At 71.7% G+C, this 53,542-nt stretch carries 43 protein-coding genes, 1 tRNA gene and 3 pseudogenes (1 of these 47 running past the window's edge); 24 read left to right on the top strand and 23 right to left on the bottom strand.

Annotated elements, in window-relative coordinates; translation table 11 throughout:
- The coding region (locus tag KUM32_RS43455; protein WP_374227513.1) for a response regulator at positions 1-1,448 on the top strand (1,448 nt) is incomplete at its 5' end.
- An 18-nt stretch (positions 1,449-1,466) separates the two neighbouring features.
- Here KUM32_RS43455 and KUM32_RS14275 read toward each other — a convergent pair.
- Positions 1,467-2,045 carry a TetR family transcriptional regulator gene (locus KUM32_RS14275; RefSeq protein WP_217142234.1) on the bottom strand — a complete coding sequence of 193 codons (579 nt, stop codon included), beginning with the start codon at positions 2,043-2,045 and terminating at the stop codon, positions 1,467-1,469.
- Positions 2,046-2,180: 135 nt separating this feature from the next.
- On the opposite strand from KUM32_RS14275, the gene KUM32_RS14270 reads away from it, so the two are divergent.
- A complete protein-coding gene (locus KUM32_RS14270; RefSeq protein WP_217142233.1) occupies positions 2,181-3,407 on the top strand; it encodes an MFS transporter in 1,227 nt (408 codons plus the stop codon).
- 168 nt (positions 3,408-3,575) lie between these two features.
- Here the strand turns inward: KUM32_RS14270 and KUM32_RS14265 are convergent, their stop codons facing one another.
- From KUM32_RS14265 to KUM32_RS14255, 3 genes are all read right to left on the bottom strand, one after another.
- Complete coding sequence (locus tag KUM32_RS14265; protein WP_217142232.1) at positions 3,576-5,252, bottom strand: long-chain fatty acid--CoA ligase; 1,677 nt, start codon at positions 5,250-5,252, stop codon at positions 3,576-3,578.
- Between the two features lie 136 nt (positions 5,253-5,388).
- On the bottom strand, positions 5,389-5,970 hold the full coding sequence (locus tag KUM32_RS14260) for a SigE family RNA polymerase sigma factor (protein ID WP_217142231.1): 582 nt from the start codon (positions 5,968-5,970) through the stop codon (positions 5,389-5,391).
- A 328-nt stretch (positions 5,971-6,298) separates the two neighbouring features.
- Entirely contained in the window at positions 6,299-6,625 is a 327-nt protein-coding gene (locus tag KUM32_RS14255; protein ID WP_217142230.1) for a hypothetical protein, read from the bottom strand.
- Positions 6,626-7,023: 398 nt separating this feature from the next.
- Here KUM32_RS14255 and KUM32_RS14250 point away from each other — a divergent pair, with 398 nt between their 5' ends.
- Positions 7,024-7,890, top strand: a complete 867-nt coding sequence (locus tag KUM32_RS14250; protein WP_217142229.1) for a bifunctional DNA primase/polymerase — start codon at positions 7,024-7,026, stop codon at positions 7,888-7,890.
- A 127-nt stretch (positions 7,891-8,017) separates the two neighbouring features.
- Here KUM32_RS14250 and KUM32_RS14245 read toward each other — a convergent pair whose 3' ends face one another.
- The 5 genes and pseudogenes from KUM32_RS14245 to KUM32_RS14230 all read right to left on the bottom strand — a co-directional run bounded on the left by KUM32_RS14245 (position 8,018) and on the right by KUM32_RS14230 (position 12,387).
- Positions 8,018-9,100: a DUF4232 domain-containing protein gene (locus KUM32_RS14245; RefSeq protein ID WP_217142228.1), complete on the bottom strand. Its 1,083-nt coding sequence runs from the start codon at positions 9,098-9,100 to the stop codon at positions 8,018-8,020.
- Positions 9,101-9,156: 56 nt separating this feature from the next.
- Positions 9,157-9,384, bottom strand: a complete 228-nt coding sequence (locus KUM32_RS14240; RefSeq protein ID WP_217142278.1) for a hypothetical protein — start codon at positions 9,382-9,384, stop codon at positions 9,157-9,159.
- A gap of 640 nt (positions 9,385-10,024) precedes the next feature.
- Positions 10,025-10,297: pseudogene (locus tag KUM32_RS43450) on the bottom strand (site-specific integrase); the annotation flags it as partial.
- Positions 10,298-10,392: 95 nt separating this feature from the next.
- A tRNA-Ser gene (locus tag KUM32_RS14235) sits at positions 10,393-10,477 on the bottom strand.
- 389 nt (positions 10,478-10,866) lie between these two features.
- The gene (locus KUM32_RS14230) at positions 10,867-12,387 is read right to left on the bottom strand and encodes a S1C family serine protease (protein WP_217142227.1); all 1,521 of its coding nucleotides are present in this window, start codon (positions 12,385-12,387) and stop codon (positions 10,867-10,869) included.
- Positions 12,388-12,648: 261 nt separating this feature from the next.
- Here KUM32_RS14230 and KUM32_RS14225 point away from each other — a divergent pair, with 261 nt between their 5' ends.
- The 3 genes from KUM32_RS14225 to KUM32_RS14215 all read left to right on the top strand — a co-directional run bounded on the left by KUM32_RS14225 (position 12,649) and on the right by KUM32_RS14215 (position 15,402).
- Positions 12,649-13,476, top strand: coding sequence for a glycerophosphodiester phosphodiesterase (locus KUM32_RS14225; RefSeq protein WP_217142226.1), 828 nt, complete (start codon positions 12,649-12,651; stop codon positions 13,474-13,476).
- A gap of 211 nt (positions 13,477-13,687) precedes the next feature.
- On the top strand, positions 13,688-14,239 hold the full coding sequence (locus KUM32_RS14220; protein WP_308408652.1) for an ATP-binding protein: 552 nt from the start codon (positions 13,688-13,690) through the stop codon (positions 14,237-14,239).
- A 173-nt stretch (positions 14,240-14,412) separates the two neighbouring features.
- Positions 14,413-15,402, top strand: coding sequence for a DUF5926 family protein (locus tag KUM32_RS14215; protein WP_217142224.1), 990 nt, complete (start codon positions 14,413-14,415; stop codon positions 15,400-15,402).
- 245 nt (positions 15,403-15,647) lie between these two features.
- On the opposite strand, the gene KUM32_RS14210 is transcribed toward KUM32_RS14215, so the two are convergent.
- Both KUM32_RS14210 and KUM32_RS14205 read right to left on the bottom strand, forming a co-directional pair.
- A complete protein-coding gene (locus KUM32_RS14210; protein WP_254405524.1) occupies positions 15,648-16,394 on the bottom strand; it encodes a hypothetical protein in 747 nt (248 codons plus the stop codon).
- Between the two features lie 56 nt (positions 16,395-16,450).
- The gene (locus KUM32_RS14205; RefSeq protein ID WP_217142223.1) at positions 16,451-17,116 is read right to left on the bottom strand and encodes a bifunctional DNA primase/polymerase; all 666 of its coding nucleotides are present in this window, start codon (positions 17,114-17,116) and stop codon (positions 16,451-16,453) included.
- A gap of 630 nt (positions 17,117-17,746) precedes the next feature.
- Here KUM32_RS14205 and KUM32_RS14200 point away from each other — a divergent pair.
- Together KUM32_RS14200 and KUM32_RS14195 are read left to right on the top strand one after the other, a co-directional pair.
- Positions 17,747-19,162 carry a PP2C family protein-serine/threonine phosphatase gene (locus tag KUM32_RS14200; RefSeq protein ID WP_217142222.1) on the top strand — a complete coding sequence of 472 codons (1,416 nt, stop codon included), beginning with the start codon at positions 17,747-17,749 and terminating at the stop codon, positions 19,160-19,162.
- Positions 19,163-19,295: 133 nt separating this feature from the next.
- The gene (locus tag KUM32_RS14195; protein WP_374227512.1) at positions 19,296-20,777 is read left to right on the top strand and encodes an aminopeptidase P family protein; all 1,482 of its coding nucleotides are present in this window, start codon (positions 19,296-19,298) and stop codon (positions 20,775-20,777) included.
- A gap of 125 nt (positions 20,778-20,902) precedes the next feature.
- Here KUM32_RS14195 and KUM32_RS14190 read toward each other — a convergent pair whose 3' ends face one another.
- Positions 20,903-21,367, bottom strand: a complete 465-nt coding sequence (locus KUM32_RS14190; RefSeq protein WP_217142220.1) for an ATP-binding protein — start codon at positions 21,365-21,367, stop codon at positions 20,903-20,905.
- Positions 21,368-21,600: 233 nt separating this feature from the next.
- On the opposite strand from KUM32_RS14190, the gene KUM32_RS14185 reads away from it, so the two are divergent.
- The 9 genes from KUM32_RS14185 to KUM32_RS14145 all read left to right on the top strand — a co-directional run bounded on the left by KUM32_RS14185 (position 21,601) and on the right by KUM32_RS14145 (position 31,672).
- Entirely contained in the window at positions 21,601-22,455 is an 855-nt protein-coding gene (locus KUM32_RS14185; protein ID WP_217142219.1) for a hypothetical protein, read from the top strand.
- A 142-nt stretch (positions 22,456-22,597) separates the two neighbouring features.
- Positions 22,598-23,344 carry a YcnI family protein gene (locus tag KUM32_RS14180; RefSeq protein ID WP_217142218.1) on the top strand — a complete coding sequence of 249 codons (747 nt, stop codon included), beginning with the start codon at positions 22,598-22,600 and terminating at the stop codon, positions 23,342-23,344.
- Between the two features lie 125 nt (positions 23,345-23,469).
- A complete protein-coding gene (locus KUM32_RS14175; protein ID WP_217142217.1) occupies positions 23,470-24,120 on the top strand; it encodes an SCO family protein in 651 nt (216 codons plus the stop codon).
- The gene (locus KUM32_RS14170) at positions 24,117-24,584 is read left to right on the top strand and encodes a copper chaperone PCu(A)C (RefSeq protein WP_217142216.1); all 468 of its coding nucleotides are present in this window, start codon (positions 24,117-24,119) and stop codon (positions 24,582-24,584) included. Before KUM32_RS14175 ends, KUM32_RS14170 begins: the two co-directional genes overlap by 4 nt.
- A gap of 13 nt (positions 24,585-24,597) precedes the next feature.
- The gene (locus tag KUM32_RS14165) at positions 24,598-26,595 is read left to right on the top strand and encodes a copper resistance CopC/CopD family protein (RefSeq protein WP_217142215.1); all 1,998 of its coding nucleotides are present in this window, start codon (positions 24,598-24,600) and stop codon (positions 26,593-26,595) included.
- 8 nt (positions 26,596-26,603) lie between these two features.
- Positions 26,604-27,923 carry an iron uptake transporter deferrochelatase/peroxidase subunit gene (gene efeB, locus KUM32_RS14160; protein WP_217142214.1) on the top strand — a complete coding sequence of 440 codons (1,320 nt, stop codon included), beginning with the start codon at positions 26,604-26,606 and terminating at the stop codon, positions 27,921-27,923.
- Between the two features lie 102 nt (positions 27,924-28,025).
- Positions 28,026-28,958, top strand: a complete 933-nt coding sequence (gene pheA / locus KUM32_RS14155) for a prephenate dehydratase (protein ID WP_217142213.1) — start codon at positions 28,026-28,028, stop codon at positions 28,956-28,958.
- 597 nt (positions 28,959-29,555) lie between these two features.
- Positions 29,556-30,833 (top strand): serine--tRNA ligase, encoded by a 1,278-nt coding sequence (gene serS, locus KUM32_RS14150; RefSeq protein WP_217142212.1) that lies wholly within the window; start codon positions 29,556-29,558, stop codon positions 30,831-30,833.
- On the top strand, positions 30,830-31,672 hold the full coding sequence (locus tag KUM32_RS14145; protein ID WP_217142211.1) for an HAD family hydrolase: 843 nt from the start codon (positions 30,830-30,832) through the stop codon (positions 31,670-31,672). Before serS ends, KUM32_RS14145 begins: the two co-directional genes overlap by 4 nt.
- 167 nt (positions 31,673-31,839) lie before the next feature.
- On the opposite strand, the gene KUM32_RS14140 is transcribed toward KUM32_RS14145, so the two are convergent.
- From KUM32_RS14140 to KUM32_RS14120, 5 genes are all read right to left on the bottom strand, one after another.
- Positions 31,840-32,211 (bottom strand): hypothetical protein, encoded by a 372-nt coding sequence (locus tag KUM32_RS14140; RefSeq protein ID WP_217142277.1) that lies wholly within the window; start codon positions 32,209-32,211, stop codon positions 31,840-31,842.
- A 211-nt stretch (positions 32,212-32,422) separates the two neighbouring features.
- Entirely contained in the window at positions 32,423-33,142 is a 720-nt protein-coding gene (locus KUM32_RS14135; protein WP_217142210.1) for an ABC transporter permease, read from the bottom strand.
- 11 nt (positions 33,143-33,153) lie between these two features.
- The gene (locus tag KUM32_RS14130) at positions 33,154-34,065 is read right to left on the bottom strand and encodes an ABC transporter ATP-binding protein (RefSeq protein ID WP_217142209.1); all 912 of its coding nucleotides are present in this window, start codon (positions 34,063-34,065) and stop codon (positions 33,154-33,156) included.
- Entirely contained in the window at positions 34,062-34,970 is a 909-nt protein-coding gene (locus KUM32_RS14125) for an ABC transporter permease (RefSeq protein ID WP_217142208.1), read from the bottom strand. Before KUM32_RS14125 ends, KUM32_RS14130 begins: the two co-directional genes overlap by 4 nt.
- On the bottom strand, positions 34,960-35,922 hold the full coding sequence (locus KUM32_RS14120; protein WP_217142207.1) for an ABC transporter ATP-binding protein: 963 nt from the start codon (positions 35,920-35,922) through the stop codon (positions 34,960-34,962). The genes KUM32_RS14125 and KUM32_RS14120 overlap by 11 nt, the downstream gene beginning before the upstream one ends.
- 309 nt (positions 35,923-36,231) lie before the next feature.
- Between KUM32_RS14120 and KUM32_RS14115 the strand changes: the two genes are divergently transcribed.
- The 5 genes from KUM32_RS14115 (at position 36,232) to KUM32_RS14095 (ending at position 41,057) form a co-directional block, all read left to right on the top strand.
- Positions 36,232-37,983 carry an SDR family oxidoreductase gene (locus KUM32_RS14115; RefSeq protein ID WP_217142206.1) on the top strand — a complete coding sequence of 584 codons (1,752 nt, stop codon included), beginning with the start codon at positions 36,232-36,234 and terminating at the stop codon, positions 37,981-37,983.
- Between the two features lie 125 nt (positions 37,984-38,108).
- Positions 38,109-38,657 carry an RNA 2'-phosphotransferase gene (locus KUM32_RS14110; protein WP_217142274.1) on the top strand — a complete coding sequence of 183 codons (549 nt, stop codon included), beginning with the start codon at positions 38,109-38,111 and terminating at the stop codon, positions 38,655-38,657.
- Positions 38,658-38,663: 6 nt separating this feature from the next.
- Positions 38,664-39,122 (top strand): hypothetical protein, encoded by a 459-nt coding sequence (locus KUM32_RS14105; RefSeq protein WP_217142205.1) that lies wholly within the window; start codon positions 38,664-38,666, stop codon positions 39,120-39,122.
- A gap of 51 nt (positions 39,123-39,173) precedes the next feature.
- Positions 39,174-40,076: an LLM class flavin-dependent oxidoreductase gene (locus KUM32_RS14100; protein ID WP_217142204.1), complete on the top strand. Its 903-nt coding sequence runs from the start codon at positions 39,174-39,176 to the stop codon at positions 40,074-40,076.
- Positions 40,077-40,172: 96 nt separating this feature from the next.
- Positions 40,173-41,057 carry an HAD family hydrolase gene (locus KUM32_RS14095; RefSeq protein ID WP_217142203.1) on the top strand — a complete coding sequence of 295 codons (885 nt, stop codon included), beginning with the start codon at positions 40,173-40,175 and terminating at the stop codon, positions 41,055-41,057.
- A 29-nt stretch (positions 41,058-41,086) separates the two neighbouring features.
- Here the strand turns inward: KUM32_RS14095 and KUM32_RS14090 are convergent, their stop codons facing one another.
- Complete coding sequence (locus KUM32_RS14090; RefSeq protein ID WP_217142202.1) at positions 41,087-42,127, bottom strand: M23 family metallopeptidase; 1,041 nt, start codon at positions 42,125-42,127, stop codon at positions 41,087-41,089.
- A gap of 240 nt (positions 42,128-42,367) precedes the next feature.
- Here KUM32_RS14090 and KUM32_RS14085 point away from each other — a divergent pair.
- Positions 42,368-43,383: pseudogene (locus KUM32_RS14085) on the top strand (IS5 family transposase).
- A 19-nt stretch (positions 43,384-43,402) separates the two neighbouring features.
- Here the strand turns inward: KUM32_RS14085 and KUM32_RS14080 are convergent.
- The 5 genes and pseudogenes from KUM32_RS14080 to hisC form a co-directional block, all read right to left on the bottom strand.
- Positions 43,403-45,084 (bottom strand): annotated as a pseudogene (locus tag KUM32_RS14080) (GAF domain-containing sensor histidine kinase).
- 83 nt (positions 45,085-45,167) lie between these two features.
- Positions 45,168-48,668, bottom strand: coding sequence for a thiol reductant ABC exporter subunit CydD (gene cydD, locus KUM32_RS14075; protein ID WP_217142201.1), 3,501 nt, complete (start codon positions 48,666-48,668; stop codon positions 45,168-45,170).
- An 86-nt stretch (positions 48,669-48,754) separates the two neighbouring features.
- The gene (gene cydB / locus KUM32_RS14070; RefSeq protein ID WP_217142200.1) at positions 48,755-49,759 is read right to left on the bottom strand and encodes a cytochrome d ubiquinol oxidase subunit II; all 1,005 of its coding nucleotides are present in this window, start codon (positions 49,757-49,759) and stop codon (positions 48,755-48,757) included.
- Positions 49,760-49,779: 20 nt separating this feature from the next.
- Positions 49,780-51,285, bottom strand: a complete 1,506-nt coding sequence (locus tag KUM32_RS14065) for a cytochrome ubiquinol oxidase subunit I (protein ID WP_217142199.1) — start codon at positions 51,283-51,285, stop codon at positions 49,780-49,782.
- A gap of 277 nt (positions 51,286-51,562) precedes the next feature.
- Positions 51,563-52,642: a histidinol-phosphate transaminase gene (gene hisC / locus KUM32_RS14060; RefSeq protein ID WP_217142198.1), complete on the bottom strand. Its 1,080-nt coding sequence runs from the start codon at positions 52,640-52,642 to the stop codon at positions 51,563-51,565.
- Positions 52,643-53,043: 401 nt separating this feature from the next.
- Here hisC and KUM32_RS14055 point away from each other — a divergent pair, with 401 nt between their 5' ends.
- Positions 53,044-53,542, top strand: partial view of a LacI family DNA-binding transcriptional regulator gene (locus KUM32_RS14055; RefSeq protein ID WP_217142197.1) — the 5' end (the start) only. It continues 614 nt past the right edge of the window; only the first 499 of its 1,113 coding nucleotides appear in the window; the start codon lies at positions 53,044-53,046; the stop codon falls past the right edge of the window.

The raw sequence follows: 53,542 nt of genomic DNA, 5'->3' as shown, positions 1-53,542 counted from the left end.
CCCCCGCCCCGCAGCCGTGGCCCGCCGCGGCGGACACCTCGGGCGCCGGCACCCCCGTACCGCCGGGCGGAGTCGCCGGTGGGGTGCCGACCGCGCCCCCCGCCCCGGCACCGCCGCGGGGCGCCCCCGCCTCCACGCCGAGCCGGGGCACCCCGTTGCCGCCGGAGAACGCCCCGGCGGCCCCGCGCGCCGCGCAGCCCCTGCCCGCCGAGTCCTCCGCCCCGGTCGACCCGAACTCGACGCAGGGCCGGGCCATCAGCGTGCGGACGCTGGGCCAGGGGGTGCCGTTCAACCGGCAGGCGCTCCAGGTGCAGCAGCAGTCGCCCCTGCCCGCGCCTCCTCAGCCGTCGGCCACCCCCGCCCCGCACCAGCCCGGCGGCTCCGGCCGGCGCCGCAAGCTGGGCACGCCTCCCGCCCCGGCCTCCTCGCACCCGGAGCAGACGGCCCGTCCGCACCCCTCGGCCGAGCAGTCGTCCCCCGCCACGCGCGCGACGGCACAGTCGCAGCCCCAGCCCCAACCGCCGGGCCAGGGTCAGGTCCAGCCGCCCCTGACCGGCGGACAGCCCCGGCGCGTACCGGCGACCGAGGGCGCCGGGCGGTCGTACGCCATAGGCGCGCCGGACAGGAACGCCGCCGAGGGGCCCGAACCGCTGGACGGTCCCGGCGGTGCCGTCGAGGTGGCGGACCCGCCGCGTCCGCAGCCGATGGACGACGAGCTGCCGCCGGAGCCGCTGGACAACCCGCGCCGGCTGCTGGTGTGGCCCGCACCGGACGTCTCCACGCAGCAGGCGCTCAGCGACCGCGGCTACCGGCCGGTGATCGTGAACTCGCGTGAGGAGGTCGACGCGCAGATCGCGGCGTTCCCCGCCGCACTGTTCGTGGACCCGCTCACCGGGCCGATCACCCGTACGGCGCTCCAGTCGCTGCGGCAGGCGGCGGTGGCGGCCGAGGTGCCGGTGCTGGTCACGGCCGGGCTCGGGCAGGCCTCGCGCGACGCGGCCTACGGCGCCGACCCCGCCGTACTGCTGAAGGCGCTCGCTCCGCGGGACAGCGAGCAGCACCCGCCGCGTGTGCTGCTGATCGAGGAGCACGCGGAGATCGCGCTGGCCCTGACCACGACGCTGGAACGGCGGGGCATGCAGGTGGCACGCGCGGCGAGCGACGCCGACGCCGTGACGCTGGCGGAGCAGTTCCGGCCGAACCTGGTCGTGATGGACCTGATGCAGGTGCACCGGCGCCAGGAGGGCTTCGCCGGGATCGTCGACTGGCTGCGTGCGAACGGCCGGCTCAACCGCACCCCGCTCGTCGTCTACACGGCCGCCGTCGACCAGGCCGACCTGCCGCGGCTCGCCTCGGGCGAGACCGTGCTGTTCCTGGCCGAGCGTTCCACCAGCGTCGAGGTGCAGTCGGGCATCGTGGAGCTGCTGTCGCGGATCGGGACCAACTGACGCCGCTGCGGACGTGCTCTAGACGGAGACGATGCTGCGCGCCGCCTTCTTGATCGAGGCGCGCAGCCGGTCGGCGTCCGTGTCCTCGCCGCCGACCAGGATGCGCTTCATCTGGGGCATGACGACCGCCCAGTTGGCCAGGGCGACCAGCAGGAAGAGGAGGTCGGGGGCGGGGATGGCGTCGGTGACCACGCCCCGTGCCTGGCCGTCCCGGACGGCGGCGACCTTGCGGGCGTAGTGCGCCTGGCGTTCGGCCTCGTGCGGCAGCTCGGCGGTGCCGTACTCCATGCCCTCCCAGAAGAGGAGGCGCAGTACCTCGGGGTGGGCGTCGTGGTAGTCCAGCAGGCGGTCGATCCAGCCCTCGACGTCGTCCGGGTCGACGGGGACGGAGACCGCGAGGTCGAGCATCTTCTTCTCGAGGACGGTCGCGAACAGCTCGCTCTTGTTGCCGTAGTAGGCGTAGATCAGCTGCTTGTTGGCCTTGGCCTCGGTCGCGATGCGGTCGATGCGGGCACCGGCGATGCCGTACCGGGCGAACTCGGCGACCGCCGCCTCGAAGATGCGGGCCTTGGTGGCCTCGGGGTCCCTTGCTGCCATGGGGACAGGGTAGCGGTGCGAGCCACATAACCAACTGTTTGGTTGACAGGGTCGGGGAATGCGGGTCAGACTCCGGGAGTTGTTACCAACCAACCAGTTAGTTGTTAGTGTGCGCTCGAAGGAGTCGCTCCGCTGATGTCCTCATCATCGCCCGCAGCCGCTCGAACCGGGCTCGAACCGGGCCCCGTACGGCCCTCCCCCGATCCGTCCGCGGCCACGTCCCGGCTCTTCCTCCCCCTGATCGCCCTCTGCACCGCCGTGACGGCCGCCAACATCTACCTCGCGGCGCCGCTGCTCCCCCTCATCGCCCGCGACTTCGGCTCCACCTCCTCGGCGGTGGCCTGGCTCGCCTCGGTCGCGCAGTTCGGGTACGCGGCCGGCCTGCTCTTCTTCGCCCCGCTCGGGGACAGCGTGAACCGGCGCCGCCTGGTCGCCGTCCTCTCCCTGGTCGCCGCGGCGGCCCTGGTCGCCGGCGCCCTGTCGGCCGGGACGGGCGCGCTCGCCGGCGCCGTGCTGGTCGCCTCCGCCGCGACCGTCGTACCGCAGTTGCTGGTACCGCTGGTCGCGGCGCGCGCCCCCGCCGAGCGCCGGGCCCGTCATGTGGCCGCCGTCATCGCGGGCCTGTTCACCGGCGTCGTGGCGGCCCGGGTGCTCGGCGGGCTGGCCGGGCAGGCCTTCGGCTGGCGCGTGGTGTTCGTGGGCGCGGCCGTGCTGACCGCCGCGCTCGGCCTGGCCACGGCGTACGTGCTCCCCGCGGAGCGGCGGCGGCGTCAGGGCCCGCTCCTCGCCGGCCTCGCCGCACTGCCCGGTGTGGTGCGCCACTCGCCGGACCTGTGGCGCGCGTGCGTACGGCAGGCGGGGATGTACGGCGCCTGGAGTGCCCTGTGGACCTCGCTGGCGCTGCTGCTGACCGGGGACGACGGATACGGCATGAGCACCGCCGCGGCCGGCCTGTTCGGCCTGTTCGGGCTCGCGGCGAGTGTCGTCGCGCCGCTCGCGGGCGGCCTGGTCGACCGGTTCGGCGCCGCCAAGGTCGTACGGTCCGCGTATCTGCTCGCCGCCGTGTCGGTGCCGCTGTTCTGGCTGGGCGGGCAGGCGATGGCGGCCCTGTGCGCGGCGGCGGTCCTGGTGCACGCCGCCCTGGTCGCCTCCCACGTCGCCAACCAGACCCTCGCCCTGACCACCACCTCCGCCCCGGCCACCGCCAACACGGCGTACGTGGTGGCCGGCTTCGCGGGCGGCGCCCTGGCCTCGGCCCTCGCGGGGCCCGCGTTCGGCCACTGGGGCTGGGGCGGGGTGTCCGCGGTGGCGGGAGCGTGGCTGGTGCTGGGGTGGACGGCGACGGCCGTACGGAAGCGGTGAGCACCGGCCGGGCGGAAGGGGTGAGCACCCGCCGTACGGAAGGGGTGAGCACCGGCCGGGCGGAAGCGGTGAGCACCGGCCGTGCGGAAGCCCAGCGACTCCCGCACGGAACGGAAGGCGGACGTGCCGGGCGGGTGGGTGCCGCCCGGCACGAGCGCGCGGTGCGGGTCAGAGCAGGGTGACGTCCAGCGCCCCGTCGGCGTACTGCCTGCGCAGCACCTTCTTGTCGAACTTGCCGACGCTGGTCTTCGGCACCGCCTCGATGACCGTCCAGCGCTCCGGGAGCTGCCACTTGGCGATCCTGCGCTCCTCGGCGAGGAAGGTGCGCAGGGCGGCGAAGCCGACGCTCGAGCCCTCCTTGAGGACGACGGTGGCCAGCGGGCGCTCGCCCCACCTGTCGTCGGGGACGGCGACGACGGCGGCCTCGGCGACGTCCGGGTGGGACATGAGCGCGTTCTCCAGCTCGACGGAGGAGATCCACTCGCCGCCGGACTTGATGACGTCCTTGGCGCGGTCGGTGAGGGTGAGGAACCCGTCGGGGGAGATGGTGCCGACGTCACCGGTCTTCAGCCAGCCGTCCTCGCTGAACTTGTCGGCGGGACGCAGCGGCTCGGCGCCGGGACCGTTGTAGTAGGCGCCGGCGATCCAGTTGCCGCGGACCTCCAGCTCGCCGGCGGACTCGCCGTCCCAGGGGAGGCGCTCGCCGCCGGGACCGGTGAGGCGGGCCTCGACGCCGGCCGGGAAACGGCCCTGCGTGAGGCGGTACGCGAACTCCTCCGGCGTCCCGACCACGTGCGCGGGCGGCCTGGCGACCGTGCCGAGCGGAGAGGTCTCCGTCATGCCCCAGGCATGGCAGACCCGCATGCCGAGCTGGTCGAAGGCCTCCATCAGGGACGGGGGACAGGCGGAGCCGCCGATGGTGACCTGGGTGAGGGACGAGACGTCCCGGGGCGTCACGGTCAGCTCGGCGAGCAGGCCCTGCCAGATCGTGGGGACGGCGGCGGCGTGCGTCGGCCGCTCGCTCTCGATCATCGCCGCGAGCGGCGCGGGCTGGAGGAAGCGGTCCGGCATCAGCATGTTGACGCCGGTCATGAAGGTGGCGTGCGGCAGCCCCCAGGCGTTGACGTGGAACTGCGGGACCACCACCAGGGTGGTGTCCTGGTCGGTCAGGCCCATCGACTGGGCCATGTTGACCTGCATGGAGTGCAGGTAGACCGAGCGGTGGCTGTAGACCACGCCCTTGGGGTCGCCGGTGGTGCCGGAGGTGTAGCACATGGCGGCGGCGGCCCGCTCGTCCAGCTCGGGCCAGTCGTACGTGGCCGGCTTCCCGGCGATCAGGTCCTCGTACTCGTGCACCCGGACGGACGCCCCGTCCAGCAGCGAGCGGTCGCCCGGTCCGGTGACGACGACGTGCTCGACCGTCTTCAGGTGCGGCAGCAGCGGGGCCAGCAGCGGCAGCAGCGAGCCGTTGGCGATCACGACCCGGTCGGCCGCGTGGTTCACGATCCAGGCCAGCTGCTCGGGCGGGAGGCGGAGGTTGAGGGTGTGGAGGACCGCGCCCATGGAGGGGATCGCGAAGTAGGCCTCGACGTGCTCCGCGTTGTTCCAGGCGAGGGTCGCCACGCGTTCGTCGCCCTGGACCGCGAGGTCCTCGCGCAGGGCGTGCGCGAGTTGCGCGGCGCGGGCGCCGATCTCGGCGAAGGACCGGCGGTGCGGCTCGTCCTCGCCGGTCCAGGTGGTCACCTGCGAGCTGCCGTGGATCGTCGACCCGTGGGTGAGGATCCTGGAAATCAGCAGCGGTACGTCCTGCATCGTGCTCAGCACGGTGTCCTCCCGGGGCGACATTGCCTACGCGGTGGCAAGGGATGCGCTGATTCTGCGCACATACCGCGCGGTATGTCACTACTCCCGGCCGATCGATCAGCCCGCGAAGCCCTACAGGATCACTCGCCGAAGGCGACTATAGGGAGCATGTGGGGCATTACCGGGCAATCCCCAGCTCAGGGTCTTCGCGCAGCTTGCCCAGCGCCCGGGACACCGCCGACTTCACCGTGCCCACGGAGACTCCGAGCACGTCGGCCGTCTGGGCCTCGCTGAGGTCCTCGTAGTACCTGAGGACGACCATCGCCCGCTGCCGGGCGGGCAGCTTCATGATCGCCCGCCACATGGCGTCGTGCAGCGCCTGCCGCTCCGCCGGGTCGTCACCACCGGGCGCGGGCTCCGGCTCGGGCAGCTCGTCGCAGGCGAACTCGTCGACCTTGCGCTTGCGCCACTGCGACGTCCTGGTGTTCAGCAGCGCCCGGCGCACATAGCCGTCCAGCGCACGATGGTCCTCGATGCGCTCCCAGGCCACGTACGTCTTGGTGAGCGCGGTCTGCAGCAGGTCCTCCGCGTCGCTCGGGTTCGCGGTCAGCGACCGGGCGGTACGCAGCAGCACCGGCTGGCGGGCCTTCACGTACGACGAGAACGACGGGTACGGGAAGGTCTGCGTCCTTGCCGTGGCCAGGGCCGGGGCCTTGGCCGGGGCGGCTTCCGAAGCGCTGGTGCAGACGGGTGCGGTCATGCCTCAACGCTATGAGCGCGGGGGTGTCCGGCGGATCGGCCGCAGGTCCCGAAGCAGAGTCCGCCTCAGGTTGTAGGGGTGGTGCTGACCCCACCTCCTGTAGGTGGACGAGGGGAGCAGAGGTACTGCGGGTTCGACCCTGAGGGCGGCCCCCGGATCGTACGCGGAGGCAGCCTTTCCGCCGAACCGCACGGGGACGTCCGTACGCGAACACGCCTGGGCGGCGGTACCGGAGCACCGCCGCCCAGACGCCTTGCGACCCCATGAAGCACACCCGCACGGAGACTGAGGGGCCGGTGCCGGAGCGCACCCGCACCGGCCCCTCAGCTCACCACCACAGCGGGGAGAAGCTGACGGCCACGTTGTCGTTGCCCTGGTTGATGGGCGTGAACGCGGAACCGTCGACCTGCGCGGTGTTGCTCTGGTTCGAGGCGCCCGAGCCGACCGCCTGCTGCTGCGTGGTGGACGAGTTGCCGTTGTTGTCGTCGCCGACACCGCTTCCGATGATGCCCGCGGAGGCCTCGGCAGCGGTCGCGTTGGATCCGTCGTCCGCGAAGGCACCGTTGTCCGCCACCGCCACGCCACCGAAGAGGGCGGCGGCGAGCGGAAGGGCGGCGACGGCGGCGACGGCACGGGCGGTACGGATGCTTGCCATGTGTTCCTCCAGAACAAGTGCGCTCCGGCTTGTGGCCGACAGCGCGGTGAGTACGGGAACTGCGTGAAGTGTGAAGTTGCGTGAAGCGCTGTGAAACATGGTTCGCGCCAAGGCAGTTGGCCGGCCGCCCGGACGCTGTGCACGACGTCGCGTGATCAGGGTTGCCCACCGATCACCGGCGAACCACCTCGCACCCCCTGATTCGCCCTCAAGCGTGAGGACAAGCCGATAAACCCCTTTGCTTCACTTCCACCTCACCCCTGAGCAGTGCGGACAGCTCCACCCCAAGCACCGCAAGAGGTGAAGCGTTCCGGCACTGCCCCCGTTCCCCCCGCCACCCCGGCGCGCCGCATACACCCTCCCTTCCTTTTTTCGAACGTACGTACGAAACTAATCCCATGGCCACCTCCGACCGGCAGGCCACGACGCTGGCCCTCGCACACGCCCTGTCAGCCGCCGAACGCGGACTGGCCGTCATCCCCCTGGCCCGGACGAAGCTCCCGGCACTGCGCTCCCCCCACCGCGACGACCGGTCGCCGGCCCGCTGCCACGGCGAGTGCGGCCGCCTCGGCCACGGCGTCCACGACGCCTCCACCGACCCGTCCCGCATCCGGGAACTGTTCGCCGCCGCCCCCTGGGCCACGGGCTACGGCATCGCCTGCGGCCTGCCCCCGCACCACCTCATCGGCGTGGACCTGGACACCAAGTCGGAGACGGACTCCTCGGCCGCCCTGCGCGAGCTGGCCCTGCGGCACCTGTTCACGATCCCGCCCACGGTCGTCGTCCTGACCCCCAGCGGAGGCCGTCACCTCTGGCTCAGCGGCCCGCCGGACGCGGTCGTCCCCAACTCGGCCGGCCGCCTCGCCCCCGGCATCGACATCCGGGGCGCCGGCGGCTACCTGGTCGGCCCCGGCTCCCTCACCCGCCACGGCACCTACACCACCGCGCCCGGCACCTCCCACCTGGCGCCCGCGGCCTGCCCGCCCGCGCTCCTGCGCCTCCTGCTCCCGCCGCCCCGCGCTCACCGGACCGTCTCCGCCGCGACCGACTCACACGGCCAGGGACTCGTCCAGTTCGTCCTCGCAGCCCACGAGGGCCAGCGCAACACCCGCTTGTTCTGGGCGGCCTGCCGCGCCTACGAGGGCGGCATCGGCGCGGCTCTCGCGGCCCCCTTGACCGAGGCGGCGCTCGCCACGGGCCTGCCCGAGCGCGAGGCCCGCGCGACCATCGCGTCCGCGGCCCGCATGACCGGCCACCAGCCGTGACGCCACCAGTCCTCGGCCCCCCGGCCCGCGGTCTCCGGTCTCCGACGTCTCCGGTCTTCAGCCCTCCGCCCACACGACCGGGCGGGGGCGTCTCCCCTCCGCGTCCCCCGTACCAGGGCGGACGAGCCTAGGACCGCGGCCGGCCGTCGTCCGTCACGGACCCGGCACCGGCGTCGCTCTTCCGCCACGCCCGGACGCCCAGCCTGCCCGTGGTGCCGAGGTCGAGGTCCGGCGCGACCATCACGGGGTCGGAGCCCGACTCGGCGCGGACCCGGACGTAGGGCACGGTCACCGCCGCACCGGCCTGCGTGGTGTTGCGCCACGCCAGCCCCGACACGGCGGACTCACCCGGCCGCAGGGTCACCCGGCGGGGCAGCCCGTCGCCGTCGCCCGCCATGGGGATGTCATCGGTGCCGCGCAGGACGTCGATCCCGTCGACCGGCTCCAGCTCTCCGTCGAGCAACTCCAGTACCGGGTAACCCTCCAGGGAGTACGGACGGCCGCCGCAGTTCTCCAGGTGCAGGCCCACGACGCGCAGCCCCATGGCCGCGTCCCCCTTGTCCGCGGTGAGCCGCAGCCCGGACGGCGGGCAGGAACCAGCGGCGGCGGGCGCCTCGTCGGAGGGCACCCGCTTCACGTCGAGGATCCGCACGTGCTCCGCGTCGAGCCGGTGGCCGCCCAGGTACCCGGAATCCGCGAGCGTGCGCCGCACGGTCCGTCCCGCCCCCACGGACGCCACCGTCTCCTCGGTGTTCGACATCGCCCTCCCCTGGTCGTCCAGGAGGGAGAAGACGATGGTGTAGGTGAAGGGCTCGGCCTCCTGATTGGTCACGGAGTACGCGACCGCGCACGACGTCCAGCCGCCTGTACCGGTGGGCCCGGTCGCCGCCCCCGACACCTCCGGAAGACTGTCCGCCGTGACGGACACATCGGGTCGCTCACCCGCCCGCGCACCGGGTGAGGCGGTCGCCTTGGAACCGGAACCGTCGGCCCGTTCGACCATGCCGACGATCCGCACCCCGTCCCGCTCCTGCCCGGCACCACCACCGCCGTCGGCACCACCGGCGGCCCCCACCCCGCAGGGGCTCTCCCGCTCCCCCTCTCCCCCCGCACCGGACACGGTGGTCTCGCTACCACAGGCACCGAGCAGGAGGGAGGCGACGAGAGCACCGGAGACCGCAAGTGCCGGGCGGAGCGGGGGGATACGCATCGCCCCACCTCACCAGTCCGCTCCCACCCCGACCGTGGCGGAAGCCACACTTCCGGTCACAGCCCTGTCACAGCCCCGGCTCCTCGCTCCACAGCGACGAACACGACCGCCGCCACATGGCACCGGAACACCACCCAGCCCACCGGCACCAGCAGGCTCACCACGGGCCCGACCACCTGCCACGCCTCGTACGGCCCGCTCGTCGAACCGTCGGGCCGCACGTCCCACTGCTGGTCCCACCCGAGCCAGCCGGCCCACAGCGGGACGGCCCACCGACCGACCACGGCACGACGACAGCCCCCGACCAAGAAACAAAAAACCTGGTCAGGGACCGTCAACCACCGCGATGGGTGTGGGATCTGAACCCACGGCGACTTGCGCCACGACGACTTTCAAGACCTTTTGGTGAACACGACCGCTGACCGCTGGACCACAGGTCATACAGGTACTGGCTCCCCCATGAGCCCATCGTCGTCGTCATCGTGCCCGCTCCGTGCCCCACGGGCGTGGCTGGAGCCCGCTGGCGTGCTCTGCGCCTCCTCCGCACGTCAGAACACCGCGTGACCGCTCAGGAGAACAAGGCACCCACCATTACCGCGCCGTAGTGCACGCATTGGTGCCATCGCTTGCAGTAGCGCTTCGCCCGCCACATCGAACGCCGCGTGAATTGCTTCTCGCACCACACACACTTACGAGTCTTCCCGTCCCCCATGGCCACGACCTTACCGAGCGATCTCAACGCCCCGAACAGGAACCGGCCGATCATGCTTCCAGGAGGGCCAGGAATGGGCGCATCGCCCTCCTGAGCAGTGGAAGCCGCTGTGCCCAGTGGGCTCGGGAACTCTCTGCCTTTTGCGGCCTGCCCGATTCTTCCCCGGCCCGGCCCACCAGTACCGCCGTTTGGTCATCAGCGGGCCGCCATACCTACCGCAGGCCAGTCGGGGCGAGCACTCCAGCGGAGCCATCGTCATCAGCGCCTCCGCTGCGTGCCCCAGGCGCGTGCCCGCCGAGCCAGGAGTCAGCCGCCTCGGCCACCTGGCCGTCCCGACCGGCGACAGGACGGGCATAGTGCCGGGTGGTGACGCTCGCGTTCGAGTGGCCGAGCCGATGCGCGGCGGTCATCACGCCGTACCTGTCGGCGACCCACGTGCCGTGCGAGGCACGCAGATCGTGCGGGGTGACCCCTTCCGTGCCCGATCGGCCGGGAAGTCGCGGGGAACGGCGGGGTTCGGCGGGTAGCGCGTACGACAACGGCCCCTGACCGTCGTACCTGGTCAGGGGCCGTAACACTGCGGTGGGTGTGGGATTTGAACCCACGGTGGCTCGCGCCACGACGGTTTTCAAGACCGTTCCCTTAGGCCGCTCGGGCAACCCACCCACGCACCGCCCATGCGTAGCGGAGCGGCTACAGCCTACCGGCCTCCGGCGGTGCGCGGCATGCGTGGTCCGTGGGCCGTGGGCCCAACCGGCTTGCGGCGCCTCGCGGGAGAACGCGTACCCGGCGGGTTCGGCGTGCGGGACGTGTCCGGTGCGCCGGTGCAGGGCGTTGCCGGAGGCATGGGCCGGGCCGGCGAACCGTACGTCGTCCGTGGCGCCCCGCATGCCGCGTGGTGGCGCGTGGCGCAGGTGTGCGCCCGTGGTGCCTCCTGACCGGCGAGCGCCCGGTTCACCGGCCGGAAGTGGTGCCCCTCGGTGGTGCGGGGCACCACGTCGCGTGGGACCTGCGTGCGCGAAACCTGTGCGCGCCGGGCCTGTCCCGCGTGGGCTCAGTCGTCGCCGGTCTTGGACCCCAGGATGAGCTGAGCCGTGCGCTCCGTGCCGCCGCGCTCGTAGGTGACGGTGACCTTGTCGCCGGGCTTGTGGGTCCAGATCTCGCCGATCAGGGTGGGACCGCTGTCGATCACCCGGTCGTCGAGCTTGGTGATGACGTCGCCGGGCTTGAGGCCCGCGTCGGCCGCGGGACCGCCCGGCTCGACGGGGTCGGAGCCGCTGACGCCCTGCTCGGTGATCTTGGCGCCGCTCGTCGTCTCCTCCAGGGAGACGGAGGCGCCGATCTTGGCGTACACGGGCTTGCCGGTCCGGATCAGCTCCTTGGCGACGTACTCGGCCTGGTTGATCGGGATGGCGAAGCCCAGGCCGATCGAGCCCGCCTGGCCGGCCTCGCCGCCGAAGCCGCCGTTGCTCGTGGACTGGATCGCGGAGTTGATCCCGATGACGTTGCCCCGGGCGTCCAGCAGCGGGCCGCCGGAGTTGCCCGGGTTGATCGAGGCGTCGGTCTGCAGGGCGCTCATGTAGGACGCCTTGCTGGTCGCGCTGCCGTCGCTGGAGGCCACGGGACGGTTCTTGGCGCTGATGATGCCCGTGGTCACCGTGTTGGACAGGCCGAAGGGGGCCCCGATGGCGATCGTGGAGTCGCCGACCGCGACCTTGTCGGAGTCGCCGAGGGGCAGCGGGTTCAGGTCCGAGGGGGCGTTCTTGAGCTTGATGACCGCGACGTCGTAGCCCTGGGCGTGGCCCACCACCTCGGCGTCGTACTTCTTGCCGTCGGGGAAGGTCGCGCTGAGCTGTCCGCCGTCGACCGCCTCCGCCACCACGTGGTTGTTGGTGACGATGTGGCCCTGCTTGTCGAAGACGAAGCCGGTGCCGGTGCCGCCCTCGCCGTTGCTGCCCTCGGCCTGGATGGTGACCGTGCTGGGCAGCGCCTTGGCGGCCACACCGGCGACCGTGCCCGCGTCCCGCTTGAGGGAGCCGCCGGTGTCCGAGGCGGAGACCGTCGTGGAGCCGGTCTCGTCGTTGTTCTTGGCCAGCGTGTAGCCGAGGCCGCCGCCCAGGCCGCCCGCGACCAGCGCGGCGATCAGCAGCGCGGCGACCACACCGCCACGGCCGCGGCCCGACTTGGGGGCGGGCGGCTGGTACGAGGAGCCCCAGCCGCCGGTACCGTCACCGCCGCCGTACGGGGAAGCCGCCGACGGCGGAGGCGGCGGCCAGGAGGCGTCGGGGGCGGCCGTTCCGTACGGGTGGGCCGGCTGAGGCGTGTGGGCGGGTGGCCGGAAACCGTCGTGCTCCTCCGGGCCGGCGGGCGCGGCGGACGCCGGCCGGCCGACGGGCTCCGGAGACGGCGGCCGGTCGGTGGGCGCGGGCGCCGGCGGCTGGCCGGCGGGCGCGGTGGACACCGGCTGGTCCGGGTGCGGCGCGGCCGACTGGGCGGAGGCAGCGGGAGTTTCCACCGGCACGGGAGGTGCGGACGGGGCCGGGGGTACCGCGGTGCCCTCGTTCTCGGTGCTCACGACTTCTCTCCTCGTTCCACAGCTGTTTCTCGGTCACACTGGTCGCGCTCAGCCACGCTCACGCGCGCTGCTCCGCGGGCCGGAGCGATGCAGGTGCATGTGTTCTCGTATGCCATCAGCTTTTCCCACGGGCCGTCAGAGCACCATAAGCGGTTGCTGTGGGTCCACGGCCGGTCTTTACATGGGTCATCCAAGGCTAAACGGACGGGGCCTCGATGACTCCGGCGGCACGTCCGCCTTCCGCGGTGGCACCATGACGCGGTGACCCACGCACGACAGCACCGGATCCAGGTCGTCGCCCACCGTGGCGCCTCGGAAGAGGCTCCCGAGCACACCCTGGCCGCGTACCGGAAAGCGATCGAGGACGGGGCGGACGCCCTCGAGTGCGACGTCCGCCTGACCGCCGACGGCCACCTCGTCTGCGTGCACGACTGGCGCGTCAACCGTACGTCCAACGGCCGCGGCGCGGTCTCGGCGCTGGAGCTCGCCGATCTGGCCGCGCTGGACTTCGGCGCCCGCAGGACCCGGGAGTTCTGGCGCACGCGCGACGAGCAGCCCGACTGGGAGCACCGGCCCGAGGACCGGGAGGAGACCTCCGTCCTGACCCTGGAGCGGCTGCTCCAGCTGGTGGCCGACGCGGGGCGGCGGGTGGAGCTGGCCATCGAGACCAAGCACCCCACGCGCTGGGCGGGGCAGGTGGAGGAGCGGCTGCTGCTGCTCCTGAAGCGGTTCGGGCTGGACGCCCCGGCCTCGGCCGCGGAGTCCCCGGTGCGCGTGATGAGCTTCTCGGCCCGCTCTCTGCACCGGGTGCGCGCCGCGTCACCGACCCTGCCGACGGTCTACCTGATGCAGTTCGTCTCGCCCCGGCTGCGTGACGGGCGCCTGCCCGCGGGTGTCGGGATCGCGGGGCCCTCGATCCGGATCGTGCGGAACCACCCCGCCTACATCGACCGCCTGAAGCGGGCCGGGCACCAGGTGCACGTGTGGACGGTGAACGAGACCGCCGACGTCGACCTCTGCGCCGGTCTGGGCGTCGACGCCATCATCACCAACCGGCCGCGCGCGGTACGGGAGCACCTTGGACGCTGATCCGTCCGCGAACCCGCCGCGGTAGTCCGTCCGCCCGTCTTCCGGTCGCGGACCACCGGCGAGATCCGGCCGGATGATTACGGGGAGTGCTCCGGCGCGTTCGGTGCGTGTCCGTCCGTGTCGAATGCGTCACTGGGCGGCGACCGGCCGGTTTCCGGCTCAGGTCAGGGGGGCATCCACACCGTGGCGTGGGGCGAAGGAGGTCTCGGGGGTGGCGTTGGTGGTGGCACAGGAGGTGCCCACGTCGTCGAGCATGGCCGTTCCCCATGGCCCTGCGGGCGTGGGGAAAGCAAGGCACCGGATGCGGGAGCAGTTGCGCAGGGGCGGTGTGGCGGAATCGGTCATCGACGACGCCGTACTGGTCCTTTCCGAACTGCTGAGCAACGCGTGCAAGCACGGCCGTCCGCTGGGCGACGCCCTGGCCGGTGACGGTGACGTCCGTGCCGCGTGGGGGGTGGACGCGGGCGGCCGGCTCGTCGTGGAGGTGACGGACGGTGGTGGTCCGACCCGCCCGTCCCCGGCGACCCCTTCGGTCACCGCGCGCGGCGGTCGCGGGCTGAACATCATCACCGCGCTCTCCGACGACTGGGGGGTACGCGACGACGCGCGCGGAGAGGTCACGGTCTGGGTCGTCGTCCACGACGACGTGCACGACGCGGACGCGGGGCACCGGCGCGACGACTTCGCCACCCGGGTCGCGGCGCCCGCGGTCTCGGAGATCCCCGGCCTGGACTTCGCGGACGCGTTCGACGACCTCGGCTGACCGGCGGCCCTCGTACGGGGGGGGCCGCGCGACGAGGTTGTCCACAGGCGGACGGTTGTCCACGGGCCGCCCGTGTCCACAGGCGGCCCGCCGTCCACAGCAACCCGTCGGGCGGCGTGCGAGCGGCTAGGCTCGCGCCGTACGAATTGAGCCGCAACCGGGAGACACCCACGATGGCCAAGAAGCGACCCCAGACGAAGGCCAAGCGGCCGCAGCTCACCGATGGTGCCCGCGCCGCAGGCGCTGACGGGCCCGTTCCGGTCGTCGGCGCCCGCGAACCCTGCCCGTGCGGCAGCGGCCGCCGGTACAAGGCCTGCCACGGCCGGGCCGCCGTGCAGGCGACGACCGCGCTGGTGCAGCGCCCGTTCGAGGGGCTGCCCGGCGAGTGCGACTGGGTGGCCCTGCGCGAGCTGGTGCCCGCGGCCACGGTCGAGCTGACCCTGAAGGACGGCCTGCCCGAAGGCGTCCCCTCGGTCACGCTGGCCACGGTGCTGCCGATGGCCTGGCCGGCGCTGCGCCGGGACGACGGCTCGGTCCTCCTCGGCCTGCAGAACGACACGGCGTCGGGTGACATCAGCCGCGACCTCGCCGACACCCTCCAGCGGGCCCTGGCCGCCGCCCCGGGCACCCCGGTGCAGGGCCGGCGCGCGCCGGCCGACGGGCTGCGGCTGCAGGACCTGCTGGCCCCCGACGGGGCGTTCGAGCCGGTGGTGCACACGGGCTTCGAGTTCTGGGTCCCGGACCCGGAGAACGCCACGCCGGAGGTGGCCGCCTCCCTGGAGCGGGCCAACGCCGCGGCCATCCCGACGGTCCGCCTGCAGGGCCTGGACGCCGCCTACTGGTGCGAGACGCCGGAGAAGAACCACCTGCGCTGGGTCATGCCGCACGAGGAGGAGCGGCTTCTGGACGCTCTTGCCCGACTGCACGCGGCAGGCCGGTCGAACCTCGGCGAGGGCACCCGCCTCGTCGGCTCCTTCCGCGCCCACGGGCTCACCGTCCCGGTGTGGGACCTGCCGGGCGAGGTCACCGCGCAGGACGTCGAGAAGCCCGCGGCCGAGTTCGCCGAGCGCCTCGCCGAGGCCCTGGCCTCGGACGCCGCGCTCACACCGGACGAGCGCCGGGCACGCGGTGGTCTGACCAACCGACAGGTCACTCTCAGCTGACGCACAGCCGCAGGGTCCCGGTCCGGCTGACCGACCGGTCAGCCGGACCATCGGTCTGGGAGGCGGTGACTCCGGTCACAACTCCCGGCGGAGACAAGCCAGTCGGTGACCGGAAAACAGGAGATCGAATTTGCTAACCGCCGATCTCTTGTTACCGTTCGAGTAGCCCGGTTGCTGGTGCATCCCCCGTCGCCAGCAACCGGGCCTTTCCATGCGCCCGGTCGCACACGCAGCGCAGTCGCCCGTCAACTCCCTGTTTCCACAGGTGAATTGCGTCCGGTGCCGCCGCCGCCCCGGACATCGGCCCCGCCGCCTTCGACACTCCCGTCACCGCCGCCGCTCCCGTCGGCCCCCTCACTCCGGCTTCGCAGCAGCAGCGGCCCGTGCCCGGCCCGGCTCGCGAACTCCGCGACCGCGGTGTAGGCCGCCGGTTCGCCCCGATGGCGTTCCCGGGGTGTCTCACAGGCGTCCGGCGCGTCCCCGGCACCCACCGCGCAGCGCGTCCGCACTCCGCTCCCGTCGGGCCCCACGAGACTCAGCACGGATTCCAGCGGGCGGCCGGTCGTGTTGCGGTAGGAGGTCCGCGCCCAGCTCTCCGCGCCCTGGGTCAGGACACAGGTCTGCGCCTCGATGCCCTCCGGCGAGGTGAGAGCGGAGCCGCAGCGCACGGCGGTGGCCACGCCGACCGACAGCCGGGAGGGGGGCGGCGCGGCCGCGGCCGGGGTGCGGCCGGCTCCTTCAAAAGCCCCTGCGGCACCGTCCTGCGCGAGGCGCGCGGCCGGGGCGCCCTGTCCCCCGGCCACCGGGGGCCGGGGAGAGGCCAGGGCGAACGGCAGCACGACCGCGCACACCAGGACGCCGGCGAGCCCGTACAGACGGACCCGTCGGCGGTCCCGCCCACCGCGGTGCGGCTCCGGTCCGCGCGACTCCGGGCGGGGCGGCCCTGGGCGGGGCGGCGTCGCGGCACGGTGCTCCCCGGCATGAAGCGGCATGGGGCGGACGATAACGGCCCCGGGCAGGCGCGGACTTCCGCGCGCGCCGGACACTCCTACAACTCGGGGGCGCTCACACCCGTACGAGTGAGGGCGTCGACCACCGCGTCCACCACGGCCTCCACGTCGGGCACCCAGGGCGAGGCGGAGCCGGGCAGCGGCGCCCGCTCCCAGTGGACGGCACCCCGGCCGGTCTCGGACGGGGGCAGCGCGAGATAGCCGCCCTCGCCGTGGAAGCGCAGGGAGCCGGGGACGAAGTCCTTGGCGTAGAGCAGCTCGCCCAGCTGTTCCATGGAGTACGGCTTGACCAGCAGCGACCAGCGGGTGGGCGAGGCGACGACGGGGCCGAGCCGCAGACCGGCGTGGTCGAGCGCGGTGAGGGCGCGGGCGGCCGACAGGGCGGGCAGGGAGACGGCGCAGGGGGCGCTGCCCCCGGTGGCCAGGACGATCGGCGCGGTGGGCCGGTTGGTCCACCACCAACGCACCATGCGGGCGTCAGTGGTCGCCGCGAGGAGACCGGGGTCGAAGGGGTGGGCGCCGGGCACCGTGCACTCCGGGTCGGGACAGCCGCAGCGCGACCTCGCCCGCGGGTCCGCCGCCACGCCCGGGAGTACGGGCCACTGCCATCGCGTCGCGTAGGTCAGGGCCGCGCCGATCAGCTCAGGCCGCCCGTCGTCGTGCTGGGACAAGAGCCTGCGTCGCCTTCCGAGGATCTCGCGCATGAGCGCTCGTTCCTTTCCGTTGCACGCCTGGCAACACCGTGGTCACATCACACCATGTGTCGATCTCTTCGCTGTGCGTAGCTGGTGGCGCATCACACCCCTGCCAGGGACCCCCGCCGAGGGCAGGGCACACCCCTGTGGGTCGAGCACTGACTGCGTCCGCGGCGGTTCCGTCCACACTGCGCCCACCGGAAATGGGCGTGGCGCGGGGTGGCGAAGTCTGGCGTTCTGCCGTCTCGCGTGTTTCTCTCCGCCTCCGCCACGGGAGGATGGGGCACGGTCGTCGGTGGATAGGACGCCCGGGTCCGTCGCCAGGTTCCGGACGGCCCCCAACCGCCCCTGGCCTTCACCGAGTACGTACCCATCACGACCGCTGTGACGCTCCGTAAAGCACCCTCAGTCGACCGCAACAAGACGTCCTCCAGGGCAGTTTCAAGCCAATTTCTCTTTTACGCAAGGGGTCGGGAAGGGGGTCACTCAAGCCTCACGGACACCAGGAATCCCCGCAGGACAATGCTGGACATCTCCTTACGAGTGCGTGTACATGTGGAGACACTGCTAGCGGCGCAGAATGACATGGGGGTTTGCGATGCTTTTGAGCAGTAAGCGCCGGTCGGAAAGCCGGACGCCATGAACGCCCCGCACCCTGCGAAAGTGGCCGGAATCGATTCAACGGTTCCGTCTCCCGCACACACTGTCGCGTCCGCCGCCCCGGGTGCCTCCCCGGCCACGCCACCGACCGCCACGGACGCCCCGCCCGCACCCGGTGCCCCCGGCACCCTGCTCCAGGACCGGCTCGCCGGCTGGGTGTCGGACCTCACGACCCTGCACGAGCTGACCGAACGCCTCGTCCGTACGGAATCGCTGGCCGAAGGACTCCAGGAACTGCTGCGCGCCGGAGCCGCCCTCGTGGGCGCCCGGCGCGGTCTTGTCGTACTGGAACCGGCCGACGGACTCGGCCCGGACACCACCATCGGCCTCGGGCTGGCCCGCGCCGACCTCGGCCACATCGAGACGGTGCCCCGCAGCTCCCTGTCGTACGGGCGGATCCTGGACGGACTCCCGGTCGGTGACGGCGGGATCGCCGAGCCCGACCTGCTCGCCGAGAAGGGCCTCGACCCCCGCCACCGCGAGGTCGCCGCCCGCCTCGGCTACGCCGCCAGCTACACGCTCCCGCTGTCCGCCGAGGGCACCGGCCGGCTGGGAGCCGCCGCATGGCTCTACGACGAGCCCGCCGAACCGGGTGAGCGGCAGCGCCACCTCGCCGGGCTGTACCTCCGGTACGCCGCCGCACACCTGGCCCGGCTGGTGGAAGTCGACCGCACGCGCGCGTGCATGGCGACGATGGCCGAGGAACTGCTGCCCTCCCGCCTGCCACGGGTCCCCGGCGTCCAGCTTGCCCACCGGCACCTGACCGGTCCGCGCGGCGGCGGCGACTGGTTCGACGCGCTGCCGCTGCCGGACGCCGCCCTCGGACTCGCCGTCGGGTCCGTCACCGGGTCCGGACCCGGCGCGGTCGCCGCGATGGGACGGCTGCGCGCCTCCCTGCGGGCGTACGCCGTGATGGAGGGTGAGGACCCGGTCGCCGTCCTCTCCGACCTGGAGCTGCTGCTGCGCCTCACCGAACCCGCCCGCTCGGCCACCGCCCTGTTCGGCTACTGCGAGCCCGCGCTGCGCCGGATCACGCTGGCCGGGGCCGGGCACAGTCCGCCGCTGCTGACCGGGGAGCGCCGCACGGAGTTCGTCGAGACCTCCGTCTCCGCGCCGCTCGGCATGCTCGCCTGCTGGGAGGCGCCCAGCGTGGAACTCCAGGCAGAACCCGGCGAGACGGTTCTGCTGTACACCAACGGGCTGGTGCGGCGCACCGGCGCCCCGGCCGACCGCGCCTTCGCCCGGCTGCACGCGGCGGCGGCCGGCGTGCCCCGGGCGGTCCGCCACGACCCGGACGCCGTCGCGGAGCACGTCCTGCGCACCGTGCTGCCGGACGGAGCGGCGGAGGGGGACCCCGGGGAGGACGTGGCCCTGCTGGCGGTCCGGTTCGAATAGCGGACAGCGAACGAGAGAGATGTCACGCATAGCGGACGGCGGTGCTCCCGTGTAACAGGCCCTTCGCCCCTGGGCCCCCTTCCGTACGACCGTACGATGGGGGTGGTCCAGTGCCGTATCTAGGAGGATGACCGTGGCGGAGGAGCTCAACCCGGCAGTATCCGACCCCGCTGCTGACGCAGCGGGCCCGGAGGAGACCGAGCCGGTCAAGCAGCGCAAGAACGGCCTGTACCCGGGCGTGTCCGACGAGCTGGCCGAGAACATGAAGTCGGGCTGGGCCGACACGGAGCTGCGCGACCTGGAGCCGATCCCCCAGGCCGCCGAGACCGCCGCCCGCCGCGCCGCCCTGTCCGCCCGCTTCCCGGGCGAGCGCCTCGTCGTCCCCGCGGGCAACCTGAAGACCCGCTCCAACGACACGGAGTACGCCTTCCGCTCGTCCGTCGAGTACGCGTACCTCACCGGCAACCAGACCGAGGACGGCGTCCTGGTCCTGGAACCCACCGCGGACGGCCACCAGGCCACCATCTACCTCCTGCCGCGCTCCGACCGCGAGAACGGCGAGTTCTGGCTCGACGGCCAGGGCGAGCTGTGGGTCGGCCGCCGCCACTCCCTCACCGAGGCCGAGAAGCTGTACGGCATCCCCGCCTCCGACGTGCGCAAGCTGCCCGACGCGCTGCGCGAGGCCACCGGCCCGGTGCGCGTCGTACGCGGTTACGACGCCGGCATCGAGGCGGCACTGACCGACAAGGTCACCGCCGAGCGCGACGAGGAACTGCGCGTCTTCCTGTCCGAGGCCCGCCTGGTCAAGGACGACTTCGAGATCGGCGAGCTGCAGAAGGCCGTCGACTCCACCGTGCGCGGCTTCGAGGACGTCGTGAAGGTCCTCGACAAGGCCGAGGCGACCAGCGAGCGCTACATCGAGGGCACGTTCTTCCTCCGCGCACGCGTGGAGGGCAACGACGTCGGCTACGGCTCCATCTGCGCCGCCGGCCCGCACGCCTGCACCCTGCACTGGGTGCGCAACGACGGCCCGGTCCGCTCCGGCGACCTGCTGCTGCTCGACGCGGGCGTCGAGACGCACACCTACTACACGGCGGACGTCACGCGCACGCTGCCGGTCAACGGCCGCTACAGCGAGCTCCAGAAGAAGATCTACGACGCCGTCTACGAGGCCCAGGAAGCCGGCATCGCGGCGGTCAGGCCGGGCGCCAAGTACCGCGACTTCCACGACGCCGCCCAGCGCGTGCTGGCCGAGAAGCTCGTCGAGTGGGGCCTGGTCGAGGGCCCCGTGGAGCGGGTGCTGGAGCTCGGCCTGCAGCGCCGCTGGACGCTGCACGGCACCGGGCACATGCTCGGCATGGACGTCCACGACTGCGCCGCCGCGCGCACCGAGACCTATGTCGACGGCACGCTGGAGCCCGGCATGGTGCTCACCGTCGAGCCCGGTCTGTACTTCCAGGCCGACGACCTGACCGTGCCCGAGGAGTACCGGGGCATCGGCGTCCGCATCGAGGACGACATCCTGGTCACCGAGGACGGCAACCGGAACCTGTCCGCCGGACTGCCGCGCCGGTCGGACGAGGTCGAGGAGTGGATGGCCGCGCTGAAGGGCTGACCCCCGTCCCGACGGCCGGGTACCGCACGACGGGGTACCCGGCCGTCGGCGCGTCCGGGAAGCCGGGGCGGCGGCCGTCGGGACCGGTGGCGCCACCGGGGGACCGGCTGAGGAACAGGCTGCCGTCAGACCACCACCAGCGGAGCGTCCGCACGCCACTTGAGGACCTTGTCGAAGCTCACCACGGCCCCGGCACGCCCCGGCCTGGTGCCGATGTGCACGTGGTCGGCGAGTTCCCGGATGAGACACAGGCCGCGCCCGTGCTCGGCGTCGGCGGGCACCGGGCCCGCCGCTCCGACCGCCCGGCCGGGAGCGGCCACCGGGAAGCCCTGCCCCGTGTCGGCGACCTCGATGCGGCAGCGCTCGCCGTCGAGATAGGCCGTGACGCGGTACGCCTCGGAGGGGTGTCCGGGTACGTCGTCCCCACCGTGTTCGACGGCGTTGGCACAGGCCTCGCTCAGTGCGACGGAGAGGTCGAAGGAGATCTCCGGGTCGACCCCCGCGGTCTCCATGGTGCCGATCAGCAGGCGGCGGGCCAGGGGCACGCTCGCAGCCTCGCGCCGCAAATGGAGTGACCACCAGATGCTCATGCTCCAGCCTCCCGGCCGCGGCTCGACATACCGTTACGTATTGCCCCGGGTGTCCGTCCGTAAGCGCGGTGTCCGCGGGAGACTGCCCATACGGCGGATGCGTCCATCCCGCCGAACGGTGTATGCGGGACAGATCGCGCCAAACGGCGACCTTCCGGTCCTCCTGCGGTCGTACGGCATCTTGTGGACCTGCCGTACGCGGTGGGCGACGCCAGTGCGATGATGAGCCCGCCATGACTGCCCCCCACCCGCCAACGGCGCGCTCCGGAAACGATCTCCGGATCCTGCGGGCCGCGGTGTTCGCCGCGGTCTGTGTCGTGCTGGCCGCGGCGGGGCACACGCTCGCCTCCTGCGCCACCGTTCCGCTGTGGTCGCTGGGTGCGGGATTCCTCGGGGCGGTCGTGGTCGCCGCACCCCTCACCGGCCGCGAGCGTTCGCTGCCCGGCATCGCGGTGCTGCTCACCGTCGGCCAGACCGCACTGCACTCCCTGTTCGGGCTCGGGCAGCACGGTGCCGCGGCGGTCACGGCGACCGGTACGGCCATCACGTCCACCGGCGGGCCGGCAACAGCGACCGACGCCTCACTGGTCCAGCAGGCCGCACGGCTGGTGTGCGGGACCACCGCGGCGGCGATCAGCCCGGCCCAGGCCCAGCGCATCCTCACCGACGCCCGGATCGCCCCGGACGCCGGCACCCACGCCGGCGCGACCCACCACCCCGCCGACGCCCTCGCCGCCGCCGGTTCCCCGGCCTCGCTGCTGCCGTCCCTGCCGATGCTGCTCGGCCACGTCCTCGCGGCCCTCGCCACCGGCTGGCTGCTGCGGCGCGGGGACCTGGCCCTGGCCCGGCTCGTCGAACTGTCGGCGCACTCGGCCCACTCGGTGGCCGAGGGAGCCTTCGTCCGCGCCCTGCGCGCCGCGCTCTCCCTGGTCCGCGCCCTGCACGCGGGGCTCGCCTGCGCGCCCGGAACGGGCCCGCGCCTGCCGCGCACCGACGTTCCGGTGCCGTCACGACCCCGCACCACCGCACTCCAGCACACGGTGATCAGACGCGGCCCGCCGAACGACGCGTTCGGCCTCGCCGCCTGACACGACGGACCACCACCCCGCTTCCGCCCATCGGCCGGAGTCCGGAGAGGCGCCGTCGTGCGGCACGCGCGCGTGCGCGCGCCCCTCTCCCATTCATCACCGGCTCACACCGGTAACCCACTCGAAGCGGAGTGCTCTGTCCATGAAGGCTTCTCGTATCGCCGCCGCCGGCGCCGTCTCCGGCATCGCCGTCCTCGCCCTGTCCGCCCCCGCCTTCGCACACGTCAGCGTGCAGCCGGAGGGCACGGCCACCAAGGGCGGCTACGCGGTCGTCGACTTCAAGGTCCCCAACGAACGCGACAACGCCTCCACCACCAAGCTGGAGGTCAACTTCCCCGCCGACCACCCGCTGGCGTCCGTGATGCCCCAGCCGGTCCCCGGCTGGAAGGCAGAGGTCACCAAGACCACGCTGGACAAGCCGCTGGAGTCGCACGGCAAGCAGCTCACCGAGGTCGTCTCCAAGGTGACCTGGACCGCCGACGGCAAGGGGATCGAGCCCGGCTACTTCCAGAAGTTCCCGGTCTCCGTCGGCGCTCTGCCCGAGAACGCCGACGAACTGGTCTTCAAGGCGATCCAGACGTACGACAACAAGGAGGTCGTGCGCTGGATCGAGGTGCCGCAGAAGGGCCAGGAGGAGCCCGACAACCCGGCACCCGTGCTGAAGCTGGCAGCCGCCGAGGGCGACGCCCACGGCGCGTCCGGCGCGAAGGCCGAGGACGAGGCCGGACCGGCCGCCCGGAACAGCGCCGCCGGCCCCTCCTCCGGCTCCGACGACGACAGCGACACCACCGCCCGTGTCCTCGGCATCGCCGGCATCGTCATCGGCGCCGCGGGCGTCGCGTACGGCGTGCTGGCCGGCCGCCGCCGCGACTCCGGGGCGTCGGCGTAACCACATCCGCGCGGGTGCGTCGCCATCGCTACGGCGACGCACCCGCCCGGTCGGTGCGCACGGGCCCCCATCACCCGACGGACCCCCGTGCGCACCGCAGCACCTCACATCTGGGACATTTTTCTATGCGCAAGAAGACGTTCGCCGCGGCCGCACTGCTCGCCGCCGCCTCCCTGACCCTGTCCGCCTGCGGCAGCGGCACCGACAGCGACAAGCCGATCACGGTCGTCTCCGAGGACACCAGCCGACAGGCCGCCACCGTCCTCGACAAGCCCTTCGAGAAGCCGGACCTGGTCTTCACCGACACCCAGGGCAAGAAGTACGACCTCCGCGCGCAGACCGCCGGCAAGCCCACCCTGATCTACTTCGGCTACACCCACTGCCCCGACGTCTGCCCGCTCACCATGAACAACATCGCCGTGGCCAAGAAGCAACTGCCCCAGGCCGACCAGGACAAGCTGCGCGTCGTGTTCGTCACCACCGACCCGGAACGGGACACCCCGGCCGCGCTCGGCAAGTGGCTCAAGGGCATCGACCCGCAGATCGTCGGCCTGACCGGCGACTTCGACACCGTCCAGGCCGGCGCCCGCACCCTCGGCATCTCCATCGAACCGCCCACCAAGGACAAGAACGGCAAGATCGTCTCGACCCACGGCACCCAGGTCGTCGCCTTCTCCCCGAAGACCGACGCGGGCTACGTCCTCTACGACGAGGACACCACCGTCGACGACTACACCAAGGACCTCCCCAAGCTGGTCAAGGGAGAGAACCCGTGAGGGGCCGCCCCGCACTCGCCACCATGGCGGTGATCGGCGCCCTGGCCCTCGCGGGCTGCGGCGACTCCGACCCGGGCTCCGCTACCGCCGAACTCTCCGTCGACGCCGCCTACATACCGCAGCCCGTCTCCGACTCCATGGCAGCCGGGTTCCTCACCATCACCAACAACGGCGACGCCGAGGACGAACTGACCTCCGTCACGAGCGAAGCCGGCGACGTCACCGTGCACGAGACCGTCGACGGAACGATGAAGGAGATCGACCGCCTCCCCATCCCCGCCCACGGTCGACTCGTGTTCAAGAGCGGCGGCAACCACCTGATGTTCGAGAAGCTGAAGCAGCGGCCCACGCAGGGACAGACGCTCCCCGTCGAACTGCACTTCGCGCACTCCGGCCCCGTCACGGTCGACATGCCCGTGAAGGCGGCCACCTACCGGCCCACCACCGAACACACCGGACACTGAGGGAGGGACCACCTTGACGCAGACCACCGCCCCACGCGTCCGGACCCTGGTGCTGCTGCTCCTGGCAGCGGCCTGCGCACTGCTCGCCGGCGCCGGACCGGCCTCCGCGCACGCCGCGCTGACCGGCAGCGACCCCCAGCAGGGGACGGTGGTCGCCAAGGCTCCCGCCCAGGTGTCGCTCACCTTCTCCGAGTCCGTCTCCCTGGACGACGACTCACTGCGCGTATTCGACCCCGAGGGCAAACGCGTCGACAAAGGCAAGCCGTCCGGCACGGGCGACACGACCTACGCCGTCGCACTGCACGCGGGACTGCCCGACGGCACCTACACGGTGACCTACCAGGTCGTGTCCGCCGACAGCCACCCCGTCACCGGCGCCTACACCTTCTCCATCGGCGCCCCGTCCGACACCTCCGTCTCCGTCTACGGCCAGGAAGCCGGAGGCGGCACCGTCGGCTGGCTGTACGGCGCCGGACGGTACGTGTCCTACGCCGGATTCATCGTGCTGGTGGGCGGCGCCGCCTTCGTCCTCGCCTGCTGGCCGGGCGGCTCCGGGGTACGGGCGCTGCAACGGTTCGTCGTCTCCGGGTGGCTCACCCTCACCGCCGCCACCCTCCTGCTGCTCCTGCTGCGCGGCTCCTACACCGGGTCCGGGAAGCTCGGCGACGTCTTCGACCTGAACCTGCTCGGCGAAGTGCTGCAGACCAAGCCCGGCGCATCCATGGTCTCCCGGCTGCTGCTGCTCGCGGCGGCCGCGCTGTTCATCGCCGTGCTCTTCGGCGCCTACGACAAACGGGAGGACGAGGAGAAGCGGGACCTCACCTTCGGACTCGCCGTCGGCGGGACCGTCGTCGCAGCGGGCCTCGCCGCGACCTGGGCCATGTCCGAGCACGCCTCCGTCGGCCTCCAGGCGGGCCTCGCCATGCCGGTCGACGTCGTCCACCTGCTCGCCGTCGCGACCTGGCTCGGCGGGCTCACCGCCCTGGTCGTCACCCTGTACCGCGCACCCGCGGACACGCCGGTCCCCACCACCGCCGTACGCCGCTTCTCGCGCGTCGCCTTCGGCAGCGTGGTCACGCTGGTCGTCACCGGCACGTACCAGTCCTGGCGCCAGCTCGGCTCCTGGACGGCGTTCACCGACACCCGCTACGGACAGCTGCTGCTCCTCAAGATCGGGCTCGTGGCGGTGCTGGTCGGCATCGCCTACTTCTCCCGGCGGTGGACGGCACAGCTGGCGGAGACGGTGCCCCCCGTGGCCCGTCAGCGCGAGAAGGAGCGGGTCGGCGCGTCCACCGGCCGTCAGCCCGAGAAGGGGAAGGGCACCAAGGACGCCACCGGATCCCAGGACGCCAAGGACTCCGTCATGACGGCCGGGGCGGCGAAGTCCCCCGCCAGGACGCCCGGCGCGGCGAAGGGCGGCGCCGACGACTCCCGGCGTGCCGCCCAGCTCGCCCGGCAGCGCGCGGCCGTGGACGCAGCCCGGCAGAAGCGGCAGCGGGACGCCGATCCCCACCGCTTCGGACTGCGCCGCTCGGTGCTCGCGGAGGCGGGCGTCGCCGTCGTCCTCCTCGTCATCACGACCCTCCTCACCCAGACCGAGCCGGGGCGCACCGAGGAGGAGGCCAAGGCCGCCACCCCGTCCTCCGCCGCCTCGGCCGCACCCACCACCGGGGCGGTGACGCTGGACATCCCGTTCGACACCGGCAGCCAGAACGGCAAGGGCCGCGTACGGGTCGAGCTCGACCCCGCACGGGTGGGCGCCAACGACCTGCACCTCTACATCGAGCGCCCGGACGGCAACGCACTCGACATCCCCGAGGTGAAGGTCGCCTTCACCCTCAAGGCCAAGGACATCGGGCCACTGCCCGTCGTCCCCGACCACATCACCACCGGACACTGGTCCGCCGGCGGAGTGCAGATCCCGATGGCAGGCGACTGGGAGGTCGCCGTGACCGTACGGACCTCCGACATCGACCAGGTGACCGTCTCCAAGAACGCGCAGATCGGCTGAACCGCACCATGGCTGAACCGTCCATCCCCGGGTCCCGCGCACCCGAGGCACCCCACGCGACACCCGACGGGTCCGGACCGCTCGCCCCCGAGAGCACCACCGCACACGGAGGCATCTCGCGGCGACGGCTGCTCGGCACCGCCGGCGCCACGGGCCTCGTACTCGGTGCCGCGGGCGGCGCCGTGGGCTACGCCGCCGCCCCTTCCTCCGAGGCCACGCCCCTCACCTCACTGGGCAGCGGGCAGGCAATGTTTCACGGGAAACATCAGCCCGGCATCACCACACCGGTGCAGGCCCGCGGCCACCTCATCGCCTTCGACCTCGCGGCGGGCTCCGGCCGCAAGGAGGCCGCCGCGCTGCTGCGCCGCTGGTCCGACACCGCCCAGCGGCTGATGGCGGGCGAGCCGGCCGGGCCCCGTGACACAGGCGTGGCCCAGGACGCGGGGCCGTCCTCCCTGACCGTCACCTTCGGATTCGGGCACAGCTTCTTCGGCCGGACCGGCCTGGACGAGCAGCGCCCGGTGGCACTGGACCCGCTGCCCGACTTCTCCTCCGACCACCTCGACAAGAACCGCAGCAATGGCGACCTGTGGGTGCAGATCGGCGCCGACGACGCCCTGGTGGCCTTCCACGCCCTGCGCGCGATCCAGCAGGACGCCGGATCGGCCGCCCGCATCCGCTGGCAGATGAACGGCTTCAACCGCTCGCCGGGCGCCACCCCTCACCCCATGACGGCCCGCAACCTCATGGGCCAGATCGACGGCACCCGCAACCCGACGCCCGCCGACGCCGACTTCGACGAGCGGATCTTCGTGCCCACGTCGGGGACGAAGGACCCCGCGTGGATGGCCAACGGCTCGTACGTCGTCGTCCGCCGCATCCGCATGCTCCTTGACGACTGGGAGCGGCTCTCGACCAAGGCACAGGAAGACGTCATCGGGCGCCGCAAGTCCGACGGGGCCCCGTTGTCCGGGGGCACCGAGACGACCGAGATGGACCTGGAGAAGACGGACGAGGACGGGAACCTGGTCGTCCCCATCAACGCCCACGCCCGCATCACCCGGCCCGACCAGAACGGCGGCGCGACCATGCTCCGCCGGCCCTTCTCGTACCACGACGGCTTCGACGCGGACGGTGTTCCGGACGCGGGGCTGCTCTTCATCTGCTGGCAGGCCGATCCGCTGCGCGGCTTCGTGCCGGTGCAGCGCAAGCTGGACCGGGGCGACGCGCTGTCGCAGTTCACCCGACACGAGTCGAGCGGTCTGTTCGCGGTGCCGGGCGGGGCGGCGGACGGGGAGTACGTGGGACAGCGACTGCTGGAGGGCTGACCCTCGCCCCGCGGAAGCAGGGGCCCGGGCGGGCAGGCGCCGCGTCCAGCACGGCCCGGGAGAAGGCCCGTCAGGGCCGAGAGGGCCCACTAGGGTGAGGTCATGCCAGCCAGTTACGCGTATCTCGGCCCTGAGGGCACCTTCACCGAAGTCGCCCTGCGCACACTCCCGGAGTCGGCGACCCGGGAGCTGGTCCCGTACGTGTCCGTCCAGTCGGCGCTCGACGCGGTGCGCACCGGCGAGGCCGAGGCCGCGTTCGTGCCGATCGAGAACTCGGTCGAGGGGGGCATCACCACCACCCTCGACGAGCTGGTCGCAGGCCAGCCGCTGATGATCTACCGCGAGGTGCTGCTCTCCATCACCTTCGCCCTGCTGGCCCGCCCCGGCACCAGACTGTCGGACATCAAGACGGTCACCGCCCACCCGGCGGCACAGCCCCAGGTGCGCAACTGGCTCAAGGCGCACCTCCCCGAGGCCGCCTGGGAGTCGGCCGCCTCCAACGCGGACGGCGCCCGCCTGGTACAGGAGGGCCGGTACGACGCCGCCTTCGCCGGCGAGTTCGCCGCCGCCCGGTACGGGCTGGAGGTCCTGGAGGCCGACATCCACGACGCGGAGAACGCCCAGACGCGCTTCGTGCTGGTGGGCCGCCCCGCCCGGCCCGCGGCCCCGACCGGCGCGGACAAGACGTCCGTCGTGCTCTGGCAGCGCGACGACCACCCCGGCGGCCTGCGCGACCTGCTGGGCGAGTTCGCGACCCGGGGCATCAACCTGATGCTGCTGCAGTCCCGGCCCACCGGGGCCGGCATCGGCAACTACTGCTTCTGCATCGACGCGGAGGGACACATCTCCGACCGCCGGGTCGCCGATGCCCTGATGGGCCTGAAACGATCATGCCTCCAGGTGCGGTACCTCGGGTCGTATCCGCGCGCCGAGGTCGAACCGTCGGACGTGGGCGCGCTGCGACCGGGCACCTCGGACGAGGAGTTCACGGCGGCGGCGGACTGGGTGGCGCGCTGCCAGGACGGCCGGTTCTGACAGTCGGGGGGTCACCGGCTCTGTCGGCGGTCACCCGTCGGCCTGACGGCCGGAACCGGCCAGTCGTATGTGCCGATTTTCGCTGTCCACAGAGTTATCCACAGGTCCTCTTCTCGACGTGGGGACAAGTCGACAGCGAATCCCCATTCAGTCGACAAATCCGCCCACAGCTGCCTACTTCGTCCACACACCTCCAGGCCACCCTTCGTCCATCTGCCTCTCACCCTCCACCCTTCGGAGTGACCCGAGTGGCGCGTTTCCACTCGAAAGGGAGGGCGAGAAGGGTTTGGGCGGCGAACCAGGAGCGCACGCTTCGGCAGCCCGGCAGAGTCCACAGATTTTTCGCACAGCCTGTGGATAACTTTTCCGGGCTGTGGATCGCGGGGGAAGGAAGCACGCTCAAGTCCCCTGCTCCACAGCGAAATCCAGTCAACTCGCCACCGGAGGACCGGCCCGTTCCAGGGACCCCGTCGGACGGTGCTTGACCACCGAAAACACCACGGCCACACCACTCAAGGCACGCATAACGGAATCCGCGCCCCGCGTTCGGCATGAGCGGGTCGAGAGCCGAGACCGTACACCGGTAGCCTTGGCCGCGTGATTGACCTTCGCCTGCTCCGTGAGGACCCCGACCGTGTGCGCGCGTCGCAGCGCGCCCGTGGAGAGGACGTCGCCCTCGTCGACTCCCTCCTGTCTGCCGACGAGCGGCGCAGGGCGTCCGGCGTCCGCTTCGACGAGCTGCGCGCCGAGCAGAAGGGCCTCGGCAAGCTCATCGGCAAGGCCACCGGGGACGAGAAGGCCGAGCTGCTCAGGCGGGCCGAGCAGCTCAAGACCGACGTCAAGGCGGCCGACGCCGAGCGCGACGCGGCCGACGCCGAGACCCAGGAGCTGCTCCAGCGCCTCGGCAACCTCGTCCACCCCGACGTGCCCGTCGGCGGCGAGGAGGACTTCGTCACGCTGGAGACGCACGGCACGCACCGGGACTTCGCCGCCGAGGGCTTCGAGCCCCGCGACCACCTGGAGCTGGGCCAGCTGCTCGGCGCCATCGACGTCGAGCGGGGTGCCAAGGTCTCCGGCTCGCGCTTCTACTTCCTGACCGGCGTCGGCGCGCTCCTGGAGCTCGCCCTGGTCAACGCGGCGATCGCCCAGGCCACGGCGGCCGGCTTCACCCCGATGCTGACCCCGGCGCTGGTCCGCCCGCAGTCGATGGCCGGTACCGGCTTCCTCGGCCAGGCCGCCCAGGACGTGTACCACCTCGACAAGGACGACCTGTACCTCGTCGGGACGTCCGAGGTGCCGCTCGCCGCGTACCACATGGACGAGATCCTCGACGCCGACCGCCTGCCGCTGCGCTACGCCGGCTTCTCGCCCTGCTTCCGCCGTGAGGCGGGCTCGCACGGCAAGGACACCCGGGGCATCTTCCGCGTGCACCAGTTCGACAAGGTCGAGATGTTCTCCTACGTCCTCCCCGAGGACTCGCAGGCCGAGCACCAGCGTCTGCTGGAGTGGGAGAAGCAGTGGCTGACGTCGCTGGAGCTGCCGTTCCGGGTCATCGACGTCGCCTCGGCCGACCTGGGCTCCTCGGCCGCGCGCAAGTACGACTGCGAGGCGTGGATCCCGACCCAGGGCAAGTACCGCGAGCTGACCTCGACCTCGGACTGCACCGAGTTCCAGTCCCGTCGGCTGTCGATCCGCGTCCGTGAGGACAAGAAGGTGCGCCCGCTGGCCACGCTCAACGGCACGCTGTGCGCGGTGCCGCGCACGATCGTGGCGATCCTGGAGAACCACCAGCAGGCCGACGGTTCGGTGCGCGTGCCCGAGGTGCTGCGCCCGTACCTGGGCGGCCGGGAGGTCCTGGAGCCGGTGGCCAAGTGAGTGCCACCGGTTCCACCGCGGAGCCCGACGCCGGCCACGCCGCGGGCTTCCCGTACCGCCTGGTCGCGACGGACCTCGACGGCACTCTGCTGCGCAGCGACGACACGATATCGACGCGCACCCGTGAGGCGCTCGCCGCGGCCACCGCGGCGGGCGCGGCTCACATCGTGGTCACCGGCCGCGCGGTCCCGTGGACCCGGCACATCCTCGACGACCTCGGTTACGACGGGCTGGCCGTCTGCGGTCAGGGCGCGCAGGTCTATCACGCCGGGGAGCACCGGCTGCTGACCTCGGTCACGCTGGACCGCCAGCTGGCGGGCGTGGCACTGGCCAAGATCGAGGCGGAGACCGGTCCGTTGTACCTGGCGGCGAGCCGCGACGGCCTGGACGGTGACGTCCTGGTCGGCCCGGGTTACGAGGTGGGGGGCAACCTTCCGGCGGTGCCGTTCACCGACGCGTCGGACCTGTGGTCGGCGCCGCTGAACAAGATCTACATCCAGCACCCGACCCTGTCGGACGACGAGCTGGCCGAGACCGCCCGGCGCACCGCGGGCGGCTTCGTGACGGTCACCCTGGCGGGCGCGGGCATAGTCGAGCTGCTTCCCCTCGGCCTGTCCAAGGCCACCGGCCTGTCGCTGGCAGCGCGTCGGCTCGGTCTGAAGGCCGCGGACACGATCGCCTTCGGCGACATGCCCAACGACATCCCGATGTTCGGCTGGGCGTCCCGGGGCGTGGCCATGGCCAACGCCCACCAGGAACTGAAGGCGGTGGCCGACGAGGTGACGTCTTCGAACGACGAGGACGGCATCGCGGTGGTGCTGGAGCGTCTGTCGGCCTGACCGCACGGTCCGGACGGCGCCGGCGTCCCCGTCGGTCGGCCCACGCGAGGTGTCCCGCGTGCTCGAAGCGGCCGTCCGATTCGCCGGCGCCGTCCGGCCTCGTGCATCCACCACAGTGCCGGTACGCGCAGTCGGGCGCCACCGATTAAAAGCGGACGTACGCCGCCTTACCGCCTGCGCCACCTGCGGCGTCGGCGCTTGCTGAAGAACCATCCGGCGGGCGGTTCGTCGGAGCGCCACGGCTGTGGCTCCGGTTTCTCGCGACGCCAGCGGGCGGCCAGCATCCGGGCACGTGCCGACGGCTCCGAGGTCCCGGCGGCGCGGACGAACGCCTCGTCCAGGACGAGGCCGTCCCAGGTGGCGTCCCCGGCCGCGGGGGCGGTGACGTCATCGACGCCGCTCGCGGTGTCGTGCCGGGTGTTGTCGTGCCTGGCCTTGTCGTGCCTGGCCTTGTCGTGCCTGGTCTTGTCGTGCCGGGTGTGCCGGGCGTCGTCCTCCGGCTGTCCGTCGCTGTCCTGCCGGGGTGTCTGGTCCGCCATACGGTTCCTCCCGGTTCCGCGTTCACGTGTTCCCCTGGCACTCGTCCCCCGTGGACTCCTGGCACTCGCCCCCCGTAGACTCCTGGCGCTCTCCCCCCGTGGACTCCTGGCGCTCGTCCCCCTGGGCCCCGGCCCAGTGTGCCCGGGCCGGGGTGAAGTCGCCGTCAGGCCGGGGCCGGTCAGGACCCGGGCCGGTCAGGACCCGGGCCGGTCACTCCTCTCCGGCGAGCGTCAGCGACCGCAGCTTCTGGCCGGCGTACCAGGTCGCGAGGACGGTGACCGCGACCAGCAGCACCGTCGCGGTCGGCAGGCCCACGTCGGAGGTCACCAGGTTCCCGTCGGCGACCTTCTGGGCCACCGCCAGCGACCACTGCTGGATGCTGAGCGTGCGTGCACCGGGCACCAGGGAGCCGAACAGGGCCTCCCAGACGAGGGCGTAGACGAGCCCGAAGACCACCGCGTGCCGGGACACCGTGCCCAGCAGCAGGAACAGCGCGGCGTAGGCGATGGAGGCGACCAGCGCGGCGATCATGTAGGCGACGGCGACCTGCTGGCCGTTGCCGTTGAGGATCAGACCGGCGAGCAGGGTGGGTACGGCGGAGAAGACCATCGTCACGGCGACGGCGACGATCAGCTTGGTGAATATGATCGTCGGCCGTTTGATGGGCTTCGACAGCAGGTACACCACCGAGCCGTCGTCGATCTCGGGGCCGATGGCGCCGGTGCCGGCGATGACGCCGATGATCGGGACCATGGTGGCCAGGGCGAATCCGCCCAGCACGTCCGCCGTCGTCTGGTCGTCGGCCCCGGCCAGGGCGCGCACCGCCACGGCGATGACGAGCAGGAGCAGGGGCAGCGCGCCCAGGATGAGGGCCCGGCGGCGGCCGAGCAGAGCTCGGTAGGTGAGCCTGGCGACTGTGGGGTCGTACATTCTTCGGCCTCCTACGCCGCGACGAGATACGAGAAGACGGACTCGAGGGACTCGTCGGACGGCGAGACCGTGAGCAGCCGGATGCCGTGGTCGCGGGCGACCTTCGGCAACAGGGCCGTGAACCGGCCGAAGTCGACGGCCTGGATGCGCAGCGCGCCCTCGGCGAGGTCGACCTCGATGCCGGACGTCGAAGGGTCGGCTATCAGCGCCGCGGCGAGGGCCCGGTCGTCGCTGGAGCGCACCAGATAGCGGTGCGGCCGGTCGGTCATCAGGCGGCGGATCTTGCGGAAGTCACCGCTGGCCGCGTGGCGTCCGGCGACGATGACCTCGATGTGCCAGGCGAGCTGCTCGACCTCTTCGAGGATGTGCGAGGAGAACAGCACCGTGCGGCCCTCGTCGCCCATGCGGCGCAGCAGGTCCATCAGCTGCATGCGCTGGCGCGGGTCCATGCCGTTGAAGGGCTCGTCGAGCAGAAGCAGGGAGGGCTGGTGGACGAGGGCGGAGGCCATCTTCACGCGTTGCCGCATGCCCTTGGAGTACGTGGCGATCTTCCGGTCCTGCGCGTACTCCATCTCCACGGTGGCGAGCGCTTCGTGGGCCGCCTTGGCGCCGAGGCCGTGCAGCTCGGCGTTGGCGAGGACGAACTCGCGACCGGTGAGGAAGTCGTACATCGCCTCCCGCTCGGGGACGATGCCGATGTGCTTGTAGATGGCTTCGTTGCGCCAGACCGGCTGGCCGTCGAGGGTGACGCTGCCGGTGGAAGGGGCGAGGAAGCCGCCCATCATGTTGATGAGGGTGGACTTTCCGGCGCCGTTGGGTCCGAGGAGGCCGGTGACGCCGGGGCCGATCGTCATGGTGATGTCGTTGACGGCGACCACGTTGCCGAACCAGCGGGAGACGTGGTCGATGTGCAGCGTGGTCACAGGCCCACCTTCTTGTAGCGGCGCATCAGCAGACCGTAGGCGCCGGCGATCAGACCCAGGGTGACGAGGACGTAGACCGCGCCCTCTGCGTTGCTCGGGCCGACCCCGCCGGGGAAGGCCGAGGTGGCGCCCAGGAAGGCGGACTGCACGCCGTCGATGAGCGTGATCGGCGAGAACAGGCCGATCCAGGCGACGGCTCCGGAACTGCCCTGCACGTCCGCGATGGCCTGGAGGGTGGAGACCGCGCCGTAGGTGATGGTCAGTACGGCGATGACGGCCGCGATGCCGAAACCGCGGCGCGGGGTGACCGACGCGACGACGAGACCGAGGCCGGCGAAGAGCAGCGAGAGCAGTGCCACGGAGACGAGTCCCTGTGCGAATCCCTTGGTCTGGTCCGCGAAGTCGAGTTTCGCGAGCAGTGCGCCCACGTACAGCACCAGCAGGGGAGCGGCGGTGAGGATGAACAGGGCCGAGGCCAGCGACGCGTACTTGGCGCGGACGTAGTCGGCGGTCTCGATGGGCCGTGAGAAGTACAGCGGCACGGTCTTGAAGCGCAGGTCGCGCGAGACGGACTGTGGGGCCTGCGAGGCGACGTAGAGGCTGATGACGGCCTGCAGGACGATCGCGTAGCGCGTGTAGTCCAGCGGCAGGTCGTTGGCCTTGGTGGCGACGGCGACGGCGACCATGATGGCCGCGGGCAGGCACATCACCACGAAGAGCAGCATCGGCAGGACCTTGGACTTGGCCGAGCGGCCGAGCCCGTACGCGCCGCGCAGGGACTGCGAGTACAGCGAGCGGCGGGCGTAGGCGCGGCCGAGGCGGGGGCCGTCGTAGCTGCGGTAGCCGATGTTGTGGATGCGGGTCTGGTCACCCGCCGCGCTGACTACGGGCTGCTCAGTTGCCATGGCCGACCGCCTCCTTCCGCTCTGCGTCGCTGTCCTGGAAGACCTCCGAGATGTGGTGCCGGCGCTGTTCCATGCGCACCAGGCCGAGGCCGAGGTCGGCGATGACGTCCCGGACGAGGTCGTAGGTGTCTTCGCCCGCCGCGGTGAGCAGCAGGACGTGGCCGGCGCCGGGCAGGCCGCTGCCGTCCTGGACGGTCACCCCGCGCGCGTGGAGCGCCTCACGCACCGCGCGGGTGCCGTCGGGGTGGTCGTCGGTGTCGGTGACCTCGATCGCGAGGGTCGTGGTGGTCTGGGTGAAGTCCGTGGTGGAGCTGGAGCGCAGCAGTTTGCCGCCGTCGACGACGACGACGTGGTCGCAGGTGCGTTCCAGTTCGCCCAGCAGATGCGAGGTGACCAGGACGGAGATGCCGAAGTCGGTGTGGATGCGGCGGATGAGGCCGAGCATCTCGTCGCGGCCGACCGGGTCGAGGCCGTTGGTCGGCTCGTCGAGGAAGACCAGCTGGGGGTCGTGGACGAGGGCCTGCGCGAGCTTCACGCGCTGCTTCATGCCCGTGGAGTAGCCGCCGATGGGCCGGTAGCGCTCCTCGTACAGGCCGACGTGGCGCAGGGTGTCGGCCGTGCGCTCACGGGCGGCGGTGGGCGGCAGGCCGGACATACGTGCCATGTGGACGACGAACTCGGTGGCCGAGACGTCGGGTGGCAGGCAGTCGTGTTCCGGCATGTAGCCGACCCGCTCGCGGATGTCGGCGCCCTTGGTGGCGACATCGAGTCCGAGCACTTCGGCCCGACCCTCGGTGGCGGGGGACAGACCCAGCAGGATCTTGATCAGGGTGGACTTGCCGGCGCCGTTGGCTCCGACGAGTCCGGTCACACCGGGTCCGACGTCCACGGAGAGCCGGTCGAGCGCGGTCACCCGGGGGAACCGCTTGCTCAGGCTTTCGGTCGCGATCACAGTCACATCCATGACAGTAGTGACGGGCGCCACTGAGGTCGTCAGACCGGAGAGCCGTCTTCGCGTCAGACTCGAGTAGTACGGGCCCGTAGGGGTTGCCGTCCCTGAGAGCTACGGATCACTGGCCCGGCCGGGCACCCTTCCTATTGACGACGGGTCTAACAACTGGGAGATTCGGCGGCACGATCCTCGTCGTCACCGCCCCGGGGCCCGCGGAAGGGTCCTCCAGGCCGGACGACGACCTGCCAGGAGGGTTCCCCGCACTCGTACCGTCGGGTGGGGGACCGCGGCGCTGGGCGGAGGAGAGACATGCTGGACGGTGCGCGGGAGCGCTGGGTGCGCACGGGCGGGGTCGAGCTGTGCGTGGCCGAAATGGGCGACCCCGGACAGCCCACGGTCGTCCTGGTACACGGCTACCCGGACAGCAAGGAGGTCTGGTCCGAGGTGGCGGCCCGCCTCGCCGGCCACTTCCACGTGGTCCTCTACGACGTCCGGGGCCACGGCCGGTCCACCGCGCCGAGCCCGCTGCGCGGGGGGTTCACCCTGGAGAAACTGACGGACGACTTCCTGGCCGTGGTGGACGCGGTGAGTCCCGGCCGGTCCGTGCACCTGGTGGGCCACGACTGGGGCTCGGTGCAGTCCTGGGAGTTCGTCACGGTCAGGCGTACCGAGGGCCGCATCGCCTCCTTCACCTCCCTGTCCGGCCCGTCCCTCGACCACTTCGGTCACTGGATCAACAGGCGTCTCGAGCGCCCCACCCCCCGCCGGGTGGGCCAGCTCCTCGGCCAAGGCGCCAGATCCTGGTACGTGTACCTGCTGCACACACCCGTCCTGCCCGAACTGGCCTGGCGCGGACCGCTCGGCCGACGCTGGCCGGGCATCCTGCGACGCGTCGAGAAAGTGCCCGGTGGTGACTACCCGACCGCGTCCCTGCCGTCGGACGCGGCGCACGGGGCGTGGCTCTACCGGGACAACGTCCGGCCCCGTCTGCGCGACCCGCGCGCCGACGCCTACGCGCACGCGCCCGTGCAGCTCATCACGCCCCTCGAAGACGTGTTCCTGTCGGAACGGCTCTACGACGAGCTGGAGCGGTGGGCGCCGCGACTGACCCGTCGCACGCTGCCCGCTGGGCACTGGGTGCCGCGCACCCGGCCGGACCGGCTGGCGGGCTGGATCACGGAGTTCGTCACGGCCGTCGACGACGGGCGGCCCGAGGTGACGGCGAGCGGCAGACATGCCGACCGCTTCGGCGGGCAGTTGGTGCTGGTCACCGGCGCGGGCAGCGGCATCGGGCGGGCGACTGCGCTCGCGTTCGCCGCGGCCGGTGCGCGTGTGGTGGCCGTCGACCGTGACGCCGAGTCCGCCGCGCGCACCGCGGACCTGTCCCGGCTGACCGGTGCGCCGGGCGCCTGGGCGGAGACCGTGGACGTCTCCGACGGGCCGGCCGTGGAGAAGCTCGCGGCCAAGGTCGCCGCGGAGTACGGCGTGGTGGACGTCCTCGTGAACAACGCCGGGATCGGTCTGTCGGGCTCGTTCTTCGACACCACGCCGGAGGACTGGAAGAAGGTCCTGGACGTCAATCTGTGGGGCGTGATCCACGGCTGCCGCCTCTTCGGCCGGCAGATGGCCGAGCGGGGGCAGGGCGGCCACATCGTCAACATCGCGTCGGCGGCTGCCTTCCAGCCCTCCCGGGCACTGCCCGCCTACAGCACGACCAAGGCGGCCGTGCTGATGCTGAGCGAGTGCCTGCGTGCCGAACTGGCCGGCCGGGGGATCGGGGTCACGGCGGTCTGCCCCGGCCTCGTCAACACCAACATCACCTCGACGGCTCACTTCGCCGGGGTCGACGCCACCGAGGAGAAGCGGCTCCAGCAGCGCTCCGTCCGGCTGTACGGGTGGCGCAACTATCCGCCGGAGAAGGTCGCCGACGCGGTCCTGGAGGCCGTCGTGCACGACAGGGCGGTGGTCCCGGTGACCTTGGAGGCGCACACCGCGCTTCTCCTGTCCCGCTACCTGCCCCGGGCGTGGAGGCGGCTCGCACGAGTGAAGCCGCCGCTCTAGTTTCCACAGGAAGACCCAACCAGCCTGTGGATAACTGCACTTGACTGTGGATCAAACCTCGACGGCGAAATCGATCGCGTGATGCGCGTCTCTCTCGGCACCCTGGTGTCATGCATGAGGAACACATGGACGAGGGACGCACCGTGAAGGTGTCCAAGTATCTGTCCAAGCACCTGCGCCACCAGCCCGGGAGAATCGGGCTCACGCTCAACGAGGCCGGCTGGGTCGAGATCGACACGCTGATCGCCGCGGCCGCCGCGCACGGCTTCCCGTTCACTCGGGAAGAGCTCGACCACGTGGTCGCCACCAACGACAAGCGGCGCTTCGCGATCGAGGGCACCCGTATCCGGGCCAGCCAGGGTCACAGCGTCGACGTGGTCCTGGGACTCCCCACGGCGACCCCTCCGCCGTACCTTTACCACGGGACCGTAGCCCGCAACCTGGGCGCGATCCGCTCCGAAGGGCTGAGGCCGATGAACCGGCACGACGTGCACCTGTCGGCGGACCGGGAGACCGCCATCCGGGTCGGTGCCCGCCGCGGCAGGCCAGTCGTGCTGTCGGTGGACGCCGCCGCGATGCACCGCGACGGTCATGTCTTCCACGTCAGCGCGAACGGGGTGTGGCTGACACAGGCCGTCCCCCCGCAGTACCTGCGCCTTCCCGCTCAGCACTGACCCCTCATGATCGATGGCATGAAGCAGCTGCCCACCACTGAAGCCGCCGTCACCGCACTGCGCACCATCGCCGCGGAGTACGCGCGTGAGATAGAGGTCACCGACGACATCGGCGCCGATCAGACCTCCCGCCGCAGCGCAGCCGGTGTGGGAGTGACCACCGACCCGGACGGCTCCCTCCCTCACGAGGCCTTCGTCGAGTTCGGCGGAGTGCCCCGCGTGAGCGTCCGTCTCTTCCCTGAGGGTGACGCCCTCATCACCGTCGAGAACGTGGAGTGTCCCGACATCCCGCGCGACGACGTCCCCGCGTTCCTCCGCTCCGTCTTCGGCGGTCTCGCCTACGTCAAAGCGCGCCGCTTTCCGCCCGGCTACCGCCTGATCGTTCCGCTTCCCGGTGACCGTACGCACAAGGAGTACGTTCCGATGGTCCTCCTCACCCCATGGCTGAGCAGCCGCGCACGGTGATGCCGGGCGATGTTTCACGTGAAACAGGACCGACCGCATAGGGTCGGCGGCATGAGCCTGCGCCTGAGCACCGTCATCCTCCCGTACCGCCGCTGGCACGAAGGCGGTCGCTCGGCCTGGACACGCGCCGAGCAGCTCGGATTCCACACCGCGTACACCTACGACCATCTGTCCTGGCGCAGCTTCCGGGACGGGCCGTGGTTCGGTGCCGTGCCGACGCTCACCGCCGCCGCGGCCGTCACCGAGCGACTGCGCCTGGGCACGCTGGTGACCTCGCCCAACTTCAGACACCCGGTGACGCTCGCCAAAGAGCTGATCTCCCTCGACGACATCTCCGGGGGACGGGTCACGCTCGGCATAGGAGCGGGCGGCACCGGCTTCGACGCCACGGCGCTCGGCCAGGAGCCGTGGACGCCGCGGGAGCGGGCCGACCGGTTCGCCGAGTTCGTCCCCCTGCTCGACCGGTTGCTGACCGAGGACGCCGTGTCGTACGAGGGTGACTTCTACGCGGCGCACGAGGCGCGCAACATCCCGGGCTGTGTGCAGCGCCCCCGGCTGCCGTTCGCCGTGGCCGCGACCGGCCCCCGCGGTCTGCGGCTCGCCGCGCGTTACGGGCAGGCATGGGTGACCACCGGCGACCCGAAGCTGTACGAGAGCGGCACCCCCGAGCAGTCGGACCGGGCGCTGCGGGGTCAGGCGGACAAGCTGGCCGACGCCTGCGCCGCCATCGGCCGCGACGTGAGCGAGATCGACAAGGTCATGCTCACCGGCTTCACACCGGATCGCAGCCGACCGCTGGAATCCGTGGACGCCTTCGTGGACTTCGCGGGCCGACACCGCGACCTGGGCTTCACCGAGCTCGTCGTCCACTGGCCGATCCCCGACTCGGACTTCACGGCGGACGACAAGATCTTCGAGCGGATCGCCATGGAGGCGCTGTCGCAGTTGAAGTGAGCCGCAGGGCCTCTGATGCCGGTGAGGGGAACGGGGCGACGCCGATGAGAGCCGTAGCTCACAGATGTGCGGACTCTCGCACGAGCGTGCGGGCATATGCGTGACAATGACCGGGTGACCTCAGCGACCCGACAGCCCGAGACCCCGGCCGCCATACGCCCGCGGCTCATCGCCACCGACCTGGACGGCACACTTCTGCGCGATGACAAGTCGGTCTCCCCGCGCACGGTCGCTGCACTGGCCGCCGCCGAGAAGGAGGGCATCGAGGTCTTCTTCGTCACCGGCCGCCCCGCCCGCTGGATGGACGTCGTCAGTGCCCACGTCCACGGTCACGGCCTCGCCATCTGCGGCAACGGTGCCGCGGTGGTCGACCTGCACGGTGGGCCGGGCTCCCACCGGTTCGTCAAGGTCCGCGAGCTGCCCCGGGAGAACGCACTGGACGCCGTACGGCTGCTGCGCGAGGCGGCGCCGGGCACGGTGTACGCGGTCGAGCAGACGTACAGCTTCCGCCAGGAGCCGGCGTACCCGAAGCTGCATGTGGAGGTTCCCGACGACCTCGCTCCCGCGGAGGAGATCCTCGTGCCGGGCGGTCACGCCGGCGCCCAGCCGGTTCTCAAGGTCCTTGCCTTCCATCCCGAGCTGGACCCCGACGGCTTCCTCACGCTGGCCCGCCTCGCCATCGGCGACCGCGCCAACGTGACCCGGTCCAGTCCCAGCGCCCTGCTGGAGATCAGCGGGCCGGACGTCTCCAAGGCCAGCACGCTCGCCCTGTGCTGTGCCGAGCGCGGCATCTCGCACGAGGAGGTCATCGCCTTCGGTGACATGCCGAACGACGTGGAGATGCTCACCTGGGCGGGACGGTCGTACGCGATGGGCAACGCGCACCCGGACGTGATCGCCGCGGCGTCGGGGCGGACGGTCGCCAACAACGACGACGGGGTGGCGGTCGTGATCGAGCGGATACTGGCGGACCTGCCGTAGCGGCCGCTCCAGGGCACGAGCCGGTCCGATCAGAGCCGCACCCCGCGCTGTGACAGCCACGGCACCGGATCCAGCGCCGAGCCCGCCGGTGTGGCCCGTACCTCGAAGTGCAGGTGCGGCCCGGTGGAGTTCCCGGTACTGCCCGACTGCCCGATCCACTGCCCGGGGGCGACCCGGTCTCCTTGACCGACGGCGAGGGCTGCGAGATGGGCGTACTGCGTGGCGTAGCCGCCCGTGTGCCGCACCACGACCTGGATGCCGAAGGCACCGCCGCACGACACCTTGACCACCCGGCCCGTGCCGACCGACCGCACGGGTGTCCCGACCGGGACCGCGAAGTCCTGCCCGGTGTGCCGGTTCGCCCACCGGGTCCCGCTTCTGCCGAATGGCGCCGACAGCTCGTAGTTCTCCACCGGTGCGACCCAGGACCGGCGCAAGCGCACATGTGGCTGGCCGAGGCGAACCGCGTCGGGACACGAGCCGGCCGCGACCGACGCCTCCGCCTGTTTCTCCAGCCTCGACCGGGCGGCGTGCAGCTTGCCCTCGATCCTCTTCTTCCGGTCCGCCAGACGGGCGTTGCGTTCCTCCAGCGCCTGCCGGGCCGCCTGCGCCTCGGCCGCGTCGGCGGCGAGCCGCGCCTCGGCCCGCAGGCTCTCGCCGATGGCCTTCTCGACGGCCGGGTCGACGGGCGCCGCAGCCCCCTGGCCGCGTGCCGGCTCCGGATAGTCGTCCGTGAGGACCAACGGCTCGGTGAGCGGGACTTCGCCGCCGCTGCGGTACTGGGCGCGGGCGACGGGACCCAGGTCCTCGTGCAGGGAGTCGGTCCTGCGCCGCTGCCGGTCGAGCTGTTTCTGGTACTCCAGGACCTTCGCCCGCTGCGCCTCGGCCTCGCGCCGCCCGTCCTCGTACCGCTGGGTGGTCCTGGCCGCGTCCTCGTACAACCGCACCACCCGCGCGCCGAGGCCGGAACCGTCGTCCTCCTCCGGGGCGTCGACGGGGCGGGCCGCGAGCACGGCGAGCGCGCACAGGAGCACCGGGAGCAGCAGCGGACGTCGGCGAAATGAGTGCATGTCAGCGATCGTTGCCCCGCTACGGGCGCACGGTCACGTCCGGCTCGTGCGAGTGGGGGAACTGTTGCTGCACCCGGCTCAGTACGGCTGCTGCAGCCGGCTCAGTACGCTGCTGCACACGGGGCACCACTCCGAGCACGCCCGGAGGGCAGCGCGGACCGTGGTGCGCTAGGGGCTGTTTGAAGTTCGGATCTTTTCGAGGCTCGGTGGTCGGTCGGTCCGGGCTGGTAGTACTCGCATGTGGCGCGTTTCGATGTGACGGATGCTGAGTGGGAGTTGATCGAGGGATGTCTGCCGGTGGCGGCGACGGGTCCGCTGCCTCGACGGGTGCGGGACCAGTTCAACGGCGTGCTGTGGAGGTTTCGCACCGGCAGTGGCTGGCGTGATGTCCCGGAGCGCTACGGCCCCTGGTCCACGGTGTACTCGCGGTTCAGAGCCTGGTCGAAGGCTGGGGTGTTCCAGGCGCTGATGGACGGTCTGATCGCCGAGGCTGCTGCGCGCGGGCAGGTCGGGCTGGAACTGGTCAGTGTGGACTCCACGGTCGTGCGGGCCCATCACGAATCGGCAGGTCTGGCGGTCGCCGGGGAGACCCTGGACGCTCTCGAACAGGCACTGACCGAGGAAAAGGGGGTTCCGCTGCCGGAACAGGGACCGGTCCTGCGGGTGATGCGCCGCCGCCGGTACCCGGCGCGGGCGACTCGCAGGAGGACCGGGAGCGGTCCGCGGCACGGCGCCGTCGCCGGGCACGGGCGAAGGCGGCCGGGCTCGGCAGGTCCAGAGGCGGGCTGAGCAGCAAGGTCCACGCAGCGGTCGACGCGGCGGGACTGCCGCTGGTGCTCGTGGTGACCCCGGGCCAGGCGGCGGACTGCCCGCAGTTCCAGGTGGCGCTCGGCCGGGTACGCGTCGCAGGACCCAGGGGCCGCCCGCGCACCCGTCCCGGGGCGGTGGCCGCCGACAAGGCCTACTCGTCCAAGGCCAACCGCGCCTACCTGCGCAGACGCGGCATCACCGCAGTGATCCCGGAAAAGGACGACCAGGCTGCCAATCGCCGGAAGAAGGGCTCGGCTGGCGGCCGGCCACCAGCCTTCGACGCGCACCGCTACAAGCAGCGCAATACTGTGGAGCGCTGCTTCCAGAAGATCAAGACCTGGCGCGGGCTCGCCACCCGCTACGACAAGTCGCCCGAGAGCTACGAGGCAGGACTTCACCTCCGGGGATCGCTCATGTGGCTGAAGCACCTCATCTCAACCGCATGATCCGAACCCCAAACACCTCCTAGTACGGCGCCTCCCACAGCACCGTCGTCCCGCCGCCGTCCGCCCCGATGCCGGGACCGATCCGGCTGACGCCGCCGACGCTCTCGGCACGGCGCTCGAGGTTGTGCAGGCCGCTGCGCCGGCCGCCCTCGGGGATGCCGACCCCGTCGTCCGCGACGGTCAGCCGCACGCCCGCCCGGCCGTCCGGCAGGGTCGCTGTCGCGTCGACGACGATCTCGATCCGGGTGGCGTGTGCGTGCCGGAAGGCGTTGGACAGGATCTCCCGCAGCGCGGCGACGAGGTTCTTGCCGGTCAGATCCCCCACGGCGGTGTCGACGGGGCCGACGAAACGGTGGGAGGGCGTGAAGCCCAGTGGCCCGGCGGCCATGGTGATCTCGCGCAGTACGCGGGTGCGCAGCCCTACGGGAGCCTCGGCAGGTTGCCGCAGCGCGAAGATCGACGAGCGCATCTCCTGGATGGTGACGTCGAGTTCGCCGACGGCCCCGCCCACTCCGTCGCGTACCTCGGCCACGACCGACCTGCGCTGTGCGCTCTCCAGCAGCATCCCCGTGGCGAACAGCCGTTGGATGACGAGGTCGTGCAGGCCCCGGGCGACGCGGTCGCGGTCCTCGTATACCGCGATCCGTTCCCTGACGCGCTGGGCGTCGGCCATCATCAGCGCCAGTGCGGCCTGTGAGGCGAACCGGTCGCCGAGCGCGCGTTCCGTCCGGGTGAACGGCCGCTCTCCCCGGGCGCGGGGCATGCCGAGGACGCCGAGAACCCTCCCGTCCCTGCACAGCGGCAGCAGCATGACCGGCCCGTAGGCCCGCACCGGCCCGGCCTCCAGACGCGGATCGGTCGCGGCGTCGTCCACGAAAACGGGCCGGCCGGCCAGGAGTTCGGCGACGATGCCGTTCTCCGGAGGGATGACCAGGCCCAGGGCGTCCGTGCGATGGTGCGCGGCGACGGCCACGATCTCCAGGCCACCCCCGACGGCCGGCAGCAGCACGATCCCGGCAGCCGCCCCGGAGAGCCGGCGGGCCTGTTCGGCGACGACCTGGAGGGCGTCGTCGGAGTCACCGCCGGAGAGCAGTGCGGTGGTGACGGCGACCGACCCGTCGATCCAGCGCTCCGTTGCTGGGCGGCCTCGTACAGGCGCGCGTTGCCGATGGCGATGCCGGCTTCCGTGGCCAGGACCCGGACCACGGCGAGGTCGTCGTCGTCGAACGGCTCCCCGGCGCGCTTGTCGGTCAGGTAGAGGTTGCCGAAGATCTCGCCCTGTACGCGGATGGGGACGCCGAGGATGCTGCGCATCGCCGGGTGGTGCTCGGGGAAACCGCACGAGCGTGGATCCTCGGTGAGGGCCGCGAGCCGGACCGGCTCCGGTTCACGAAGGAGGGCACCCAACAGGCCCGTGCGGCCGTCGGGCAGGTGGCCGATCCACCGCACGGTGGCCTCGTCGACGCCGTGGTGGACGAGGTCCACGAGACCGTCGCCGTCCTCGCCGACGACGCCGACGGCCGCGTACCGGGCGGCCGTCAGGTCGGCCGCGGCCTCACAGATCCGGCTCAGCCTGGGATACAACTCCAACCCGCTCCCGACCGAGCGCATCGCGTGCAGAAGTTTCGGCACCCGTGCCAGAAACGCGGCCGAGCCTGCCTCGCGGGGCGGCGGAGGGCCCGGGGGCGGTGCTGGAGGCATACGCCGAGCCTAATGATGCTCTTTTGTCCTGGACAGTCGGATTCTCCAGGAATCATGTACTGCCTCACCATCCCGCCCCGGGATCACCGTGCTCCCACCAGGAGCTCCGACGCCGCCTCCCGCTCGGCCATCACCCGGAGCGGCCCCGGCACGGCGGCCAGCTCCGCGTACGTCCCTCGCTGCACGACCCGGCCCTCGTCCAGCACGATCACCTCGTCCACGGCCTCCAGACCCGCCAGCCGGTGCGTGATCAGCAGGGTTGTACGACCCTCGGTCGCGGCCAGCAGATCGGCGGTGAGCGCGTCGGCGGTCGGCAGGTCCAGGTGCTCGGCGGGCTCGTCGAGCACGAGGACCGGAAAGTCGGCGAGCAGCGCCCGGGCGAGTGCCAGCCGCTGCCGCTGGCCACCCGACAGCCGGGCCCCGTGTTCCCCGACCAGCGTGTCCAGGCCGTCCGGCAGGCCGTCGGCCCAGTCCAGCAACCGGGCCCGCGCCAGCGCCTCACGCAGCTCCGCCTCCGTGGCGTCCTTGCCGGCCAGGAGCAGGTTCTCGCGCACCGAACTGTCGAAGAGGTGCGCGTCCTGAGCGCACAGCCCGACGAGCCGCCGTACGTCGTCGCCGGCCAGGGCGTAGGCGTCCACGCCCGCCAGCGTGTAGGAGCCGGCGTCCGCGTCGAGGAACCGCAGCAGCACCTGGGCCAGCGTCGTCTTGCCCGCCCCGGACGCTCCGACCACGGCGATGCGACGGCCCTCCGCCAGGGTCAGGTCCAGCCCCGCCAGGGCGTCCCTGTCCTGCCCGGGGTGGTGCGCGACCAGCCCCGAGAGGACGACCGGGAACGGCGACGCGGGCGCCGGCCGGGGCGTCTCCGGCTCCCGTACGGGCTCGGGGGCGTCGAGCACCTCGTACACCCGCTCGGCGCTCCTGTGCACGCGCTGGCGGTACTGCACGGCAAGGGGCAGCCCGAGTACGGCCTCGAAGGCGGCCAGCGGGGTGAGGACGACGACGGCCACGGCCACACCGGTGAGCCTGCCGTCGGCGACCGCCTGGACCCCGACGAGGGCGGCACCCGCGACCGTCAGGCCCGAGATCAGCGCGGTGAGCCCGTCGCCCAGCGCGGTGGCGGTTGCGGCACGCGAGGCGATCCGGGTGAGCGTGCCGTCGGCTCGCCGCGCCTCGGCGGCCCGCGCGGGCAGGGCACCGGCGACGGTCAGCTCGGCGGTGCCGGTGAGCAGGTCGGTCACCCGGGTGGCGAGCACACCTCGGGCGGGCGCCAGCCTGCGCTCGGCCCGCCGTGCGACAGCTCCGGTGACCAGCGGGACGCCGGCTCCGGCCACCAGCAGACCGACCGCGAGCACGGCACCGGCCTCCGGCAGCAGCCAGACCGTGAAGACGACCGACGCGACCGAGACGGCCACCGCGGTGGCGGCGGGCAGCAGCCAGCGGAGCCAGTAGTCCTGGAGGGCGTCGACGTCGGCGACGAGCCGGGACAGCAGGTCGCCCCGGCGGCTGCGGCGCAGCCCGGCGGGCGCCAGCCGCTCCAGTCGCCGGTACACGGCGCCCCGCGTATCGGCGAGCATCCGCAGCACGGCGTCGTGCGACACGAGCCGTTCGGCGTAGCGGAACACGGCTCGTCCGATCCCGAAGGCGCGCGTCGCCGTGACGGCCACCATCAGGTACAGCACCGGCGGCTGCTGCGAGGCCCGTGAGATGAGGTAGCCGGAGGTGGCCATCAGACCGACGGCGCTGCCGAGCGCCAGGCTGCTGAGCAGCAGCGCGAGGCCGAGCCGACCGTGCCGGGCGGCGGACATCGCACGGACCCTGGCGAGGACGCCACCCCGGGGCTCCGCCGTGGGGGCACGGTCGTGGGGGGAAGCCGGACCAGGGGCTCCAGGGGTCTCCTCGACGGTGCGGGCGGCCGGTGCCCCCCGGGGGCCGTCGGCCGCGGCGGTGGGCACTGGTTCCTCCAGCCGCACCACCCGGTCGGCCACCTCCAGCAGGGCCGGCCGGTGCACCACCAGCAGCACCGTCCGTCCCTCCGCCAACCTGCGCACCGCGGCCACCACATCGGCCTCGGTGCCCCCGTCGAGCGCGGCCGTCGGCTCGTCCAGCAACAGCACCGGTCGGTCCGCGAGGAACGCCCGGGCCAGCGCGAGCCGCTGCCGCTGCCCGGCGGACAGCCCTGCCCCGCCCTCCCCCAGCAGGGTCCCCGCTCCTTCGGGCAGTGCGTCCACGAACTCCAGAGCACCCGCGTCCCGCAGCGCCCGCCGAACGTCGGCGTCGTCGGCGTCGGGCCGGGCCAGGCGCACGTTCTCGGCGATGGTGCCGGCGTACAGGTGCGGGTGCTGCGGCACCCAGGCGACACGCGTGTGCCACTGCGTCAGGTCGAGGGTGGAGAGATCGGCGCCGCCGATCCGGACGCGCCCCCCGGCAGGACGTACGAAGCCGAGGAGGGCGTGGAGCAGCGTCGACTTGCCCGCGCCGCTGGGGCCGGTGAGGGCGACCGTCTCCCCGGCCTCGACGGTGAGGTTGACGCCCGTCACGGCGTCCGCGGCGCGTCCGGGGTAGCGGACCGTGACGTTCTCGAAGGACAGGGAGCAGTGTGCCGGCGCCGGGTCGGTCCCCGTCACCGGGGCGGGCCGCTCCAGTACCGAGAAGATCCCCTCGGCGGCGGCGAGCCCTTCGGCCGCCGCGTGGTACTGCGCACCCACCTGCCGCAGCGGCAGATAGGCCTCGGGCGCAAGGACGAGCACGACCAGGCCGTCGTACAGAGCCATGTCACCGTGGACGAGCCGCATACCGATGGTGACGGCGACGAGCGCCACCGACAGTGTGGCGAGCAGTTCCAGTGCGAAGGACGACAGGAAAGCGATCCGCAAGGTCCGCATGGTCGCCTGCCGGTACTCGCCGGTGATGCGCTTGATCGACTCGGCCTGCGCCTTCGCCCGCCCGAATACCTTCAAGGTCGGCAGCCCGGCGACGACGTCCAGGAAATGCCCCGACAGCCGGGACAGCAGCCGCCACTGGCGGTCCATCCGTGACTGTGTGGCCCAGCCGATCAGCACCATGAAGATCGGGATGAGCGGCAGGGTGCCGACGATGATGGCTGCCGAGACCCAGTCCTCGGTGACGATGCGGGCCAGCACCGCCACGGGGACGACCACTGCGAGCCCCAGTTGAGGCAGGTAGCGCGAGAAGTAGTCGTCGAGAGCGTCGACTCCGCGGGTGGCCAGGGCGACCAGCGAACCGGTCCGCTGTCCGCTCAGCCAGCCGGGGCCGAGCACGGTGGCCCGCTCCAGCAGCCGGCCTCGCAGCTCCGACTTCACTGCCGCGCTCGCACGGTGAGAGGCCAGCTCGGTGAGCCAGCCGACCAGCGCACGACCGCAGGCGACGGCCACCAACAGCAGGAGCGGGGTGCTGAGGTCGGCGACCCGCATGCCCTGCTGGAAGGCACCCACGACCACCTCGGCGATGAGCATCGCCTGCGCGACGAGCAGCCCGGCCCCGATGGCGCCCAGAACGACGACCGCCGCCAGGAAGAAGCGGGTGGCGCGGGCGTACTGCAGAAGACGTGGATCAATGGGTTTCACGTGAAACGTGCCCTCCCGTCCAGAGGGTGGGTTTCACGTGAAACACACGAGGTGGAGCGCGTGCCGTGAGACCCACCCGTCCGGACTCAGTGCGCGGGTTCGGCGATGTGCTGGGTACCGATCCGCTTGCGGAATACCCAGTACGTCCACCCCTGGTAGAGCAGAACGACGGGCGTGGCGACAGCGGCCAGCCAGGTCATGATCTTCAGGGTGTAGGGACTGGACGAGGCGTTGGTGACGGTGAGGCTCCAGTCCGCGTCGAGCGTGGACGGCATGACGTTCGGGAAGAGCGTCAGGAAGAGCATCGCCACGGCGGCCACGATCGTGACGCCGGACAGTGCGAACGACCAGCCCTCACGCCCCGCCTGGTTCGCGAGCAGGGCGCCGACCAGCGCTGCGACGGCCACCACGAGCGCGACGAGGCTCTTGCCGTCACCACGGTCGAGCTGGGTCCAGAGCAGGAAGGCCACGGCCAGTGCGGCGGTGACGAGACCGACGCGCAGTGCCAGGGTCCGGGCCCGTTCGCGGATCTCCCCGACGGTCTTGAGTGCCGTGAACACCGTTCCGTGGAAGGTGAACAGCGACAGCGTGACCAGCCCACCGAGAAGGGCGTACGGGTTGAGCAGGTCCCAGACGGAGCCGACGTACTCCATGTCCCGGTCGATCTCCACGCCATGGACGATGTTGCCGAACGCCACGCCCCACAGGAACGCCGGAATGAGCGAGGTCCAGAAGATCGCGGTCTCCCAGTTGCGCTGCCAGCGTTCCTCGGGTCGCTTCACCCGGTACTCGAACGCGACCCCTCGCACGATCAGGCAGATCAGGATGACCAGCAGGGGCAGATAGAAACCGGAGAAGAGCGTGGCGTACCACTCGGGGAAGGCGGCGAACGTCGCGCCGCCGGCCGTGAGCAGCCACACCTCGTTGCCGTCCCAGACAGGGCCGATGGTGTTGATCAGTACCCGCTTCTCGGCCCGGTTCCGGGCGAGCAGCTTGGTGAGCACGCCGACCCCGAAGTCGAAGCCCTCCAGGAAGAAGTAGCCGGTCCACAGGAGGGCGATGAGGACGAACCAGACGTCGTGCAGTTCCATGACTGTGCAGCTCCCTCGGCCTAGTACGAGAAGGCCATCGGCTTGTCGGCGTCACGGGCGTCGCCGCCGATCTTCGCGGGCGGGTTGAGGTCGGCCTCGGTGAGCTCGGGCGGGCCCGCCTTGACGTACTTGGCGAGCAGCCTGACCTCGATGACGGCCAGGACGGCGTAGACGAGGGTGAAGACGGACATGGAGATGACGACCTCGGTCGTGGAGACACCGGGGGAGACCGCGTCCCGGGTCTGCATGACGCCGTAGACGACCCAGGGCTGCCGGCCCATCTCGGTGAAGATCCAGCCCCAGGAGTTGGCGATCAGCGGGAACGCCATCGTCCACAGGGCCAGCAGCCAGTACAGGCGGGTGAACCTCGCCCCGAGCGGCCGGCGCAGCAGCACCAGGTGCGGCACCTCGTCCTCCCCGGTCCGCAGGGGGGCCGGCAGCATGAACTTCTTCCGTGTCAGCCACAGGCCCAGCAGGCCGAGAGTGAAGGACGCCATGCCGAAGCCGATCATCCAGCGGAACCCCCAGTAGGCGACGGGGACGATGGGCTTGTAGTCACCGGGGCCGAACTTCTCCTGCAGGGCCTTGTTGGTGTCGTTGATACCGGGCACGTACGAGTCGAAGTCGCTGTGGGCGAGGAAGGACAGCAGCCCGGGTATCTCCAGGGCGACCTTGTTGTGCCCCTGGTCGACGTCCCCGTAGGCGAACACGGAGAACGGTGCCGGTTTCTCGCCGTCCCACAGGGCCTCGGCGGCGGCCATCTTCATCGGCTGCTGCTCGTACATGACCTTGCCGAGGGTGTCGCCGCTGACCGCGGTGAGCAGGCCGCCGACCGCCAGCGTGACCAGGCCCAGCCGGAGCGACGTCCGCATCACCGGGATGTGCTTCTTGCGCATCAGGTGGAAGGCGGCAATGCCGACCATGAAGGCGCCGCCCGTCAGGAAGGCCGCCGAGAAGCTGTGGAAGACCTGGTTGAGCGTGGTGTTCTGGGTGAGGACCTGCCAGAAGTCGGTGAGCTCGGCGCGGCCCTTCTCCTCGTTGATCCGGTAGCCGACGGGGTGCTGCATCCAGGAGTTGGCCGCGAGGATGAAGTACGCCGACAGCAGGGTGCCGATCGAGACCATCCAGATGCAGGCCAGATGGATCTTCTTGGGCAGCTTGTCCCAGCCGAAGATCCACAGACCGATGAAGGTCGACTCGAAGAAGAAGGCGATCAGCGCCTCGAAGGCGAGCGGCGCACCGAAGACGTCACCGACGAAGCGGGAGTAGTCGGACCAGTTCATACCGAACTGGAACTCCTGCACAATGCCGGTGACGACACCCATGGCGATGTTGATCAGGAAGAGCTTTCCCCAGAACTTGGTCGCTCTGAGGTACTTCTCCTTCTCGGTGCGGACCCATGCGGTCTGCAGTCCCGCCGTGAGGGCGGCCAGCGAGATCGTCAGGGGGACGAACAGGAAGTGGTAGACGGTCGTGATGCCGAACTGCCATCGCGCCAGCGTCTCCGGCGCCAGAGCCATGTCCACGTCGTCACTTCTCCTCACATCGCCGTGGTCAGCGGCAGTTTGAGCGTGTATGTCACACCTGTCTCAGGCACAACCGGGACACGCTTGTGAACGCGTTCACATTCACAAGCAATTATGACGTACAGCTTTTCGACGCTGGACGGGGGGTCCCCTGTGACGTCAACCCCTTGCGGCAGGAATCAACAGAGTGTTGAACAACAGACGAAAAGGGCCCGCCGGGGACCGGACGGCGACGCACTGACGCTGCCGTCCGACTCCCGGCGGGCCCTCGGGTGGCCTACAGCTCCTCGCGGAACTCCTCCGACACCTTCAGGAAGATGTCGTTCGCCTCGCTCTCCCCGACCGTCACCCGCACGCCCTCGCCCGGGAACGGCCGGATGACCACGCCGGCCTGCTCGCAGGCCTCCGCGAAGGGCACCGTGTGCTCCCCCAGCCGCAGCCACACGAAGTTCGCCTGGGTCTCCGGCACCGTCCAGCCCTGCGCCCGCAGGGCGTCGACCACACGGGTGCGCTCGCACACCAGCGAGCCGACCCGCCCGATCAGCTCGTCCTCGGCCCGCAGCGAGGCGATCGCCGCCTCCTGCGCGATCTGGCTCACCCCGAAGGGCACCGCCGTCTTGCGCAGCGCCGCCGCCACGGGCTCGTGGGCGATCGCGAACCCGACCCGCAGACCGGCGAGACCGTACGCCTTGGAGAAGGTCCGCAGGACGCAGACATTGGGCCGCTCCCGGTAGATCTCCACGCCGTCCGGCACCTCGGGGTCGCGGATGAACTCGCGGTAGGCCTCGTCGAGCACCACGAGGACGTCGCTCGGCACCCGGTCGAGGAACCGCTCCAGCTCCGCCCGCCGCACGACCGTTCCCGTCGGGTTGTTGGGGTTGCAGACGAAGATCAGCCGGGTCCGGTCGGTGATCGCGGCCGCCATCGCGTCCAGGTCGTGCACATCGCCCGGCGCCAGCGGCACCTTCACGGAGGTCGCGCCGCTGATCTGCGTGATGATCGGGTACGCCTCGAAGGAGCGCCAGGCGTAGACCACCTCGTCGCCGGGGCCCGAGGTCGCCTGGATCAGCTGCTGGGCCACACCGACCGATCCGGTGCCGGTGGCCAGGTGGGAGAGGGGCACACCGAACCGGTCCGACAGCTCACCCATCAGGGACGTGCAGGCCATGTCCGGGTACCGGTTGAAGGACGAGGCCGCGGCCGTCACCTTCTCCATCACGCCCGGCAGGGGCGGATAGGGGTTCTCGTTGGAGGACAGCTTGTAGGCCACCGGTCCGCCGGCCGCGGCGGGCCTGCCCGGCTTGTAAGTGGGAATACCCTCCAGCTCGGCGCGCAGCTTGGGGCTCGTCTCGCTCACCGCTGTCCTCCTCCTGACCACCACCGGCATCGAATACTTCTCACCATATGAGGATTCGGCGTCGCTGCGTATAGGGAGGAGCAGACCTCATCCGTCACCCTGGCATCAGGTGCATCAGTGCACGAAGGCCCACGATTCGGGGGGCGCACCGAACATATATCTACGCGCCGGTGGCTTGCGCCGTGGCGCGCATCCCTCGTGCAGGTGAGTTGAGACCTCTTCGCAACATCGACCACTTGGCAGGCCCTCACTGGTCGACACGCCAGGTACTGACCCGTCCGAGGCCAACTGGCTTGCTTTCTCAGGGGATTACCCCTTAATGATCATGCAGAAACGTGCCTGTCAACGCGTGCATATGCGTCCGCCCTACCCCACCTCATGAGCCCTACTATCGGCTCGCCATGACAGCAGCAGGGAAGCACCAGGTGAGCCGCGCGGAAACCTCACGTCGAGGCAGCCGGCCGGGCCGGGCGGGTATCAGGGACGTGGCCGCCGCCGCCGGAGTATCCATCACGACCGTCTCCGATGCCCTCAACGGCAAAGGCCGACTCCCGGATGCCACCCGGCGCCATGTGCGCGAGGTCGCGGACCGATTGGGCTACCGGCCCTCGGCCGCCGCCCGCACGCTCCGCACCGGCAAGTCGGGGCTCATCGGCCTGACCGTGACGACGTACGGGGATGAACCTTTCACCTTCACCGAGTTCGCGTACTTCGCCGAGATGGCGCGCGCCGCCACCTCCGCCGCGCTCGCCCGCGGCTACGCCCTCGTCATCCTTCCGGCGACCTCCCGCCACGACGTGTGGTCCAACGTCGCGCTCGACGGCACGGTCGTCATCGACCCCTCCGACCAGGACCCGGTCGTCAGCGAACTGGTCCGCCAGGGGTTACCGGTCGTCTCGG

This window comes from Streptomyces sp. AC627_RSS907 (assembly GCF_019049165.1).
The sequence above is the reverse complement of the archived record's forward strand: the minus strand, read 5'-3'. Positions and strand labels throughout refer to the sequence as shown.

Bases quoted from the DNA above. Each gene is read 5' to 3' on its own strand.
- KUM32_RS14190 (WP_217142220.1), bottom strand. From the start codon at position 21,367: ATGAGCATCTGGTGGTCACTCCATTTGCGGCGCGAGGCTGCGAGCGTG.
- KUM32_RS14205 (WP_217142223.1), bottom strand. From the start codon at position 17,116: ATGCGCGAGATCCTCGGAAGGCGACGCAGGCTCTTGTCCCAGCACGAC.
- KUM32_RS14275 (WP_217142234.1), bottom strand. From the start codon at position 2,045: ATGGCAGCAAGGGACCCCGAGGCCACCAAGGCCCGCATCTTCGAGGCG.
- KUM32_RS14260 (WP_217142231.1), bottom strand. From the start codon at position 5,970: ATGACCGCACCCGTCTGCACCAGCGCTTCGGAAGCCGCCCCGGCCAAG.
- KUM32_RS14185 (WP_217142219.1), top strand. From the start codon at position 21,601: ATGACTGCCCCCCACCCGCCAACGGCGCGCTCCGGAAACGATCTCCGG.
- cydB (WP_217142200.1), bottom strand. From the start codon at position 49,759: ATGGAACTGCACGACGTCTGGTTCGTCCTCATCGCCCTCCTGTGGACC.
- KUM32_RS14095 (WP_217142203.1), top strand. From the start codon at position 40,173: ATGCGTGACAATGACCGGGTGACCTCAGCGACCCGACAGCCCGAGACC.
- KUM32_RS14115 (WP_217142206.1), top strand. From the start codon at position 36,232: ATGCTGGACGGTGCGCGGGAGCGCTGGGTGCGCACGGGCGGGGTCGAG.
- KUM32_RS14255 (WP_217142230.1), bottom strand. From the start codon at position 6,625: ATGGCAAGCATCCGTACCGCCCGTGCCGTCGCCGCCGTCGCCGCCCTT.
- KUM32_RS14105 (WP_217142205.1), top strand. From the start codon at position 38,664: ATGATCGATGGCATGAAGCAGCTGCCCACCACTGAAGCCGCCGTCACC.
- KUM32_RS14210 (WP_254405524.1), bottom strand. From the start codon at position 16,394: ATGCCGCTTCATGCCGGGGAGCACCGTGCCGCGACGCCGCCCCGCCCA.
- KUM32_RS14090 (WP_217142202.1), bottom strand. From the start codon at position 42,127: ATGCACTCATTTCGCCGACGTCCGCTGCTGCTCCCGGTGCTCCTGTGC.
- KUM32_RS14200 (WP_217142222.1), top strand. From the start codon at position 17,747: ATGAACGCCCCGCACCCTGCGAAAGTGGCCGGAATCGATTCAACGGTT.
- efeB (WP_217142214.1), top strand. From the start codon at position 26,604: ATGGCTGAACCGTCCATCCCCGGGTCCCGCGCACCCGAGGCACCCCAC.
- KUM32_RS14270 (WP_217142233.1), top strand. From the start codon at position 2,181: ATGTCCTCATCATCGCCCGCAGCCGCTCGAACCGGGCTCGAACCGGGC.
- KUM32_RS14175 (WP_217142217.1), top strand. From the start codon at position 23,470: ATGCGCAAGAAGACGTTCGCCGCGGCCGCACTGCTCGCCGCCGCCTCC.
- KUM32_RS14180 (WP_217142218.1), top strand. From the start codon at position 22,598: ATGAAGGCTTCTCGTATCGCCGCCGCCGGCGCCGTCTCCGGCATCGCC.
- KUM32_RS14215 (WP_217142224.1), top strand. From the start codon at position 14,413: ATGGCCAAGAAGCGACCCCAGACGAAGGCCAAGCGGCCGCAGCTCACC.
- pheA (WP_217142213.1), top strand. From the start codon at position 28,026: ATGCCAGCCAGTTACGCGTATCTCGGCCCTGAGGGCACCTTCACCGAA.
- KUM32_RS14100 (WP_217142204.1), top strand. From the start codon at position 39,174: ATGAGCCTGCGCCTGAGCACCGTCATCCTCCCGTACCGCCGCTGGCAC.
- KUM32_RS14265 (WP_217142232.1), bottom strand. From the start codon at position 5,252: ATGTCGCCCCGGGAGGACACCGTGCTGAGCACGATGCAGGACGTACCG.
- KUM32_RS14125 (WP_217142208.1), bottom strand. From the start codon at position 34,970: ATGGCAACTGAGCAGCCCGTAGTCAGCGCGGCGGGTGACCAGACCCGC.
- KUM32_RS14245 (WP_217142228.1), bottom strand. From the start codon at position 9,100: ATGCGTATCCCCCCGCTCCGCCCGGCACTTGCGGTCTCCGGTGCTCTC.
- KUM32_RS14250 (WP_217142229.1), top strand. From the start codon at position 7,024: ATGGCCACCTCCGACCGGCAGGCCACGACGCTGGCCCTCGCACACGCC.
- KUM32_RS14110 (WP_217142274.1), top strand. From the start codon at position 38,109: ATGGACGAGGGACGCACCGTGAAGGTGTCCAAGTATCTGTCCAAGCAC.
- KUM32_RS14140 (WP_217142277.1), bottom strand. From the start codon at position 32,211: ATGGCGGACCAGACACCCCGGCAGGACAGCGACGGACAGCCGGAGGAC.
- KUM32_RS14135 (WP_217142210.1), bottom strand. From the start codon at position 33,142: ATGTACGACCCCACAGTCGCCAGGCTCACCTACCGAGCTCTGCTCGGC.